Raw genomic sequence first — 56,402 nt, 5'->3', positions numbered from 1 at the left:
ATAAAGTGAATATGCTGCAGTACAGCACCTATTCCGTTATCTCTCCGGAAGGCTGCGCATCCATTCTGTGGAAAAGCGCCGACAAAGCGCCGCTGGCCGCAGAAGCGATGGGCATCATCGCCCCACGTTTGAAAGAGCTGAAGTTGATTGACTCTATTATCCCGGAACCGCTGGGCGGCGCCCATCGTAACCCGGAAGTGATGGCTGCGTCCCTGAAAGCACAGCTGCTGGCCGATCTCGCCGATCTTGACGTGTTAAGCAAAGAAGATTTGAAAAACCGTCGTTACCAGCGTCTGATGAGCTATGGTTACGCGTAAACTGCATTAATTCTGAAAAGGGCCACAACGCTGTGGCCCTTTTTTTTACCTGCAGTTTGACCATGCTATGCTTAACTAAGGTTTTTCCAGGAGGAACGCATGAATATCATTGCCATCATGGGACCGCATGGCGTCTTTTATAAAGATGAGCCCATCAAGGAGCTTGAACGTGCGCTGCAGCAGCAGGGATTTCAGATTATCTGGCCGCAGAATAGCGTCGACCTGCTGAAGTTTATCGAGCATAACCCGCGAATTTGCGGCGTCATTTTTGACTGGGATGAATACAGTCTGGATCTGTGTAGTGACATCAATCAGCTCAATGAGTATCTCCCGCTCTACGCTTTTATTAATACTCATTCGACGATGGATGTCAGCGCACACGACCTACGCATGGCGCTGTGGTTCTTTGAGTACGCATTGGGCCAGTCTGACGATATTGCTACGCGTATTCGCCAGTATACCAATGAATACCTCGACAACATCACGCCACCTTTTACCAAAGCGCTGTTTACCTATGTGAAGGAAGGGAAGTATACCTTTTGCACGCCGGGCCATATGGCGGGAACGGCGTACCAGAAAAGCCCGGTCGGCTGTCTGTTCTATGATTTCTTTGGCGGTAACACGCTGAAGGCCGATGTGTCCATTTCCGTGACTGAGTTGGGCTCGTTGTTGGATCATACCGGTCCGCATCTGGAAGCCGAGGAGTACATCGCACGTACCTTTGGCGCTGAACAGAGCTATATGGTGACTAACGGCACCTCAACGTCGAACAAGATTGTCGGCATGTATGCCGCGCCTTCAGGCAGTACGCTCCTGATTGATCGCAACTGCCATAAATCGCTGGCGCATTTGCTGATGATGAGCGATGTGGTGCCAATCTGGCTGAAGCCTACCCGTAATGCGCTGGGGATCCTCGGCGGTATACCCCGTCGGGAATTCACTCGTGAAAGCATAGAACGTAAGGTAGAAGAGAGCCCTCAGGCGAAATGGCCAGTCCACGCGGTCATCACCAATTCCACTTATGACGGTCTGTTGTATAACACTAACTGGATCAAGCAAACCCTGGATGTGCCCTCCATTCATTTTGATTCTGCCTGGGTGCCATATACCCATTTTCATCCGATCTATCAGGGGAAAAGCGGAATGAGCGGCGAGCGGGTGCCAGGGAAGGTGATTTTTGAAACCCAGTCTACCCACAAAATGTTGGCGGCATTGTCACAGGCTTCGTTAATCCACATTAAGGGCGACTACGATGAAGAGACGTTCAACGAAGCCTTTATGATGCACACCTCCACTTCGCCGAGCTACCCGATTGTTGCGTCTATCGAAACGGCGGCGGCAATGCTTCGTGGCAATTCAGGCAAGCGCCTGATCAATCGTTCGGTTGAGAGGGCGCTGCATTTCCGTAAGGAAGTCCAGCGGCTGCGAGAAGAGTCAGATGGTTGGTTCTTTGATATCTGGCAGCCGGAAAAGGTAGATGAAGCAGAGTGCTGGCCGGTAGCGCCAGGCGAAGACTGGCACGGATTTGTCGATGCTGATGCCGACCACATGTTCCTCGATCCGGTGAAAGTTACCATTCTGACACCGGGGATGGATGAGCAAGGAAATATGAGCGAAGAGGGGATCCCCGCGGCTCTGGTGGCGAAATTCCTCGATGAACGCGGCGTCGTCGTTGAGAAAACAGGGCCGTATAATCTGTTGTTCCTGTTCAGTATTGGTATTGATAAAACCCGGGCGATGGGGCTGCTACGCGGCCTGACGGAATTTAAACGTTCATACGACCTGAATTTACGCGTGAAAAATATGCTGCCGGATCTGTATGCCGAAGATCCTGATTTCTATCGTAATATGCGTATTCAGGAGCTGGCGCTGGGGATCCACAAACTGATCCGCCAGCACGATCTCTCTGGGCTGATGTTGCGGGCGTTTGATACCTTACCGGAAATGAAAATGACGCCGCACCAGGCCTGGCAGCGGCAGATCAAAGGTGAAGTCGAAACGGTGACGCTCGATCAACTGGTGGGGCGTGTTTCCGCTAATATGATCCTGCCTTATCCTCCCGGCGTGCCGTTGTTGATGCCAGGGGAAATGATCACGGAGAAAAGCCGGACGGTGCTCGATTTTCTGCTGATGCTGTGTTCGGTGGGGCAACATTATCCTGGATTTGAAACCGATATCCATGGCGCTAAACTGGGTGAGGATGGTGTGTATCGCGTGAGAGTCCTGAAAATGGCATAACGACTTGCCTGACCTTGTTACGCACGAGTAACGTTTTGAAAGAAAAAAGAAAGAGGCGATGACGCTATGCTGGGATTAAAACAGGTTCACCATATTGCCATTATTGCGACAGACTATGCGGCGAGTAAGAGATTTTACTGTGATGTGCTGGGCTTTACGCTAATCAGCGAAGCCTACCGGGAAGAACGTGATTCCTGGAAAGGCGATTTGGCATTGAACGGACAGTATGTGATTGAGCTGTTTTCTTTTCCGTTTCCGCCGTGCCGCCCGAGCCGCCCGGAAGCTTGCGGTTTGCGCCATCTGGCGTTCAGCGTAGATGACGTGGAAAAAGCGATCGCGCACCTGGAAGCTCACCAGGTGAAGTGCGAATCCGTGCGAATCGATCCGTTTACCGGCAAACGCTTTACGTTTTTTAACGACCCGGACGGATTACCCCTCGAACTGTACGAGCTGTAAGGCTTGTCATTGTGGCGTTTGCCCGGTAACGTGCCGGGCAATGCCATTGTAAGAAACCATCATGACGACACTCACGTTGAACACTGCACTGCTGAATTCCCAATCGATTCTGGTCGCCTTTAGCGGCGGGCTGGACTCTACCGTGCTGTTGCATCAGTTAGTGCTGTGGCGAGCACAAAATCCTGGGGTTGTGTTGCGCGCAATCCATATTCATCACGGATTAAGCCCCCATGCAGAGGGTTGGGTGCAACACTGTGAGTCGGTATGTGCGCAGTGGCAGGTGCCGCTGGTGGTTGAGCGGGTCCATCTTGAGGATGATGGGCTGGGCATTGAAGCTCAGGCGCGGCGAGCACGCTATCAGGCATTTGCGCAGACTTTACTCCCGGGTGAGGTGCTGATGACCGCCCAGCATCTGGATGACCAGTGTGAAACTTTCCTGCTGGCGCTTAAGCGCGGCAGTGGTCCCGCCGGACTTTCCGCCATGGGGGAAAGCTCACCGTTTGCCGGAACCCAACTGATTCGACCGTTGCTGGCGCAAACGCGAGAGGCGCTTGAAGCATGGGCGCGACAGCATGAATTATGCTGGATAGAAGATGAAAGCAATCAGGATGATACCTACGATCGCAATTTTCTCAGATTGCGCGTTACCCCCTTACTCCAACAGCGCTGGCCGCACTTCGCACAAGCCACGGCCCGTAGCGCCGCGCTGTGCGCTGAGCAGGAAAGTTTACTGGATGAATTGCTGGCCAACGATTTAGCCAACTGCGTCACATCCCATGGCGCACTGTTACTGGCACCGTTAATGGTGATGAGCGATGTGCGGCGTGCCGCTCTGCTTCGTCGTTGGCTGGCGGGATTAAATGCGCCGATGCCTTCCCGTGATGGGCTGGAACGTATTTGGCAGGAAGTTGCGTTGGCACGGGAAGATGCTGCGCCCTGTTTTCGCCTTGGAGAATACGCGGTTCGTCGCTATCAGTCACAGCTGTGGTGGGTTAAATCGAACCACGGTCAAAGCGAAACCGTTCTTCCGTGGCCATGTTGGAAAACGCCGCTGACGCTGCCTGCCGGGTTAGGCTCGGTGCAGCTCATCTCTGCTGGTGAATTGCGCATGCCGCAAGCGGATGAAGCTGTCAGCATCCGTTTTAAAGCGCCAGGAGTATTGCATATTGTCGGGCGTAACGGTGGGCGGAAATTAAAGAAAATCTGGCAGGAACAGGGGATCCCACCCTGGCGACGAGATACCACGCCGTTGCTGTTTTATGGTGAAACGTTGATTGCAGCTGCAGGTGTTTTTGTGACGCGTGAGGGCGCGGCGGTAGATGAAGAAGGTGTAAGTCTGATTTGGCATGTCTGATGGTGCTGCGCTTATTCGGCCTACTCTCCAGAGGATGTGTAGGCCGGATAAGGTGCAAGAAAAGTTAAGATTCGCTGACTACCACGGTACCGATTTGCGGGTGGCTGAAGCTGGCAATTTTGTCGAGGCGAAGCTCCCGGGTTTCGCCCGCGACATCTGCGACCAGATATTCCACGTTTTTGCGTGAAACCAGGTCATTCGCTTTCGCCTGCAAAACTTCGCCATCTTTTAGCGCCAGTGTCAGTAACAAATGGTGCTGGCAGGCGAGTTCTAGATTATCGTAATCATCGCAGTTGATGGGTTGATATGTTTCATTCATTGACATAATCGCTCACCAGTAAGTTCGCGGCAGCATAGGCCGCTTTTTCCCTGACCGACTCTGGAAGGGCGTTGTCTGTCGCCACTTCATTAAGCACCTTCAATACGCAACCCAGCGCATCCGGGATATACCCTAAATCTCCGCTGGCGATTTCCGCGTACCGCTTGCGTATTAACTCACAATATTTTTCCACATGCCCTCCTGTCAGCACTCTGACTTAACCGTGGATGCAAGTCTAAGCCTACGAAGATAAACTCTGTTTAGCAAGGTGACTATACCATACTCATTCAAGCAATATCAGCGCCTTGATACAGGAGCAGTTAGCAGCCTTTTGCCGTAGTTTTCGCTACAATGTGCGCCTGATTCGAAAGGAGTTCTCTCATGGCGCTTAAAGCGACAATTTATAAAGCCGTTGTCAACGTCGCGGATCTTGACCGCAACCAGTTCCTCGACGCGGCCTTGACGCTGGCGCGTCATCCCTCTGAAACCCAGGAACGCATGATGCTGCGTCTGCTGGCCTGGATTAAATATGCCGATGAACGGTTGCAGTTCACGCGTGGCCTGAGTGCGGAGGATGAGCCTGAAGCATGGTTGCGTAACGACCATCTGGGCATCGATCTCTGGATTGAGTTGGGTCTGCCGGATGAGCGTCGTATTAAGAAAGCCTGTACCCAGTCCGCTGAGGTAGCCCTGTTTGCTTACAACAGCCGTGCGGCTCAGATCTGGTGGCAGCAAAACCAGAGCAAGTGTGCGCAGTTTAAAAATCTTACCGTGTGGTATCTGGATGATGAACAGCTTGCACAGCTGAGTGACTTTGCTGGTCGTACAATGGCGCTACAGGCGACTATTCAGGACGGTGCTATCTGGCTGTCCGATTCTCAGAATAATCTGGAAGTTCATCTGGCCGCGTGGCAGCCGCGTTCATGATCGTTATATCCCGAAATGTCGCTATCCCAGATAACGAGCTGGAAATCACGGCGATTCGGGCACAGGGCGCGGGCGGTCAGCACGTTAATAAGACCTCGACGGCTATCCATTTGCGCTTTGACATTCGGGCCTCTGGGCTGCCAGAGTATTATAAGGAACGTTTGCTGGCTGCCAGCCATCATCTGATTACAGGCGATGGCGTGATTATCATTAAGGCGCAGGAATACCGTAGCCAGGAGCTAAATCGGGAAGCGGCAATCTCCCGGCTGGTGGCGGTGATAAAAGAATTAACCGCGGTGCAAAAAAGCCGACAGGCAACTCGCCCTACGCGCGCCTCGAAAGAGCGCAGGTTGTCATCGAAGGCGCAAAAATCCACAGTGAAGGCACTGCGCGGGAAAGTTCGTCGAACGCAAGACTGACGAGCGGGAATTAAAATTTATAAGGAATTCATAGTGAAAACAGCAATATTGTCTGTAGTCGCTGCATGTACGCTCTTTTCCTTGATCGGCTGTAACAACCGTACTGAAGTCGAAGTACTACAGCCGACGCGGGCGGCAGAATTAAAACCGATGCAGCAAAGCTGGCGCGGCATTTTGCCTTGCGCGGACTGCGAAGGGATTGAAACTTCTCTGTTCCTGGAAAAAGACGGCACATGGGTGATGAACGAACGCTACCAGGGCGTACGGGATGAACCGTCCTCTTTTGCCTCTTATGGCACATGGGCGCGTACAGCCGACAAACTGGTCCTGACGGACAGTAAAGGCGAAAAATCGTACTACCGCGCAAAAGGTGAAGCGCTGGAAATGCTCGATCGTGAAGGTAATCCGATAGAGTCGCAGTTCAACTACACCCTCCAGCCAGTTTCCGCCAGCTTACCGGTGACGCCAATGCCGATGCGAGGGATGTACTTCTATATGGCTGACGCGGCAACTTTCACTGATTGTGCGACGGGTAAAAGAGTCTCTGTCGCGAACAATGCACAACTGGAGCGAGATTATCTGACTGCGCGTGGTGCAACGGATAAGGCAGTTCTGCTTACGGTGGAAGGGCACTTCACGATGGAAGAAAATCCTGATACGGGCGCGCCAGTGAAAACCTTAAGAGCGGATAAAGAAATTAAGTTTATCCCTGGCCAGAGTTGCGCTGATTGATCTGCTGCTTATAAAAACTGTCCGGCGATCGCCCGGGCAGTTTTTCCTTATCGGGTCAATCCAACAAAACGGCTGGTTTTGATATAAATCCCTAATTTCAGGTGGCCGACATACTGTAGCTGCGTTTCAGACTTAAACGCGGAAATATCACCTTCGCGCATATGCATCAGGTCGGAAGGGCTAATCCAGCCCGACTGCGCCAGCGTTAGCGGGTGTCCGGCGGTGGCAAACGCATCGGTTACGAATTCGGAGCAAAACCACGCCTTCTTTTCTCCCTCGCTGATATTGCTCAACTGGGCTTTTGCCAGCCCGCTAACGCATTGCTGGCGAAAATCCGCTGAGAAAGGATTCAACGAACATATTTGCCGGGTCACCATAAACGGAATAAATTCGACGATGCCGCGGTAGTTATAGCCGCTATCTTTGATTTTATAAGCGAATGTTTTGATTTCTTCGGCCTGCTGCGGTGTGAGGTCGGGTACCCGCAGAGCAAAAAGCTTATCACTGTGATTTTCAGCCTTTTTGAGCGAAACGATTTGTACTCCCGCCCCGGTCGCTTCGGCAACTTCATTACCGCCAAGGTAAACGGCCACATGGCTGACAGAAGAGGTGCTGAACGCGCGAATACCCAATGAGGTCACCCCAAGACTGGAGGAGAATAGCAGGTCGCCTGGCCTGAGGTCGGTATCAGTAATTTCATGCAGCGCTTGATCGGTAAATGAGCTTTGATGCTGGAGTTTTACCTCCCATTTCTTTGCCTGGGCATCAACAGCCTTTGCCGATGAATTTTGCTGACTGACGTCAATCGTGCAGGCTGAAAGCAGAAGACAGAAGAGGAGGTGCAGGCGGTAATACGCCATTGGTTTAAGCATTTTATACAATCCATGTAAAAAAGGCCCTGATCCTCAGGGCCTTGCGCTGGTATTAGCCTTTAATAGCTTTGACCAGGTAGTCGACGATGTCACCTGTTTTAATCAGCTGCTTCTCGCCATTACGACGGTATTTATATTCGATATCGTCGTTGTCGAGGTTACGGTCGCCCAGCACGATAGTGTGCGGAATACCGATCAGCTCCATATCGGCGAACATCACGCCCGGACGCTCTTTACGATCGTCCATCAGCACTTCGATACCCTGCGCGCGCAGTTCAGCGTACAGCTTCTCAGCCAGCTCCTGAACGCGGTAGGATTTGTGCATGTTCATCGGCAGAATCGCCACCTGGAAAGGCGCGATAGCGTCTGGCCATACAATGCCGCGATCGTCAAAGTTCTGTTCAATAGCTGCAGCAACCACGCGAGTGACACCGATGCCGTAGCAGCCCATGGTCAGCGTCTGGTTACGGCCATCTTCGCCCTGAACGGCGGCTTTCATCGCTTCAGAGTATTTGGTACCCAACTGGAAGATGTGGCCCACTTCGATACCGCGTTTGATCATCAGCGTACCTTGACCGTCCGGGCTCGGGTCGCCTGCAACCACGTTACGGATGTCAGCTACTTCCGGCGTCGCCACGTCGCGATCCCAGTTGATACCGAAATAGTGCTTACCGTCGATGTTGGCGCCGGCGGCAAAATCGCTCATTACCGCAACGGTACGGTCGATAACTACCGGAATCGGCATGTTCACCGGACCCAGAGATCCCGGACCTGCTTTCACCAACGCGCGAATTTCTTCTTCGGTGGCGAAGGTCAGCGGACTGGCAACCTGCGGCAATTTTTCCGCTTTGACTTCGTTCAGCTCGTGATCGCCGCGAACCAGCAGGGCAATCAACGGAGATTTGCTGCCTTCAACCGCTTTCACCAGCAGGGTTTTCACGGTTTTCTCGATCGGCAGGTTGAACTGTTCAACCAGCTCGGCGATGGTTTTCGCGTTCGGCGTATCAACCAGCGTCATTTCCTGGGTTGCCGCCGCGCGCGGTTCTTTCGGCGCAAGCGCTTCGGCAAATTCAATGTTGGCCGCGTAGTCGGAGGAGTCAGAGAAGATCACGTCATCTTCGCCGCTCTGCGCCAGTACCTGGAATTCATGAGAGGCATTGCCGCCGATGGAGCCGGTGTCAGCCTGTACTGCACGGAAATCCAGGCCCATACGGCTGAAGATTTTGCTATATGCGGTATACATCGCATCATACGTTTCCTGCAGGGATTCCTGAGAAGTATGGAAAGAGTAGGCATCTTTCATCAGGAATTCACGGGAGCGCATCACGCCAAAACGCGGACGGACTTCGTCACGGAATTTAGTCTGGATCTGATAGAAGTTCAGCGGCAGCTGTTTGTAAGAGCTCAGCTCATTACGGATCAGGTCGGTGATCACTTCTTCATGCGTTGGGCCGAGTACAAACGAACGATCGCCACGGTCAGCAATACGCAGCAGTTCCGGGCCGTATTGTTCCCAACGGCCGCTCTCTTCCCACAGTTCAGAAGGCTGAACGACCGGCATCAACACCTCGATCGCACCGGCGTTGTTCATTTCTTCACGCACGATGTTTTCGACTTTTTTCAGGACGCGCACGCCGGTCGGCAGCCAGGTATATAACCCGGAGGCCAGCTTGCGGATCATCCCGGCGCGCAGCATCAGCTGGTGGCTGATGACTTCGGCGTCGGCAGGTGTCTCCTTCAGAGTGGAGAGCAGATATTGGCTAGTACGCATGTTGTTACGGTTCCAGTTGAACGATCGAACAGGCTCAAAACGAGCCTGGCACAAAACAAAAGTGGTTTAGTTTACCAGCGAGAAAGGGATGTCAAAAGAGTACACGACGCAAATTAGCGGGCTTCCAGCGCAAAGACCTCAAATCCTGCCGGCGTGACGCGCCAGCGGACGTTAAAGTCCAGCAGCCAGACGGCATAGGTTTTGCCTTCTTCCTCATTTTTACGGTAGGCAGGACGCGGATCCTGCGCCAGCACTTCGGCAATAAACTGACGAAGATGCGGATAACGCTTTTCGAGCGTTGGTAGTTGCTCAGCAAGTTCGTCACTGAACGTCACGTCTACGCTGGCCTGGGGGGCATTCTGTGCATAGCTGGCGCGCGCGTCGGGCAGCGACTCGGCAAACGGCAGATACGGTTTAATATCAATGACCGGCGTGCCATCAACAAGATCCAGTCCACCGAGCTCAAGGATTACATGCTCTTTATGACAGCGAATACCCCGCAGCTCAACTAACGACATGCCAACAGGGTTAGGACGAAACGTTGAACGCGTGGCAAAGACCCCCATTCTGGCGTTGCCGCCCAGGCGAGGAGGGCGCACGGTTGGACGCCATCCACCCTCCATTGTCTGGTGAAAAACAAAAATCACCCACAAATGACTGAAGGCTTCCAGGCCGCGAACGGCATCGGCCTGGTTATAGGGTGCGAGCAAATGCAGTTCGCCGCTGGCACTTTTCACCAAACCTGGCTGACGTGGAACAGCGAACTTTTCTTTATAAGGTGAGCGGATAACGCCTATTTGCTCGAACTGAAAATGGCTCATTTCGCCGTAATGTTCAGTGCAGAACCGATACAAACCGCCTGGCGATAGCAACCCGGCGTTCCGCTGGTTACTTCGCAACTGTGCAGCAATACCGCATTTGCTTTCATTTTAGATGCGTTAATCTGCATGCGTTTGCGTGCGGTTGGAATGCTTGGAGGGGAATCCTGGTTGGATGCCTGGCAGGATTCGCCGCTGACTTCGCCGAGATCGCGGAACGGTTTGCCCACTAAATCTTCAGCGTTAGTAATGATTCTTACCGGCGTCGCGCGCGGTGCTTTTGGTTTTTCCGGCTCCGCTTTAGGTGGGGTCGCGGTGCTTTGAACGGGTTCAACAGGGGATCTGCTTAACATAGAACAGCCGCTCAGCATGAGTGCTACTAAACAGATCGGTAAAGCACGCATAATATTTCCTCAATGAATGATCTAAACGTCAGATATTGAATCAGGTGCTTGCATAAATGACAAGACGGGCAAGCGCCCGTCCTGATGATATTACAGATTCTGGAAACAGCCTAAATTTACCAGCCCTTAACAGCACCGCCGTTGAAGACTTTATTTGCTGCTTCGTATACTTCGTCAGACTGGTATGCCTGAACGAATTTCTTCACGTTTTCAGCATCTTTGTTGTCTTCGCGCGTCACGATCAGGTTTACGTACGGGGAATCTTTATCTTCAACAAAAATACCGTCTTTTGCCGGCGTCAGGCCGATCTGGCTGGCGTAGGTGGTGTTGATGACCGCCAGTGCGATTTGTGCATCGTCCAGGGAACGTGGCAGTTGCGGCGCTTCCAGCTCAACCAGCTTCAGGTTTTTCGGGTTTTCAATCACGTCCAGCGCGGTCGGCAGCAGGCCAACACCGTCTTTCAGTTTGATTAAGCCCACTTTTTGCAACAGCAGCAGGGAGCGGCCAAGGTTAGTCGGATCGTTTGGAATCGCCACCTGTGAACCATCCTGCAGTTCATCCAGTGATTTGATTTTTTTGGAGTAGCCTGCAATCGGGTAAACAAAAGTATTACCTGCGGCAACCAGTTTGTAACCGCGATCTTTGATCTGCTGATCCAGGTACGGTTTATGCTGGAAGGCGTTGGCATCGATATCGCCTTTGCTCAAGGCTTCGTTAGGCAGGACGTAATCGTTAAACGTGACCAGTTCAACGTCCAGGCCGTATTTTTCTTTTGCCACTTTCTGTGCGACTTCGGCAACCTGCTGCTCTGCGCCAACAATAACACCCACTTTGATGTGGTTAGGATCTTTTTCATCCTGACCGCAACCCACAAGTGCCAGAGAACCGATCAGGGCTCCAACTGCCGCAAAGGTTTTGAATTTGAACGCCATGCTTATTTCCTTTTCTTAATGAGTTTTTTGTGTTGTGTGCAACGTTATTTGTGCGTGACAGCCCGGACGATGCGATCACCGGATAACTGAATTAAATAAACCAGAACGACGAGCAATACCAGCACTGTATTCATTACGGTAGCGTTGTAGCCAATGTAACCGTACTGATAGCCAATCTGCCCAAGACCACCGGCACCAACGGCGCCCCCCATCGCGGAGTAACCAACCAGCGTGATGAGGGTTATGGTGGCCGCATTGACCAGTCCAGGCAGCGCTTCTGGCAGTAAAACCTTACGTACAATCTGCAGCGGCGTGGCGCCCATCGCACGGGAGGCCTCAATCAGCCCGGTTGGAATTTCGAGCAGGGCGTTTTCCACCATACGGGCGATAAACGGCGCGGCGCCGACGGTCAGTGGGACGATAGCGGCCTGCAGTCCGATGGATGTGCCAACAATCATGCGGGTGAATGGAATCATCCATACCAGCAAGATAATGAACGGGATGGAACGGAAAATATTAACCAGCGCAGAGAGTGTACGGTAGAGCTTCGCGTTCTCAATGATTTGCCCCGGGCGCGTGACGTACAGCAACACGCCAACCGGCAAGCCAATCACAAAACCAAAAAAACCGGACACAAAGGTCATTGCCAGCGTTTCCCATACGCCGCGAACCAGCAGCCACATCATCGGCTCAGACATAACCCAGTACCTCTACTTTTACATGGTGTTCCTGCAACCAGTTAATGGCTGCTTGTGTATCTTCCTGTGTACCGTGCATTTCAGTCAGCATGATGCCGAACTTCACACCGCCGGCGTAATCCATCTGCGCGCTAATAATGTTGTTATTCACATTAAAGCGGCGGGCCGTCTCAGAGAGCAATGGCGCATCAACGGAATGACCGGTGAATTCCATGCGTAGCATTGGCACGCTGTCTGCTTCTGGCTCGGCTTTTAACCGTTCCAGATAATCTTCCGGGATATCGAGGTGCAGCGTGGACTGAATAAATTTCTGTGCCAGCGGCGTTTTCGGGTGTGAGAACACTTCGCTGACGGTGTCTTGTTCAATCAGTTCACCATTACTGATGACCGCCACGCAGTCACAAATGCGTTTTACAACGTCCATCTCATGGGTAATCAGCAGAATGGTGAGTCCCAGACGACGGTTAATGTCTTTCAATAATTCCAGAATCGATCGGGTTGTTGCCGGATCGAGTGCGCTGGTTGCTTCATCACACAGCAGCACTTTGGGATTGCTTGCCAGCGCACGGGCGATCGCCACACGCTGTTTTTGTCCACCGGAAAGGTTGGCCGGGTAGCTGTCGTGCTTGTCGCCAAGACCGACTAAGTCCAGCAGCTCTGTTACACGGCGTTTAATTTCTTCTTTTGGTGTGTTATCCAGTTCCAGCGGTAGCGCGACGTTGCCAAACACGGTGCGGGAAGAGAGCAGGTTAAAGTGTTGGAAAATCATGCCGATTTGACGGCGAGCTTTGGTCAGCTCTGACTCAGAAAGCGTCGTGAGCTCCTGACCGCCGACCTGGACGCTGCCTTCGGTTGGGCGTTCAAGTAAGTTAACGCAGCGGATGAGCGTACTTTTACCTGCACCGGAGGCGCCAATGACGCCATAAATCTGCCCGGCAGGAACGTGCAGGCTGACATTATTAAGCGCCTGAATGGTGCGAGTCCCCTGCTGGAACACTTTGGTGATATTCGAAAGTTTTATCATTAGTTATTTATTATCGTAATTAAGTTAGTCGTGGCATTTTCGTCTGTCAGGGACGGTCGAAGCCGTCAACAAGATGGATGTTAAGGCATCCAGACGTCTAAATCAATCTAGCTTTGCACGATGAGCACTTTCTTGCCCGCCGAAACATGCGATACTAGGGCCACATGCCTTATTCAGGAGCTATAAAAGGTGGCAAAATCTGTACCCGCAATTTTTCTCGACCGTGATGGCACCATTAATGTGGACCACGGTTACGTACATGAGATTGACGAGTTCGAGTTTATCGACGGCGTTATTGATGCCATGCGTGAACTTAAAAATATGGGTTACGCGCTGATTGTCGTGACGAACCAGTCTGGTATCGCTCGCGGTAAATTTACTGAGGCACAGTTTGAAACGTTGACCGAATGGATGGACTGGTCGCTGGCCGATCGCGACGTTGATCTGGACGGCATCTACTATTGTCCGCATCACCCGCAGGGTACTGTAGAAGAGTATCGTCAGGTTTGCGACTGCCGTAAACCGCATCCTGGAATGTTGATCTCCGCCCGAGACTTCCTGCACATCGATATGGCCGCTTCTTATATGGTGGGCGACAAAATAGAAGATATGCAGGCGGCGGCAGCTGCGAATGTTGGCACGAAGGTTCTGGTGCGCACGGGGAAACCTGTTACGCCGGAAGCAGAAAATGCGGCGGATTTGGTCATAAATAGTCTGGCAGACCTGCCAATGGCGATAAAAAAGCAGCAAAAGTAAGCGTAATGGATAAAAGGTGAGCGGTTGAAACAAAAAAGCATTTTTCCGCTTGTCTTCCTGATTCGACTCCCTATAATGCGCCTCCATCGACACGGCGGATGTGAATCACTTCACACAAACAGCCGGTCCGGTTGAAGAGAAAAACCTGAAAATGAGGGTTGACTCTGAAAGAGGAAAGCGTAATATACGCCACCTCGCGACAGAGCGCTAAAGCGCGTCGCAACTGCTCTTTAACAATTTATCAGACAATCTGTGTGGGCACTCGAAGATACGGATTCTTAACGTCGCAAGACGAAAAATGAATACCAAGTCTCTGAGTGAACATACGTAATTCATTACGAAGTTTAATTCACGAGCATCAAACTTAAATTGAAGAGTTTGATCATGGCTCAGATTGAACGCTGGCGGCAGGCCTAACACATGCAAGTCGAACGGTAGCACAGAGGAGCTTGCTCCTTGGGTGACGAGTGGCGGACGGGTGAGTAATGTCTGGGAAACTGCCCGATGGAGGGGGATAACTACTGGAAACGGTAGCTAATACCGCATAATGTCGCAAGACCAAAGAGGGGGACCTTCGGGCCTCTTGCCATCGGATGTGCCCAGATGGGATTAGCTAGTAGGTGGGGTAACGGCTCACCTAGGCGACGATCCCTAGCTGGTCTGAGAGGATGACCAGCCACACTGGAACTGAGACACGGTCCAGACTCCTACGGGAGGCAGCAGTGGGGAATATTGCACAATGGGCGCAAGCCTGATGCAGCCATGCCGCGTGTATGAAGAAGGCCTTCGGGTTGTAAAGTACTTTCAGCGAGGAGGAAGGCGTTGTGGTTAATAACCGCAACGATTGACGTTACTCGCAGAAGAAGCACCGGCTAACTCCGTGCCAGCAGCCGCGGTAATACGGAGGGTGCAAGCGTTAATCGGAATTACTGGGCGTAAAGCGCACGCAGGCGGTCTGTCAAGTCGGATGTGAAATCCCCGGGCTCAACCTGGGAACTGCATCCGAAACTGGCAGGCTAGAGTCTTGTAGAGGGGGTAGAATTCCAGGTGTAGCGGTGAAATGCGTAGAGATCTGGAGGAATACCGGTGGCGAAGGCGGCCCCCTGGACAAAGACTGACGCTCAGGTGCGAAAGCGTGGGGAGCAAACAGGATTAGATACCCTGGTAGTCCACGCCGTAAACGATGTCGACTTGGAGGTTGTGCCCTTGAGGCGTGGCTTCCGGAGCTAACGCGTTAAGTCGACCGCCTGGGGAGTACGGCCGCAAGGTTAAAACTCAAATGAATTGACGGGGGCCCGCACAAGCGGTGGAGCATGTGGTTTAATTCGATGCAACGCGAAGAACCTTACCTACTCTTGACATCCAGAGAACTTTCCAGAGATGGATTGGTGCCTTCGGGAACTCTGAGACAGGTGCTGCATGGCTGTCGTCAGCTCGTGTTGTGAAATGTTGGGTTAAGTCCCGCAACGAGCGCAACCCTTATCCTTTGTTGCCAACGGTTCGGCCGGGAACTCAAAGGAGACTGCCAGTGATAAACTGGAGGAAGGTGGGGATGACGTCAAGTCATCATGGCCCTTACGAGTAGGGCTACACACGTGCTACAATGGCATATACAAAGAGAAGCGACCTCGCGAGAGCAAGCGGACCTCATAAAGTATGTCGTAGTCCGGATTGGAGTCTGCAACTCGACTCCATGAAGTCGGAATCGCTAGTAATCGTGGATCAGAATGCCACGGTGAATACGTTCCCGGGCCTTGTACACACCGCCCGTCACACCATGGGAGTGGGTTGCAAAAGAAGTAGGTAGCTTAACCTTCGGGAGGGCGCTTACCACTTTGTGATTCATGACTGGGGTGAAGTCGTAACAAGGTAACCGTAGGGGAACCTGCGGTTGGATCACCTCCTTACCTTAAAGAAACGTTCTTTGTAGTGCTCACACAGATTGTCTGATGAAAAGTAAATAGCAAGGCGTCTTGCGATTGAGACTTACACGTCCCCTTCGTCTAGAGGCCCAGGACACCGCCCTTTCACGGCGGTAACAGGGGTTCAGATCCCCTAGGGGACGCCACTTGCTGGTTCGTGAGTGAAAGACGCGTACCCTGATATCTCAAAACTCATCTTCGGGTGACGTTTGAGATATTTGCTCTTTAAAAATCTGGATCAAGCTGAAAATTGAAACGACACACTGTTTCATTTCTCCGTAATAAGAAATGAAAAGCGGTGTGTTCGAGTCTCTCAAATTTTCGCAACACGATGGTGTTTTACGAAACATCTTCGGGTTGTGAGGTTAAGCGACTAAGCGTACACGGTGGATGCCCTGGCAGTCAGAGGCGATGAAGGACGTGCTAATCTGCGATAAGCGTCGGTAAGGTGATATGAACCGTTATAACCGGCGATTTCCGAATGGGGAAACCCAGTGTGTTTCGACACACTATCATTGCGTGAATACATAGCGTAATGAAGCGAACCGGGGGAACTGAAACATCTAAGTACCCCGAGGAAAAGAAATCAACCGAGATTCCCCCAGTAGCGGCGAGCGAACGGGGAGCAGCCCAGAGTCTGAATCAGCTTGTGTGTTAGTGGAACGGTCTGGAAAGTCCGACGGTACAGGGTGATAGTCCCGTACACCAAAATGCACAGGTTGTGAACTCGAAGAGTAGGGCGGGACACGTGGTATCCTGTCTGAATATGGGGGGACCATCCTCCAAGGCTAAATACTCCTGACTGACCGATAGTGAACCAGTACCGTGAGGGAAAGGCGAAAAGAACCCCGGCGAGGGGAGTGAAAAAGAACCTGAAACCGTGTACGTACAAGCAGTGGGAGCATCCTTCGGGGTGTGACTGCGTACCTTTTGTATAATGGGTCAGCGACTTATATTCTGTAGCAAGGTTAACCGTATAGGGGAGCCGAAGGGAAACCGAGTCTTAACTGGGCGTTAAGTTGCAGGGTATAGACCCGAAACCCGGTGATCTAGCCATGGGCAGGTTGAAGGTTGGGTAACACTAACTGGAGGACCGAACCGACTAATGTTGAAAAATTAGCGGATGACTTGTGGCTGGGGGTGAAAGGCCAATCAAACCGGGAGATAGCTGGTTCTCCCCGAAAGCTATTTAGGTAGCGCCTCGTGAATTCATCTTCGGGGGTAGAGCACTGTTTCGGCTAGGGGTCATCCCGACTTACCAACCCGATGCAAACTGCGAATACCGAAGAATGTTATCACGGGAGACACACGGCGGGTGCTAACGTCCGTCGTGAAGAGGGAAACAACCCAGACCGCCAGCTAAGGTCCCAAAGTCATGGTTAAGTGGGAAACGATGTGGGAAGGCACAGACAGCCAGGATGTTGGCTTAGAAGCAGCCATCATTTAAAGAAAGCGTAATAGCTCACTGGTCGAGTCGGCCTGCGCGGAAGATGTAACGGGGCTAAACCATGCACCGAAGCTGCGGCAGCGACACTATGTGTTGTTGGGTAGGGGAGCGTTCTGTAAGCCGTTGAAGGTGTGTCGTGAGGCATGCTGGAGGTATCAGAAGTGCGAATGCTGACATAAGTAACGATAATGCGGGTGAAAAACCCGCACGCCGGAAGACCAAGGGTTCCTGTCCAACGTTAATCGGGGCAGGGTGAGTCGACCCCTAAGGCGAGGCCGAAAGGCGTAGTCGATGGGAAACAGGTTAATATTCCTGTACTTGGTGTTACTGCGAAGGGGGGACGGAGAAGGCTATGTTGGCCGGGCGACGGTTGTCCCGGTTTAAGCATGTAGGCGGAGGTTCCAGGTAAATCCGGTACCTTTTAACGCTGAGGTGTGATGACGAGGCACTACGGTGCTGAAGTGACAAATGCCCTGCTTCCAGGAAAAGCCTCTAAGCATCAGGTAACACGAAATCGTACCCCAAACCGACACAGGTGGTCAGGTAGAGAATACCAAGGCGCTTGAGAGAACTCGGGTGAAGGAACTAGGCAAAATGGTGCCGTAACTTCGGGAGAAGGCACGCTGATATGTAGGTGAAGCGGTTTACCCGTGGAGCTGAAATCAGTCGAAGATACCAGCTGGCTGCAACTGTTTATTAAAAACACAGCACTGTGCAAACACGAAAGTGGACGTATACGGTGTGACGCCTGCCCGGTGCCGGAAGGTTAATTGATGGGGTTATCCGTAAGGAGAAGCTCTTGATCGAAGCCCCGGTAAACGGCGGCCGTAACTATAACGGTCCTAAGGTAGCGAAATTCCTTGTCGGGTAAGTTCCGACCTGCACGAATGGCGTAATGATGGCCAGGCTGTCTCCACCCGAGACTCAGTGAAATTGAACTCGCTGTGAAGATGCAGTGTACCCGCGGCAAGACGGAAAGACCCCGTGAACCTTTACTATAGCTTGACACTGAACACTGGTCCTTGATGTGTAGGATAGGTGGGAGGCTTTGAAGCGTGGACGCCAGTCTGCGTGGAGCCAACCTTGAAATACCACCCTTTAATGGCTGGTGTTCTAACGTGGACCCGTGATCCGGGTTGCGGACAGTGTCTGGTGGGTAGTTTGACTGGGGCGGTCTCCTCCTAAAGAGTAACGGAGGAGCACGAAGGTTAGCTAATCCTGGTCGGACATCAGGAGGTTAGTGCAAAGGCATAAGCTAGCTTGACTGCGAGAGTGACGGCTCGAGCAGGTGCGAAAGCAGGTCTTAGTGATCCGGTGGTTCTGAATGGAAGGGCCATCGCTCAACGGATAAAAGGTACTCCGGGGATAACAGGCTGATACCGCCCAAGAGTTCATATCGACGGCGGTGTTTGGCACCTCGATGTCGGCTCATCACATCCTGGGGCTGAAGTAGGTCCCAAGGGTATGGCTGTTCGCCATTTAAAGTGGTACGCGAGCTGGGTTTAGAACGTCGTGAGACAGTTCGGTCCCTATCTGCCGTGGGCGCTGGAGAATTGAGGGGGCTGCTCCTAGTACGAGAGGACCGGAGTGGACGCATCACTGGTGTTCGGGTTGTCATGCCAATGGCACTGCCCGGTAGCTAAATGCGGAAGAGATAAGTGCTGAAAGCATCTAAGCACGAAACTTGCCCCGAGATGAGTTCTCCCTGAGACTTTAAGTCTCCTGAAGGAACGTTAAAGACGATGACGTTGATAGGTCGGGTGTGTAAGTGTAGCGATACATTGAGCTAACCGATACTAATGAACCGTGAGGCTTAACCTTACAACGCCGAAGATGTTTTGGCGAAGAGACAGATTTTCAGCCTGATACAGATGACATCGACAGACTAAAAGTGTGTTGATAAACAGAATTTGCCTGGCGGCTGTAGCGCGGTGGTCCCACCTGACCCCATGCCGAACTCAGAAGTGAAACGCCGTAGCGCCGATGGTAGTGTGGGGTCTCCCCATGCGAGAGTAGGGAACTGCCAGGCATCAAATTGCAGTAAACCGGGATGTATAATCCGGGTAGTGACAAAGAAATTCGGTGGAGCGGTAGTTCAGTTGGTTAGAATACCTGCCTGTCACGCAGGGGGTCGCGGGTTCGAGTCCCGTCCGTTCCGCCACTTATTAAGAGCCCTGAGCATTAGCTCAGGGCTTTTTCTTTTCCTGCAATTTAATTATTGCTACATCTGCAAAAATCCTCTGCATTTATCACTCTTTTTCTATAAAGAGCTGAAGGCCATAATCTTTTTAATTAACGAACATAGTGATTATAAAGAGGAATTCTATGGCTATCCCTGCATTCGGTTTGGGCACTTTCCGCCTGAAAGATGACGTGGTTATCGCTTCTGTTAAAACGGCGCTTGAGCTGGGCTACCGTGCTGTCGACACTGCGCAAATCTATGATAATGAAGCGGCTGTGGGGTAGGCGATTGCCGAAAGCGGCGTACCGCGTAACGAGTTGTACCTCACCACCAAGATCTGGATTGAAAATCTTAGCAAAGACAAACTAATCCCAAGCCTGAAAGAAAGCCTGAAGAAACTGCGTACAGATTATGTTGATCTGACGCTGATCCACTGGCCATCTCCGGGCGATGCGGTATCCGTTAAGGAGTTCATGCTGGCGCTGGGTCTGCATCTGGATGGCGAAGATAAAAAAGCGATCGTAGCACTGGACTGCAACGATCGCCTTGTCAGCCCGGAAGGACTGGCTCCTGCCTGGGATTAATTGCTCGATCCTTTGTACTCTTTAACCCTCTTTCACAGCTCCTTCGGGAGCTGTTTTTATATATTCACTTAAAAAGTCTATAAATGCCCGAATGCGTGTACTGACCGCACGATCGCTGTAATAAACGGCGCTGAAAGGCATTTTTACCGGCAGACGTTTATCGGCCAGCAGTTCCACCAGTTCTCCCCGCGCAATCTCTTTATCAATCATATAATCTGAAAGACATGCGATGCCGTTACCGCTCAGACAAAGCTGTTTTAACGTTTCCCCGCTGTTGGAAGAAATCCCGCACTCAACCTCATGGAGCTGTCCATCGCTACAGGCAATCGGCCAGGTATTGAGTGAAACGGGTTCGGAAAACCCCAGACACAGGTGCTGCTTTAGCTGTTCGATGGTCTCGGGCTTGCCAAAACGGGCAATATAGTCAGGGGACGCGATAATCTTGCGATAGCTGCTAAATAACGGGCGCGCACGCAGGCTCGAGTCAGTCAGGGTACCTGCTCGTATCGCGACATCCACTTTTCTTTCAATAAGATTGATGAACGTTTCTGAGGAGACAAGAGACAACGTCATCTCAGGATATCGCTCACGGAACGGTTTGATTAGCGGCATCAGGAAATGCAGCATCACCGGCGTTGCCGCATCGATACGCAGCAGACCGCGCGGAGTATTACGCGACTCCATGATTTCCGTTTCTGCGGCTGCCATCTCTTGCAGTATCTGCTGCACACGTCTGAAGTAACGCTCTCCTTCTTCAGTGAGACTTAGCTGCCGGGTCGTGCGATTAAGCAAACTTACGCCCAGTTTCATCTCCAGTTTTTTTACTGCCCGACTGATCGCAGAATTAGCCTGTCCGAGCTGTTCTGCTGCCCGGCTGAAACTGCCGCTTTCCACAACGGCCACAAAAATCGCAAGTTCATCGGATGTCGCTTTCATTTTTGCACCTGAAGCAAAATTATATTGAGATTTTGAATATTTTTGTCATTAAAACATCCCGGCATACTGCGTGTCATCTGATTACTGATGTTATGGAGTTATTTATGCCTCTCGCTTTATTTGCACTCACAATTAGTGCCTTCGCTATTGGAACGACTGAGTTTGTGATTGTTGGCCTGGTACCGACTATCGCGCAACAGCTGGGGATCTCGTTACCTTCCGCCGGACTGCTGGTTTCAATTTACGCGCTGGGTGTGGCGATTGGCGCACCGGTGCTAACCGCTCTCACCGGACGTCTGCCGCGTAAACAGTTACTTGTAGCGCTGATGGTCCTGTTTACGGCAGGGAATTTGCTGGCATGGCAAGCTCCCGGGTATATGACACTCATTGTCGCCCGTTTGCTGACGGGACTAGCTCACGGTGTATTTTTCTCGATTGGCTCTACTATCGCGACCAGTCTGGTGCCAAAAGAGAAAGCGGCTTCTGCCATTGCCATTATGTTTGGCGGCTTAACGGTGGCGCTGGTAACGGGTGTGCCGCTGGGTACGTTTATCGGTCAGCACTTTGGCTGGCGTGAGACTTTCCTTGCAGTATCAATGTTAGGCGTGATTGCGCTGATCAGCAGTCAACTGCTGATCCCCGCCAACATTCCCGGTCGTGCAGCCGCCAGCATTCGCGACCAGGTGAAAGTGCTGACTCATCCCCGTCTGTTGCTGATTTACGCTGTTACGGCACTGGGCTACGGCGGCGTGTTCACAGCATTTACCTTCATGGCACCGATGATGCAGGATCTGGCGGGATTCTCTCCGGCAGCAGTAAGCTGGATCTTACTGGGTTACGGCGTATCAGTGGCTATCGGCAATATCTGGGGCGGTAAGCTGGCGGATAAGCATGGTGCGGTTCCTGCGTTGAAATTCATTTTCGCCGCGCTGTTTGTTCTGCTGATGGTTTTCCAACTGACGGCTTCCACGCAATACGCCGCGCTGGTTACCATTCTGGTGATGGGGATCTTTGCCTTTGGCAACGTACCAGGGTTGCAGGTCTACGTGGTACAGAAAGCGGAACAATTTACGCCTAATGCTGTTGATGTGGCGTCAGGGTTGAATATTGCGGCGTTTAACATTGGCATTGCACTGGGTTCAGTGATTGGTGGACAAACGGTCGAGCATTATGGTCTGGCGCAGACGCCGTGGATTGGCGCACTTATTGTCCTGGTTGCTTTCCTGCTAATGGGGTTCAGCGGTCGTCTTGATAAGCCCGCGCGTGTTGTTTTGGGGTAAATCATTGATGTAAGCGCCCACTTACAAAACAAACTGCAATTGTTCGTTGAAAGTGACTGCTAAAATCCCTATAACAGAAGAACCAGTCCGGCTGCGGACTGGTTGACGTTACAGAGGTTTGAAAGTCTAAAGTGCGAAAAAACACCTATGCCATGCGTTATGTTGCCGGACAACCCGCCGAGCGGATTTTACCGCCAGGGTCGTTTGCGCATATTGGCCAGGCATTACCCGCAGGCGTACCGTTGAGCAGTGAAGATCGCATTCGCGTGCTGGTATGGAATATTTTTAAACAGCAGCGAGCTGAATGGCAGTCGGTGTTGAAGAATTTTGGCAAAGACGCGCATCTGGTGTTATTGCAGGAAGCGCAAACCACGCCAGAACTGGTGCAGTTTGCGACCGCTAATTATCTTGCGGCCGATCAGGTTCCGGCCTTTGTGCTGCCTCAGCATCCCTCTGGCGTTATGACGCTTTCCTCCGCTCACCCAGTATACTGTTGCCCATTGCGCGAGCGTGAGCCTATTTTACGGCTGGCGAAATCGGCGCTGGTGACGGTGTACCCGTTGCCTGACACTCGGTTGTTAATGGTGGTGAATATCCACGCGGTTAACTTTAGCCTTGGCGTTGATGTCTATAGTAAGCAATTACTTCCCATTGGCGATCAGATTGCTCATCACAGCGGCCCGGTGATCATGGCTGGCGATTTTAATGCCTGGAGCCGTCGACGGATGAATGCGCTGTACCGCTTTGCGCGTGAAATGTCGCTGCGCCAGGTGCGCTTTACCGACGATCAGCGTCGCCGCGCGTTTGGTCGTCCTCTAGATTTTGTGTTCTATCGCGGTCTGAACGTGAGTGAAGCCTCAGTGCTGGTTACCCGCGCATCCGACCATAACCCGCTACTCGTTGAATTCAGTCCCGGCAAACCTGAACAATAACGGTGTGTCAGGTCTGCCGTAGGGCAGGCCTGTGATGGTTGCCCTTCATTTTTCACAACAACCGAAGGACAACACAATGACAACACGCTCTCATCATGACAACGTCGAAAAGCAGTTTGGCTCTCAGGCAAATGCCTATTTAACCAGTGCGGTGCATGCCTCTGGTCGTGACTTGCAACGTCTGGCAGAAAGGCTGTCGGCATTTCCGCTGGCCCGCGTACTGGATATGGGATGCGGAGCGGGGCACGCCAGCTTTGTGGCTGCGCAACACGTAAAGCAGGTCGTGGCTTATGATTTATCGTCACAGATGCTTGAAGTGGTCTCTGAAGCGGCAAAAGACAGAGGTCTGGAAAATATCGTCACACAGCAGGGGTATGCTGAAAGCCTGCCATTTGAAGATGACGTATTTGATGTAGTGATTAGCCGCTATTCCGCGCATCACTGGCATGATGTCGGGAGTGCGCTGCGGGAAGTGAATCGCGTTCTGAAGTCCGGCGGTGTGCTGATTGTGATGGATGTGATGTCGCCAGGCCATCCTGTACGTGATATCTGGTTGCAAACCGTGGAGGCGTTACGTGATACCTCACACGTCCGCAACTATTCCAGCGGAGAGTGGCTGTCATTAATCAATAACGCCAATCTGATTGCCGATACCTTGTTAACCGATCGTCTGCCGCTGGAGTTCAGTTCGTGGGTGGCGCGGATGCGCACGCCTGCAGCGTTGAGTGACGCGATTCGTGTTTACCAACAGAGTGCTTCTGCCGAAGTGAAAACCTATTTTGCGTTGCAGGAAGATGGCTCGTTTACCAGCGACACGATCATGGTTGAGGCGCATAAAGCGGGATAAATAAAAAAGGCACTGGGGGGAAGCCAGTGCCTTTATTTCTACAATACTATCAGGAGTCCGGCATGCCGTTGTTTTTCACAAACAACGTTAGCTGATCGCCAGGCTGCAGATTGTCCGTATCGTTGTTCCAGCGCATCACATCCTTGATGTTAACCCCGTGACGCTTGGCAATGCTCGACAGTGAGTCGCCTTTACGCACACGATAGGTGATGCTATCGCTGTTATTAGCTAACCGTTGTGCGCTGGTACCCGCACCTACCGTCAGACTTTGGCCCACTTTCAGCGACGACCCACGCAGATTATTCCACTGCTGCAGATCCTTCGTGCTCACGCCAAGACGTGCAGCGACGCCGGAAAGCGTATCGCCAGAGCGAACTTTGTAGCTACGGCTGTTCAGCGGCGTGTTATCCGCAACCAGCGTTGACTGTACGGCCGCAATCTCGCCTGAAGCCAGAGACTCACGCAGCTTCTCTGCATGCTTCTTTGGCACCATCACATATTGCGGGCCGCTTGCACCCAACGTGGAGCCTTTCACGCCAGCATTGAAGGTCTTCAACTTGCTGACGGAGATACCCGCCATATCGGCAACCTGAGCCATTTCAACCGGGCTACTCAAGCGAACACGTGCCAACGCGCGGCTTTCGTCTGTTGTTGGCAGACGCACGCCATAGCGTTTGCTGTTTTTGAGTATATCGCTCAATGCCAGCATTTTAGGCACATACAGCTTTGTTTCCTGAGGCAATGGCAACGACCAAAAGTCAGTGGGTTTACCACGGGCTTTGTTCGTTTTAATCGCCTTCATGACACGTCCTTCACCGCTATTATAAGCAGCTACGGTCAGCAGCCAGTCGCCATCAAACATCTTGTTCAGACGCTGCATCATGTCCAGTGCGGCGGTGGTGGAAGCCACAACGTCGCGACGTGCATCATAATTGCGGGTCTGTTTTAAACCATAATTGCGCCCCGTGCTCGGAATGATCTGCCAAATACCTGCGGCATTGGCGCCAGACGTTGCGTGAGGATCAAAAGCGCTCTCCACTATGGGTAGTAGTACCAGTTCCATTGGCATGTTACGTTTCTTAACCTGCCCGGCTATCCAGTACATATACGGCTCTGCCCGTAAAGTTACATCGTGGAGATAGCTCTTATTGCGTAAATACTTCTGTTTCTGTTCGCGAATCCGGCTGTTTTCCGGAATTCCCATCTTTAGCTCGTCACCAATGAAAGCCCACAAATCTTGATCAGCAGCGATAGACGTTCCGTCGTCCATCCATCGCGCCTGACTTGTAAACTTTCCTGCTTCCCCTTGACCAGCTGCAGAAAGGCTCTGTGCGTGTTGTTGGACGTTACCAGTATTCTGGCACCCAACAAGCAGGACAGAGGCGAGTAATATCGCTTTTGCCTTCATGTGTGTGTCAATAGTTGCTTAAAAGACGACCGATCATAACGGCGAAGTTTTCAAAAGGCAACCCGGAATTGTCAGAACGTATCTTTCTTTGACCTTAACCAGGCAAAACGCTCTTCAGGTTGTTGCAATATTGTTTCTTTGTTTATTTCATTAATTAAATCAATATCTTCCGTTCTTAAGAAAAGATTATTTCGTCGCTCATTTTTCAGAATTACGGGTAGTGTCATTTGTTTTTTTACCCGTAACTCATTAACTTTACGATAATATTCATTAATAAACGAATCGTGAGGCAGAATGCTTAAGGCAAACTTCATGTTTGCTAATGTGTATTCATGTGCGCAACAAATTAACGTATCGTCAGGAAGTGAGTTTATTTTTTTAAGTGATTGATACATTTGAGATGCTGTTCCTTCGAACAGACGTCCGCAGCCGCCGGAAAAGAGCGTGTCGCCGCAAAATAAATAAGGGTGACTAAAGTAACAGATATGTCCTAAAGTGTGACCCGGCGTAGCAATTACCGTAAATTCATGCCCCAAAACCAGTGCAATATCGCCATCTTCAACTACGTGCGTCGTTCCCTTATCTTGCGTTTCAGCCGGTCCATACACCACTATTTGTGGGAAGTGTTGTAAAAGTTCTTTCACGCCGCCCACGTGATCCTGATGATGGTGGGTCAGCAGAATGGCATCAGGAACCCAGTTATGTTCTGCAATAGCTTTCAAAACGGGAGCTGCTTCGCCCGGGTCCACAATCAGACAATGCTTGTCATTATTCGACAGGACCCAGATGTAATTGTCCTGAAATGCAGGAATACTGTTAAGATTCATAGATTACCTCTCAATGCGTAACGGAAGGTTGTGATGAAACCGGCAAGGATCCCTCAAACTGTCGTAGCGCCCGTTAGCTGGAATGATTTGCCATGGGGCGAATACTATCGTGAGGCGCTGGAGTATCAGCTTAACCCGTGGTTCGCAAAAATGTACGGTTTTCATCTGCTTAAGATTGGTAATTTAAGCGCAGAAATCGATTCCGAAGCGTGCGCGGTTTCTCATCAGGTTAATGTTTCTTTGCAAGGGTCTCCCATGCAGGTGACGGCCGATCCTTTGCATCTACCTTTTGCCGATAAGTCTGTGGATGTCTGTTTATTGGCCCATACGCTACCGTGGTGTTCCGATCCCCATCGCTTATTGCGTGAGGCCGATCGCGTGCTTATTGATGACGGCTGGTTGATTCTGAGCGGTTTTAACCCGGTAAGCCTGATGGGATTGCGTAAACTGGTGCCCGTATTGCGTAAAACATCACCCTACAACAGCCGGATGTTTACGCTCATGCGGCAATTGGACTGGCTTTCATTGCTGAATTTTGAAGTGCTGCACTACAGCCGTTTTCACGTCCTGCCCTGGAATAAGAAGGGCGGAAAAATGTTAAGCGCCCATATTCCCGCGCTGGGATGTTTGCAACTGGTGGTTGCGCGTAAGCGAACCATTCCGCTCACGCTCAACCCGATGAAACAAAATAAAAGCAAAACGCCTATCCGCCAGGCCGTCGGCGCGACCCGGCAATACCGCAAACCCGACGCTTAAGCCTCAGCCTGATACCCAATATCATCCTGAGTTGGACGCATGGCTGCGGCGCGCGCAAGCTCATCGCAGCGTTCGTTTTCCGGATGACCCGCATGGCCTTTCACCCACTCCCATTTGATTTGATGCGGCCCCAGCGCGGTATCCAGACGTTTCCATAGATCGACGTTCTTCACCGGCTTTTTATCTGCGGTTTTCCAGCCGCGCTTCTTCCAGTTGTGGATCCACTGCGTAATGCCCTGACGCACATACTGGCTGTCTGTGCTGAGTATCACTTCACACTGTTCTTTCAGGGCTTCCAGCGCAACGATTGCCGCCATTAGCTCCATGCGATTATTGGTGGTGAGGTTGTAGCCTTCGCTAAAGGTTTTTTCGCGCCCGCGATAGCGTAAAATCGCTCCGTAACCACCTGGCCCCGGATTTCCCAGGCAAGAACCGTCGGTGAAAATTTCTACCTGTTTAAGCATCTCTGGTAGACTTCCTGTTTTAGCAAATCGAAATCAAACGATAAGTCTGACATAAATGACCGTTATGAGCACTGGAATTACACGACAGGTAGTCCTCGATACCGAAACCACCGGTATGAACCAGATTGGTGCCCACTACGAAGGCCACAAGATCATTGAGATCGGTGCGGTTGAAGTGGTGAACCGCCGCCTGACCGGGAATAACTTCCACGTTTACCTGAAGCCGGATCGGCTGGTGGACCCGGAAGCATTTGGCGTGCATGGCATCGCTGACGAGTTCCTGCTCGATAAACCTACGTTTGCCGATGTGGCCGATGAGTTTCTCGACTACATTCGCGGCGCGGAGCTGGTCATCCATAACGCATCGTTTGATATTGGCTTTATGGATTACGAATTCGCTAAGCTCAAGCGGGATATTCCGAAGACCAACGAATTCTGCAAAATAACCGATAGCCTGGCGCTGGCGAGGAAAATGTTTCCTGGCAAGCGCAACAGCCTTGATGCATTGTGCTCACGCTATGAAATAGACAACAGTAAACGTACCTTGCACGGCGCATTGCTCGATGCTCAGATTCTGGCCGACGTTTATCTGATGATGACCGGTGGGCAGACAACGATGGCGTTCTCAATGGAAGGTGACAGCCAGCAGCAGAATGACACGGGGATCCAGCGCATTGTGCGACAGTCCAGCAAACTACGCGTTGTTTTCGCCACTGATGAAGAGTTAGCGGCCCATGAGTCGCGCCTTGACCTGGTGCAGAAGAAAGGCGGAAGTTGCCTCTGGCGGGCATAGTTTGTACGTTTTTCGTATGGAAATGACCATTCGGGTGAATTTTGCAGCAAACGATTAAAAATCGTGAGAAAAAGCGTTGACGAGGCGCGAGGCAATCCGTAATATTCGCTTCGTTCCCAAGCGGAACACAACGCGGAGTGGTAGTTCAGTTGGTTAGAATACCTGCCTGTCACGCAGGGGGTCGCGGGTTCGAGTCCCGTCCATTCCGCCAATATTCAGAAAGCCTGAGTCAGAAATGATTCAGGCTTTCGTCGTTTTAACCCAGAAAAATAAAAGCCTGCAACCATGTGTTATTGCAGGCTTCGTTGTTACTCGCTCAGCGTCTGCGCGATATCTTTTTGTACCTGCTGGCGCTGTGCTGGAGTCAGCACTTTGTTCAGATCAAAATAGTATTTCACGCGGTAATAACGCGCTTGCTGTTCGATATTGCTGAACGCGGAAAGCTGTTTTTTGACGGCCGTTTCATCCCATTTCCCGGACTTGATGACGTCAATCAACGCGCCGTCTTTCACATCCTTCACCGAAATCTGCCCGACATTGGTTTTAAGCTGCTGGTGCAGTTTTTTAATCTGCGCAACCTGGTCAGTGCTCAGCTTAAGATGCTGTACTATCGGATCCTGGGCAGGAGCCGGAACATTAGATGTGGTTGCTGCAAACGTGCTAAAAGACGCGCCAGCCACGGTAACTGCCAGCAAAGTCATGCGTACGGAGTTCTTCATTATTGCAATCCTGAGAAGGGAATTATCGACAATATTTGCCACTTGTCGGTTACGAGTAATTATCCCTGGCAGGATACGTTGCCAGAAGCGTGTCGCCACGCGAATTTGTTTTGCGGTTGGTTACGGAGTGAAACAATCCCGCCACGGAAAATGTTCCGCAGCGGGAGGGTTGGCGATATTTATAGTGTGAACGGGTCGGCATCCTGCCAGGCGGGAAACTTTTCGCGATACTCACGCAGCGCCGAGAGAGACAGTTCAGCGTCAATACGCGTGGCCTGATGCGGCTCGGCGGTGGCAATAATCTCACCCTGCGGATTAATCACCCGGCTGTCGCCGCGATAATGATGTCCGTTACCGTCAGTGCCCACGCGGTTACATCCTGCTACATAAGCCTGGTTCTCAATCGCCCGGGCGGTGAGCAAAACCTGCCAGTGCAGCGAACGCGGCGCCGGCCAGTTGGCAACATACAATGCCAGGTCGTAGTCGCCGCGGTTGCGCGACCACACCGGAAAACGCAGGTCATAACAGACCAACGGCAGAATACGCCAGCCGCGCCATTCAATAATCACCCGCGCGTCACCGGCCTGATAATACTGATGCTCATCCGCCATACGGAACAGATGGCGTTTGTCATAAAAATGGACATCACCTTCGGGGTCGACCAATAAAAAGCGGTTAACCGGGCCGCGTTCAGACTGGAGAGCCGCGCTACCCGCTATCAGGGCATTCGTCTGTTGCGCCTTAGCGCGCATCCAGCTTACGACCTCTTCCTGTGCCAGCGATTTGCCTGCCGCTTCCATGGCAAATCCGCTGGTAAACATCTCGGGCAACACAATGACATCACGTCCGTTGACGGTTTCCAGTTGGCGGTCGAAATGGCGCAGGTTGGCTGGGCCATCCATCCAGCTCAGTGGTTGTTGCAGCAGCGTAATTTTCAAACCAGGCACGATCGAGGCTCCTCGTTGAACAACATTTTGACACTGTAGCATGAGCTCTTACGAAAATGTGGCAATAAAAAGCCCCGCATTAAGCGGGGCTAAACGTTGTGCGTGTGTCGTTATGCGGCTTCGACTTTACGCACCTTCTCTGGCAGCTTTACCGGCTGAGTCGCCAGCTCCTCGGGTTCAAAGTCATCCACGTTGATGCTGCGCAGACGACTCGCCTCGGCTTTCACCAGAATTGCAGCTTCGTCTTTATCAATCAGTCCTTTAGCCAACGCATTGTGCGCCAGTTCATCCAGACGGGTAAACGGCAGGTTTTTACCCAATTCTTTGCAGATCCGCTGGTGGATAGGGTCGGCTGCAATCACATCCAGCAGAGCCTCTTCCAGCAAACCAACCGGGTTATGCTCGCTCGGCGTCAGGTATTGACCGCGACCAAGGCGAGAACGGGTGGCGCTCGGAACCTGCAAAATCTTCGCAACCTTATGATCCAATTTGTCAGACGGTGCATGGTAGTGGCGACCGGTAGGGAAGATGACCACACTCAGCAGGCCTGCGACCAGACGGTTCGGGAAGTTTTTCAGCAGATCGTCCATCGCCTGTTCCGCTTTGTACAACGCATCCTGAACGCCCCAGTGAACCAACGGCAGGTCGGCTTCATTACGGCCTTCATCGTCATAACGCTTCAGCACCGCAGAGGCCAGATACAGCTGACTTAACACATCACCCAGACGCGCGGAGATACGTTCACGGCGCTTCAGGCTGCCACCCAGTACGGCCATGGACACATCTGAAAGCAGTGCCAGGTTGGCGCTCAGACGGTTCAGATGCTGATAGTAACGTTTGGTTGCATCGCCAGTTGGCGTGCTGCTGGTTAAACCACGCGTCAGGCCAAGCCAGAAGCTACGCACTTTGTTACTGCCGACGTGACCAATGTGTTTGAACAGCAGTTTGTCGAAGGCATTCACATCGTTACTCTGTGCCGCCGCCATTTCTTCCAAAACGTACGGATGGCAGCGAATCGCACCCTGACCGAAGATCATCATGCTACGGGTCAGAATGTTGGCGCCCTCAACGGTAATGGCGATTGGCGCGCCCTGATAAGCACGAGCGAGGAAGTTGCTTTCCCCAAGCATAATGCCTTTACCGCCAGTAATATCCATTGCATCGATGATTGATTGCTGCCCACGGTGGGTACAGTGATACTTCACGATGGCCGACAGCACAGCCGGTTTTTCACCCAGCATAATGCCGTAGGTAATCAGCGATGCCGCAGCATCCATCACGTAGGCGTTACCCGCAATACGTGCCAACGGTTCTTCAATACCTTCCATCTTACCGATAGAGATTTTGAACTGGCGACGAATGTGCGCATACGCACCGGTTGCCATCGCGACCGACTTCACGCCGCCCGTCGAGTTAGACGGCAGGGTAATACCGCGTCCTACGGACAGACATTCCACCAGCATACGCCAGCCCTGACCGGCCATTTTTGGGCCACCGATGATGTAATCAATCGGTACGAAGACATCTTTACCCAGCGTTGGGCCGTTCTGGAAAGGTACGTTCAGTGGGAAGTGACGACGTCCAATTTGTACACCCGGCGTTGAGGTTGGGATCAGCGCACAGGTAATGCCAAGATCTTCTTCGCCACCCAGCAGTTTTTCCGGGTCGGAGAGTTTAAATGCCAGACCCAGCACGGTAGCGATAGGCGCTAGCGTGATATAGCGTTTGTTCCAGGTCAGGCGCATACCCAGCACCTGCTGCCCCTGCCAGTCACCCATACAAACCACGCCGGTATCCGGGATCGCGCCTGCGTCGGAACCCGCTTCCGGGCTGGTCAGGGCGAAGCATGGGATCTCCTGACCACGTGCCAGACGCGGCAGGTAATGATTCTTTTGCTCTTCGGTGCCGTAATGCTGCAGCAGTTCGCCAGGGCCTAATGAGTTAGGTACGCCAACGGTGATCGCCAGGATCCCGGAAACGCCGGAGAGTTTTTGCAGAACGCGAGCCTGAGCGTAGGCGGAGAATTCCAGCCCGCCGTACTCTTTCTTAATGATCATTGCGAAGAAGCGATGTTCTTTTAGATATGCCCACAGCTCCGGCGGTAGATCCGCGAGTTCGTGGGTGATCTGGAAGTCGTTCGCCATGCGGCAGGCCTCTTCCACCGGGCCATCAAGAAACGCTTGTTCTTCAGCAGTCAGATGTGGCTGAGGATAGTTATGCAGTTTTTTCCAGTCTGGCTTGCCCTGGAAAAGGTCGCCTTCCCACCAGGTCGTACCGGCATCAATCGCTTCTTTCTCAGTGCGCGACATCGGTGGCATGACTTTGCGGAAACCGCGGAACACCGGCGCAGAGATCATGGATTTGCGCATAGGCGTAAAGTTAAACGGTACGAGGATAATGGCCAGAGGAACCAGCAGCCAGACTGACCACAGGCCAGCTACGCCAAGCGCAGCCGTCCAGGCGAGCAAAATTAAGCTGCTGAGGAATAAGCTCACGCGGTGATAAAACAGAACGCTGAGCAGGACAACCGTAGCGATAATACTCAAAATCATCATAACGAAAAGCTCCCTTGCTTGTAGGAGGTCTGACCACTTGTGATGATATGGTTGTAGTGGATGTGAATTCTTTTAGCAATATGTTTACAAAATAATTACAACAAAGCTCACATTGTTGTCGTTTTAACCGGCACAAAAAATCAAAAGCCGCCGCCATTCCTGTGGCTTGGACTTCTCGCTGGTAGCGCTATCCGGTACACTGCATCTTGTCATTTACATTCATGCTGAAGGATATCCTCATGTACCAGGATCTTATTCGTAACGAACTGAGCGAAGCGGCGGAAACGCTGGCTAATTTTCTTAAAGATGACGCCAATATTCACGCCATTCAGCGCGCGGCGGTCCTGTTGGCAGACAGCTTCAAAGCGGGCGGTAAGGTACTTTCTTGCGGTAACGGCGGCTCCCATTGTGACGCGATGCACTTCGCCGAAGAGCTGACCGGACGCTATCGCGAAAACCGCCCTGGCTACCCGGCGATCGCTATTTCTGACGTTAGCCATATCTCCTGCGTCAGCAACGATTTCGGTTACGATTATGTGTTCTCCCGTTATGTGGAAGCTGTGGGTCGCGAGGGCGATGTCCTGTTAGGCATCTCCACTTCGGGTAACTCCGGTAACGTGATTAAAGCGATTGCTGCGGCGCGTGAGAAGGGAATGAAAGTCATCACCCTGACCGGCAAAGATGGCGGTAAAATGGCAGGCAGCGCGGATATCGAAATTCGCGTGCCGCACTTTGGCTACGCTGACCGCATTCAGGAAATTCATATCAAAGTTATTCATATCCTGATCCAGTTGATCGAAAAAGAGATGGTTAAATAAGACTTCGCTGGGGGCTCGTCGCCCCCGCTGTTGTGGAGGTGATATATGTGCGAACTGCTCGGGATGAGCGCCAATGTGCCAACCGATATCTGCTTTAGCTTCACCGGGTTGGTTCAGCGCGGCGGAGGTACCGGTCCGCACAAAGACGGCTGGGGGATTACTTTTTATGAAGGTAAGGGCTGCCGTACGTTTAAAGATCCGCAACCCAGCTTTAATTCGCCTATCGCCAAACTGGTACAAGACTATCCCATCAAATCCTGTTCTGTGATTGCCCATATTCGTCAGGCGAACCGTGGCGAAGTGGCACTGGAAAATACCCATCCATTTACGCGAGAGCTGTGGGGACGTAACTGGACGTACGCTCATAACGGCCAGCTCAGCGGCTATAAATCGTTGGAAACCGGTAATTTCCGTCCGGTCGGGGAAACCGACAGCGAAAAAGCATTTTGCTGGCTACTGCATAAGCTGACTGAGCGCTATCCACGCACGCCTGGCAATATGACGGCAGTATTTAAGTATATCGCGGTGCTGGCAGGAGAACTGCGAGAGAAGGGGGTCTTCAACATGCTGCTGTCTGACGGGCGTTATGTGATGGCCTTCTGTTCGACCAACCTGTTTTGGATCACCCGGCGTGCGCCATTTGGTGTAGCGACGTTGCTGGATCAGGATGTGGAAATCGATTTTAGCTCAGAGACCACACCCAATGATGTGGTCACCGTGATTGCCACGCAGCCGTTAACCGGCAATGAAACCTGGCAAAAGATTATGCCAGGCGAGTGGGCATTATTTTGTCTCGGGGAGCGCGTAGTTTGATGCCAGCTGCGGCTGGACCACTTCGTGACTCAACGGCTTGCTGATAACGTAACGGCCATCTACGACGGAAACTGTTGGTGGCTTACGCGTTTGTTCGAAGTAATCGTATCCCGGTTTTAGCTGTGACCAGAACTCTTTGTAATACGAGAATTTATGGCGCTGCATGTTGGCGTCGGTCATACGGAACGGATAAATGCTGACCTGCACGCTGGGCTGCCCAAACACCAGCGCACCGGTGACAAACTGGAAAATCTCATCAATGCCGTTATCGGTCATCGCGTAGCAGCCGACGGAAACGCAGGCACCGTGAATCATCAGGTATTTACCTTCATAACCGTGTGCGCGGTCGTAGGCGTTAGGGAAACCAATGTTAATCGCTTTGTAAAAGCGGCTATCCGGTTTCAGCTGTCCGCGCTGTACGCTGTAAAATCCTTCCGGACTTTTGAAATCACCCTGACGCTGTTTCGGCCCTAAGCCGCCGGAATAATTGCAGATCTTATAACTGTCGAGCAATTGATACTGTTCGCCCATCTTGACGTACAGATCCAACGTTCGCTCTTCTTTGAAGATCTGGATATAGACAGGGGAGCCCATTAATTGTTGCTTATATTCTTTGCTGACAGGCGTAGTCGGGCTGCTGCTGCTCAGCAAACCGGCAAACGAAACGCACGGCAATAAAAGCATCGCAAGAAAAAATGCGATTTTACGCATACTACTTATTCCTTGATAAAACGATTACACACGCCAGGACGGCAAAAAGAGTCCCCAAATCGGATAAATCTGGATCTGGAGCGCTCACATTATCACCCAGAGAGTTTTTCGCAAGTCTCTCGTGCTGCGTTTACACTTTAGATTTTCTTTATACGGAAAATTGTGCTTAAAGTCTGTCAGGCGTGGCGTATTTTGTGGGTTAGCGAACTTTATGGTACACCGAACCTCATGAGTTAAATGAGACGCTGCGCGAGCGTGTGTACGCGACGGACAATTTGTGCGTTATCTGTGTGATGCGCGCTTTGTGATGAATGGACACGCACTGACGTTGCAGAGGAACTGACTTCTCATGTCGCAAAAATACTGTATACTTAAACAGTGTTGTGAGAGGTGAGTCATGCGCAAAATCATACATGTCGATATGGACTGCTTTTTCGCGGCGGTGGAAATGCGTGATAATCCCGCCCTGCGTGACATTCCCATTGCCATTGGCGGCAGTCGTGAACGCCGCGGGGTTATCAGCACAGCCAATTATCCGGCGCGTAAATTTGGCGTGCGCAGCGCAATGCCAACCGGAATGGCGTTAAAGCTGTGCCCGCATCTTACCCTGTTACCCGGTCGTTATGAGGCATACAAAGAAGCGTCATGCCAGATTCAGGCGATCTTCTCCCGCTATACCTCGCTGATTGAACCGCTTTCGCTGGATGAAGCCTACCTGGATGTCACCGACAGCGTTTACTGCCACGGCTCCGCGACGCTGATCGCCCAGGAGATCCGCCAGACGATCTTCAATGAACTACAGCTAACCGCCTCTGCGGGGATTGCGCCGGTTAAATTCCTGGCAAAAATCGCCTCCGATCTCAATAAACCCAACGGGCAATATGTGATAACCCCTGCTGATGTCCCTGAATTTCTCAAAACGTTACCGCTGGGGAAAATTCCCGGCGTCGGTAAAGTCTCCGCCGCTAAGCTGGAGTCGATGGGATTGCGTACCTGCGAAGATATTCAAAAATACGATCTGGCTACGCTGCTCAAACGTTTTGGTAAGTTTGGCCGCGTGTTGTGGGAGCGCAGTCAGGGAATTGACGAGCGGGACGTCAACAGCGACAGGCTGCGCAAATCCGTCGGCGTCGAGCGGACACTGGCGGAAGATATTCATCAGTGGTCAGAGTGTGAAGCGATTATTGAGCGGCTCTATCCCGAACTGGAACGGCGTCTGGCAAAGGTTAAGCCGGATCTCCTGATCGCCCGCCAGGGAATAAAACTCAAGTTTAATGATTTTCAGCAGACCACTCAGGAGCATGTCTGGCCGCGCTTAAATAAAGACGACTTAATTGCGACGGCACACAAAACCTGGGAAGCACGTCGGGGAGGGCGAGGTGTGAGGCTGGTGGGGTTACACGTCACGCTGCTGGATCCACAAATAGAAAGGCAGCTGTTATTGGGGTTGTGACATACATGTATTGCCGGATAAGCACAGCGCCATCCGGCATTTAACGCAGATTTACTTCGCCGGAATAGACTTCAGCAGTTCAGTCAGCAGCGTCCAGTAGTGGCCGACGCTTTCGATATGAACCTGCTCATCCGGGGAGTGCGGACCGGTGATGGTTGGCCCGATGGAAACCATGTCCATTTCCGGATACGGTTTTTTGAACAGGCCACATTCCAGACCAGCATGGATGATCTGAATGTTCGGCGTTTTATTGAACAGACGCTGATAGGTTTCACGAACCAGGTGCATAACCGGAGAGTTTGCATCCGGCTGCCAGCCTGGATACGCGCCTTTGGCTTCAGTTTTGGCGCCAGCCAGTTTACCCAGTGAATCCAGCATGCTCACCACGTAGTCTTTACCGCTGTCGATCAGCGAACGTACCAGGCAGTGGATCTGGACATTATCGTCAGTCATGGTTACCACACCGACGTTCAGGGAGGTTTCTACCACGCCTTTGGCGACGTCGGAGTTGCGGATCACACCGTTAGGGGTGGCGTTCAGCAGACGTACAAAGCTGTCGCGAGACTGCGCGGTTAGCGCGGCTTTGTCGTTAGTAACGGCATCCAGCAGCAGAGCCAGATTTTTCTCTTTAGCTTCCAGCTCGTTTTTCAGGATTTCCTGGTAGGTGCTGACCAGCGCTTTTAACGCATCAACTTTATCTGCAGCCACGGCGAGGGTAGCGAAGGCTTCACGCGGAATCGCATTGCGCAGCGTACCGCCGTTGAAATCAACCAGACGCAGATCCAACTCTTCAGCGTGACCCGCCAGGAAGCGTACCAGCAGCTTGTTCGCGTTGCCGAGACCCACGTGGATTTCACCGCCGGAGTGGCCACCTTTCAGACCTTTTAACGTCAGCTTAAAGCTCTGGAAGCCAGCCGGGATTGCTTCACGGGACAGCGGCAGGTTAGAGGTAAAGTCGATCCCACCTGCGCAACCCATATAGATCTCACCTTCTTCTTCTGAGTCGGTGTTGATCAGGATATCCGCCTGCAGCCAGTTAGCCTGCAGACCAAATGCGCCATCCATACCTGCTTCTTCGGTCATGGTCAGCAGGACTTCCAGCGGACCGTGTACCACATTGTCATCAGCCAGAACGGCCAGCGCGGACGCCATACCGATACCGTTATCCGCACCCAGCGTGGTGCCACGGGCTTTTACCCATTCGCCATCAATATAAGGCTGGATAGGATCTTTGGTGAAGTCGTGCACGGTGTCGTTGTTTTTCTGCGGGACCATATCCAGGTGCGCCTGCAGAACGACCGGCTTGCGGTTTTCCATTCCTGCGGTAGCGGGTTTGCAAATCAGGATATTACCGACTTGATCGCGCTCGACGTGGAAACCTTTCTCTTGGGCCCAGCTCAGAATGTGTTCAGCGAGCTGCTCTTCATGGTAGGACGGATGAGGAATAGAACAGATTTTGGCAAAAATATCCCACAGCGGTTGCGGGGATAACTGAGACAGTTCAGACACGTTGAGTCTCCTTGGCGATGTCCTGCAAAACTTGCTTGCAGGCCACAGGGTTAGCAGAATTAAAAACACCACAAGTCAGGCTTGCGCGATGCGATTGAGAATACCACTTTCTCCGCCGACGGCTAGCATAAAGCATGCAAAAAGAGGCGCGGATTCCGCGAAACACTGGTTTTTAGTGCGTCAGATCTCTATAATCTCGCGCAACCTATTTCCCCCTCGAACACTTTTTAAGCCGTAGATAAACAGGCTGGGACACTTCACATGAGCGAAAAATACGTCGTCACCTGGGACATGTTGCAGATCCATGCACGTAAACTGGCAAGCCGCCTGATGCCTTCTGAACAATGGAAAGGCATTATTGCCGTTAGCCGTGGTGGTCTGGTGCCGGGCGCATTGCTGGCGCGTGAATTGGGTATTCGTCATGTCGATACCGTATGCATCTCCAGCTACGATCACGACAACCAGCGCGAACTGAAAGTGCTGAAGCGTGCCGAAGGCGACGGTGAAGGTTTTATCGTAATTGATGACCTGGTTGATACCGGTGGTACCGCCGTTGCGATCCGCGAAATGTATCCTAAAGCGCATTTCGTCACGATCTTCGCTAAGCCGGCCGGTCGTCCGCTGGTGAATGATTATGTTGTTGATATCCCTCAGGATACCTGGATTGAGCAGCCGTGGGATATGGGCGTTGTGTTTGTCCCGCCGATCTCTGGTCGCTAATCAATAACGTTTTCGACGCCTGGCAATGCCGGGCGTTGTTCTTTTTTTGCGGTGTCAGGTTACACTATGCCTTAGTGAGTATTCATGGAGGCTGCAATCATGTCACAGGCTAACCTCAGCGAAGTCCTGTTTAAACCCCGCTTCAAACACCCTGAAACGTCAACGCTGGTTCGTCGTTTTAATCGCGGCGCGCAGCCGTCCGTACAATCGGCTCTTGATGGCAAAACAGTTCCGCACTGGTATCGCATGGTGAATCGCCTGATGTGGATCTGGCGTGGCGTCGATCCGCGTGAAATTCTCGAAGTGCAGGCCCGCATCGTCATGAGTGAAGCCGAACGTACGGATAAAGAACTCTACGACACGGTCATCGGGTATCGCGGCGGGAACTGGATCTACGAGTGGGCGAAGCAGGCGATGGACTGGCAACAGAAAGCGTCTATGGAAGCGGATCCGCAGGTGAGCGGACGCCACTGGCTACATGCCTCCACGTTGTACAACATTGCCGCTTATCCCCACTTAAAAGGCGATGAGCTGGCAGAGCAGGCGCAGGCTCTGGCCAACCGTGCCTATGAAGAGGCCGCACAGCGTCTGCCGGGTACGCTGCGTGAGATGGAATTTGCCGTTACCGGCGGCGCGCCAATCACTGGCTTCCTGCATATGCCAAAAGGCGACGGTCCGTTCCCGACGGTGCTGATGTGCGGTGGCCTCGACTCTATGCAAACGGATTACTACAGTCTGTATGAGCGCTACTTTGCCCCGCGCGGTATCGCCATGCTGACGCTGGATATGCCGTCGGTCGGGTTCTCGTCAAAATGGAAACTGACCCAGGATTCCAGCCTGCTGCACCAGCACGTATTAAAAGCGTTGCCAAACGTTCCCTGGGTGGATCACACCCGCGTGGCGGCCTTCGGTTTTCGCTTTGGCGCTAACGTGGCGGTACGCCTGGCGTATCTGGAATCATCGCGTCTGAAAGCGGTGGCCTGTTTGGGGCCAGTGGTTCACGCGCTGCTTAGCGACCCGCAGCGCCAGGCAAGCGTCCCGGAAATGTATCTTGACGTTCTGGCAAGTCGTCTGGGGATGCATGACGCCTCCGATGAAGCGCTGCGTGTAGAGCTTAATCGCTATTCATTAAAAGTGCAGGGGCTGCTGGGCAGACGTTGTCCGACGCCAATGTTGTCGGGGTTCTGGAAAAACGATCCATTTAGCCCGGAAGAGGAGTCGCGTTTAATCACATCTTCATCTTCTGACGGTAAGTTGCTGGAGATTCCATTCAACCCGGTGTATCGCAATTTTGACAAAGGGTTGCAGGAAATAACCGGTTGGATCAATCAGAGATTGTGTTAAAAGTTTGCTAAATTTTATCGATTTGGTAAAACAGGTGCTTCACCTAAGGAGATCGTAATGACGTTACCGAGTGGGCATCCGAAAAGTAGATTGATCAAGAAATTCACCGCGCTGGGTCCGTATATCCGCGAAGGACAGTGCGAAGATAATCGATTTTTCTTCGATTGTCTGGCTGTTTGCGTCAACGTGAAACCCGCCCCCGAGAAACGCGAGTTCTGGGGCTGGTGGATGGAACTGGAAGCGCAGGAAAAACGCTTTACCTACAGCTATCATTTTGGTTTGTTTGATAAAGATGGTAACTGGACTGCGGTGCCAGTGAAAGAGACCGAAGTGGTCGAGCGACTGGAATACACCTTGCGTGAGTTTCATGAAAAATTACATGGATTGTTAACGTCGCTGAATCTGGCGTTGGAGCCTGCTGATGATTTTAAGGATGAACCCGTTAAATTAACGGCATAACGAACAGCAAAATGCCGGATGGCGGCGCAACCCCATCCGGCATTTTTTATGCTAGACCCTAAATAATTCGCGTTGCAGGAAGGCCAACGCACATGCAGCTTGAAGTATGAAGGGTATAATCAGAACTGGTAGGTCATACCGACGGCAACGATATTATCGTCATTGATACCCAGCTTATTATCGCTATCAAGCTGGTTGATTTTATAATCAACAAACGCAGACATATTTTTGTTGAAATAGTACGTTGCACCCACGTCGATATAATTCACCAGGTCCTCATTCCCAACGCCTTCAATATCTTTACCTTTCGACAGCACATAACCCAGTGACGGACGCAGACCAAAGTCAAATTGGTACTGAACAACCGCCTCGAAGTTTTGTGTTTTATTGGCAAAGCCGCCGGAAATTGGCGTCATATTGCGTGTTTCGGAGTACATGGTCGCAATATAAATATCGTTAGCATCATATTTTAAGCCGGTCGCCCAGGCTTCTGCCTTATCGCCCGTACCGCGCGTTTGCAGATTTTGCTGGTTGGTACGATCGGAGTTGGTATACGCGCCGCTTACCGCGAAATCACTTCCGCCAAAGTCATAGGTCACGGAAGTACCAAAACCGTCTCCGTTCTGTTTTTTCACATCGCGGTCCTGGTTTTTACCCTGATACTGCAAGGTGAGATCCAGGCCATCCACAACACCGAAGAAGTCAGTGTTGCGGTAGGTCGCCAGGCCGCTGGCGCGTTTGGTCATAAAGTTATCGGTTTGCGCAGAGGAGTCGCCGCCGAATTCCGGGAACATATCGGTCCATGCTTCCACGTCGTACAACGCGCCCAGGTTACGACCATAATCAAATGAGCCAAGATTTTTTAATTTCAGACCAGCAAAAGCCAAACGCGTTTTTTGCTGGTTGGAGTCACTTTCGGCTTTATTACCGGCAAACTCCGCTTCCCAACGGCCATATCCCGTCAGTTCATCGTTAATTTGCGTTTCACCTTTAAAACCTAAACGGACATAGCTCTGGTCGCCGTCTTTGCTGTCATAATCCGTCATGTAATGCATGGCTTTTACTTTGCCATAGAGATCCAGTTTATTGCCGTTCTTGTTATACACTTCCGCTGCCTGTACGGATGCCGACGCAACAATTCCCATCACCACTAATGCCAGAGTGCTCTTTTTCATTTTCATTCCTGATTAAAAAGTACGCGCTAATATTTACTGGGTGTGATCCCCGCTAAAAGACAGGAAGGTTTTTAACGTCTGGCAATGAACGTTTTATGACAAAGTAAGAATAATTTTAAAAAAGGATGTTTTTTTGTTTCTGTAATAAAGGCGTCAAAATCAGCCGCTACGCTTGCTGATCCTGCGCAATAAAATTTCATGCTTTGTACGCTGGTTGTTGGCAACCGAGGCCAGTCCTGCTAAAACGTTCGTTTGATATCATTTTCCCCAATTTTGAATGGCAGAGAATCATGAGTGACAGCCAGACGCTGGTGGTAAAACTAGGCACCAGTGTGTTAACGGGCGGATCGCGCCGCCTGAACCGCGCCCATATCGTAGAACTGGTTCGCCAGTGCGCGCAGCTCCATGCCGCAGGGCATCGTATTGTTATCGTTACTTCGGGCGCGATTGCTGCCGGACGTGAGCATCTTGGTTACCCTGAGCTCCCGGCAACGATAGCTTCGAAACAGCTGTTGGCGGCGGTAGGGCAGAGCCGATTGATTCAACTGTGGGAACAGCTGTTCTCGATATACGGTATTCATATCGGGCAGATGCTGCTAACGCGTGCGGATATGGAAGACAGAGAGCGCTTCCTCAACGCCCGCGATACGCTGCGCGCGCTGCTCGATAACAACATCGTTCCGGTCATTAATGAGAACGATGCGGTGGCTACCGCCGAAATTAAAGTGGGTGACAACGACAACCTTTCGGCGCTGGCAGCGATTCTGGCCGGGGCCGATAAGCTGCTGCTGCTGACCGATCAGCAGGGACTGTTCACCGCCGATCCGCGTACTAATCCGCAGGCGGAGCTGATCAAAGACGTGCACGGTATTGATGATGCGCTGCGCGCTATTGCCGGGGACAGCGTCTCTGGCCTGGGAACCGGCGGCATGGGGACTAAACTACAGGCCGCCGATGTCGCGTGCCGCGCCGGGATCGACACCATTATTGCCGCAGGCAGCAAGCCAGGCGTGATTGGCGACGTTATGGAAGGCGTTTCCGTTGGGACGCGTTTTCATGCTCAGGCTTCTCCGTTGGAAAATCGTAAACGCTGGATTTTCGGCGCGCCGCCTGCCGGTGAAATTACCGTCGATGAAGGCGCAACAGGAGCTATTCTGGAGCGCGGCAGCTCGTTGCTGCCAAAAGGTATTAAAAGCGTGACAGGTAACTTCTCTCGTGGTGAAGTGATCCGCATCTGCAATCTGGAAGGGCGCGATATTGCCCACGGCGTAACCCGCTATAACAGCGACGCGCTGCGCCGTATTGCCGGACACCACTCACAACAGATTGATACCATCCTGGGCTATGAATACGGCCCGGTTGCTGTCCATCGCGATGACATGATTACCCGTTAAGGAACAGGCATATGCTGGAAAAAATGGGCATTGCTGCCAAAGCCGCGTCATACAAGTTGGCGCTGCTCTCCAGTCGCGAAAAAAATCGCGTACTGGAAACAATCGCTGATGAGCTGGAAGCACAAACCGAAAGCATCCTCAGCGCAAATGTACAAGATGTTGAGCAGGCGCGAGCCAACGGCCTGAGCGATGCGATGCTCGACCGCCTGACCCTGACGCCGGCGCGTCTGAAAGCGATTGCTGACGATGTGCGCCAGGTGTGTCATCTCGCCGATCCGGTCGGGCAGGTGATTGACGGCGGTCTGCTGGACAGCGGCCTGCGTCTGGAGCGTCGTCGTGTCCCGCTGGGTGTGATTGGCGTGATTTATGAAGCGCGTCCAAACGTCACCGTCGACGTGGCTTCCCTGTGCCTGAAAACCGGCAATGCGGCGATCCTGCGCGGAGGAAAAGAGACGTACCGGACGAATGCCGCAACCGTGGCGGTGATCCAAAAGGCGCTGGAAGCCTGCGGTTTACCCGCCGCAGCCGTGCAGTCGATAGACAACCCGGACCGCGCACTGGTCGCTGAAATGCTGCGTATGGATAAGTACATCGACATGCTGATCCCTCGCGGTGGCGCGGGTCTGCACAAGTTATGTCGTGAGCAGTCGACCATTCCGGTGATCACCGGTGGTATTGGCGTATGTCATATCTATGTAGATGACACGGCAGAGATCGCCCCTGCGCTGAAGATTATCGTCAACGCCAAAACCCAGCGTCCGAGCACCTGTAACACTGTAGAAACTCTGTTAGTGCATCAGGACATCGCGCCACGTTTTCTGCCTGCACTGAGCGAGCAGATGGCGCAAAGTGGCGTCACGCTGCATGCCGATGAGATGGCGCTGGCTACATTGCAGTCAGGGCCCGCTAACGTGGTCGCGGTGAAAGCCGAAGAGTATGACGACGAGTTTCTGTCGCTGGATTTGAATGTGAAAGTCGTTACTGACCTGGACGATGCCATCGCCCACATTCGCGAGCATGGGACCCAACATTCCGATGCGATCCTGACGCGCACGCTGCGTAACGCCGATCGTTTCGTGAATGAAGTAGACTCTTCTGCCGTGTACGTTAACGCTTCTACGCGTTTCACCGATGGCGGCCAGTTCGGATTGGGTGCGGAAGTAGCGGTAAGTACGCAAAAACTGCACGCGCGTGGTCCAATGGGGCTGGAAGCACTGACCACATATAAGTGGGTTGGCTTCGGCGACGACACGATCCGAGCGTAATTGAAACCGGGTGATGCACAAGCAGGCGTTGATGCGCAAGGTTAATGCATCTCCCGGTTAGTTTTATCTGTTGCTTCTGGTACGTGGTTGTTTTCCGTTCTGCAATTTATTAATCATCTTTGCTCTCCTTCGTCGCGTCAGAAGTCTGCATATCGCAGAATTTTCCGTGCCCACATGAATTTTCCTGGACCGCAATTCACGTCTTGTTCCTGATGGTAGTACACCGGTCACAGATTACTCCGCGTCTGCCAGACGGCTACTGGACTGGGGATGTAAAAATACAGTTCAATGCAACCCTTATTCTTTCTGGTCAGGCCAAGGACGTTTTTCGCTTCTTTTATAAAAGTCCAGCAGATGATGTCGAGCGTTATTATCGTTTGCAATGGATAGATGAGCCGGTCACCGAAAGGGCGGAGACTCGGGCTAATAAAGTGGCTGTTGTGACAGCGTCAGCAGGGAATTGGCGCGATTTTGGTAGTCGCGCCGCGTAAAGAGCGCTTTGAATACAGCCGTAATGGCGACGTTATCAGCAATACCGGCAATGTTTCATTTCGTGTGATCGACTATGGCGCTTGCAAAGATAAAGCCCACGAGCAGGGACGGGGCTGTCGTGAACGTTATTACATTATGCCGGGTACGCGAATAAAACTGCCGTTCACGCATCGGAATCTGGCACGGTAAGCGGTCATAACAGTGAAATGATGGTTAATAGCAGCCATCTGTACGGGGTAAATAAAAATACCGGGTTGTAAGGATGCACAAGACAACAAAAAATATTGTCGGCGGTAGAATTTGTTTCTTTCTTGCACTGATATCAGGAACTTCACATGCAGGTCCCGTAAAAGTGGGTAATTACGTTATTCCCAGCGCTTTTGCTCGTTCACTGGAGCAGAAAATGACAGTGTAAATAGACCCATTTTAGTTCCATGCGTTTTTTGAGAACCCGGTCAAATTGACTCATTTCTGGGAGGAAATGGCAAAAATATGGCACAAGGCACTTTTGCTGAACATCGCGTGAAGTCGCGTAGATAATGGTGCGATAATAGGAACATAACACACCATGAATTCTCTTTGATAAATATAGATATTTTCTTGTTTCATCTTTATAAATGCCCCCTTTTGTGCCCCCGCCTTGTTTTTCATGCGACTCGATGAGACTTTCATCGAGTCGTTAATCTCATCAAATTCTTCACGTATCGTGGAAACCTTCGCAGATCTCCATCCCCTCACAGCCGTGATCGGCTAAAAACAATATTACTTACCTCCCTGTAAGAACACCGGCTCATCAGCCCGCACGCTTTCCTGGCTTGAAGAATGTCTGTCGCAGTCAAATATGGCGCTTGTTCCTGTAAGGTAAATCCTGTGCGATCGATACGTACTAACTCATACTTTTCCACCAGAAAGTTAACGGCATTAGCCAGAGTGATACCGGCATCGATATGTTCCTGTATAACGGTTTCATCACAGAAAGGTGTATCGTTTAGCGTCAGACCATAATGCTGTTCCAGCAGCCGTGTAAGTAGCATTTGCCAGACAGCCACGGGCGACAGACAGGGCTTCGCCGCCCGCGAAATTGTAGCAGGTAGATTTTTCATGTTTGCTCTCGTGAAATTTGTTAGCGTTGAGTGGGATAAATGGCGATGTATATGTAGCCACAACTACCAAGAGTATCGGCTTCACACGTGAGCCCATTGTGATATAGCGTGACGCAATGCTCATGCTGAGGAAAGAGTTCTCCGCTGGTGAGCATCAACTCCAGTTGCTTGAGTATCAGCGGAAAAACTTGATCCAGGCGTAGCGCATCATCGTCGCTGAAAGTACCGTTGAATCCTGCCCGGTCAGCGAGAAAATGCACCCGGCAGCCTTCCTGCACCAGACGAGCGCCGAAACAGGGTGTGCTCGTACACTTTAGTCCCCACACCAGGCAGGCGGGGTTCTCCGGCTTAGTACCGGATTCGGAGTGATTGTTCATTATTATTCCTGATTAAAGGGAAGGATTAATTGAGAGTGACACTTAGAAGAATGACATAGGGACCATTGCGGTCCTGACGGCGTTCAGCGAATACGGCCAGAACGCCGCCTATGTCCTGCACCTCGCGACCAGCATAATGGCAGACACTGCCAGTCCATTTATATTTGCCCGTACTGAAGCGAAACAGTCGGGAGCCAGGATGCTGTCGGTACAAGGTCATGGCCTGGCGTTTACTGATGATTTTCATACCCAGCCTCGCTCGGCAAACGACACAATGTCTTCTGAGCCGATGACCAGATGATCAAGCGTTTTCACATCAACGAGCGCCAATACTTCTTTTAGCCTGCCCGTAATATTACGGTCGCATTGGCTGGGCTCCGGGTCGCCGGATGGATGGTTATGCGCCAGCACGACAGCTGCAGCATTGAAGCGAAGCGCTGACTTCACTAACTCTCGAGGATGGACCTGGACATGGTTAATCGAACCGGCAAATAGCGTTTCACTCTCCAGTAAACGGTGCTGGTTATCGAGATAGAGCACCATAAATACTTCCCGTTCTTGTCCTGCCAGCTTTAACCGAAGCCAGTCACGGGCTGCCGTACTTGAAGTAAAGGATATGCCAGGCTGACGAAGATATTTATCCAGCAGGTTGATAGCGCGGCGGATGGTCCGTTGGGCATAAGGTGTCAATCCGGAGGTCGCGGGGAGCAGGCAACCATGCTGGGCCATAACCGTCAGTTGGAAAAGTTCAGGCTGTAATGACACCGGGGATAATGCGGTATTCATGTCAGGTATTCCTCAGTCGATTAGATGCATAATGGCGCTGCATTCCGGATGGTTTAGCGCATAGTCGCGTAAGCGATAATAGTGTTCAGTCATCGCGTCACACTCGGTGCGGCAGGCGTGGTGGCTGTATGTCATCAGACAGGTGACTATCCCTGCCGCTTCGCCAGTAAGTTCCGCGCCGTTGCCGTTCATGCTGTTGAACAATGCCCACGTCTTATCGTGCTCTGACTCAGGAGCCATGAAAGCACCGCCGTTGCTGAGCGTCGAAAAGTTCCAGATACCACCGTGGTAATCGGCACACAGACGGCCCATCCAGCCAAAGATTCGGGGCTCAAGGGTTATCCATTGTGGGATGGAGCCAAAGTGCTGCGGCCAGAAGCCGATGCGTAACTCGTCATGGACCACTGAGGCAGTAATTGCTGCCTGCTCCGCGAACTGATGATTTTGTGTATTCATTAAACTATCTCCTTATGCCGGAACGGTTGTTTAACGCCCGAAAAACTCGAGCATATTTTCTGCCATCACCCACAGGGCGCGATTGAGCTTCACGTCGCCATCAATACCGGTAACGGCACGGGTGCGACTGCTTTTCCCCTGTGCGGTTCGTCCTGACAATCCCCCTTTCATCAGGTTCTCCTGCACCCGCTGATAGACGGTCCACAGGTCATCGCTGTAATCCTCCCGGCGACGAGGGGTCAGCAACTGCGATACCGTGACCGGCTGGTGGTCCTCACCAAAGCGATATTCCAGCGCGGCATTCGCCAGCGCGTGGCGGGCGGGTGCAGGCAGCGCCAGTGACTGCATCGCATCGCGCTTCTCCTCCACCCGGTCAAAAACACCGAGCACTTCGTAAGCCCCTTCAATTACCTTCTCGACGACATTACCCTTATGCGGCACCCGCACTTCTCCAAATGACTGACCGCAGACCAGGCCGTTGGTACAGACGCCACGAAACAGCCCCGGCAGCATCTGGTAGCTCGAGGAGCCGTCATGACTGTTAAGCAAAATGATTTCCGGTACCTGATGCCCCGTCAGTTGCCCGGCACGACGCAGGCGAAGCATGTGCTTGGTGTGCTCCCGCTTGCTCTGATCGCGAACCTTTGTCTGGCAGGCAAAGAACGGCTCAAAGCCTTCACGCTGCAGGCTTTCGAGGATGGTGATGGTCGGGATGTAGGTGTAACGCTCTGAGCGTGATTCATGCTTGTCACTCCCGAACACGCTGGGTACATGGCACATCAATTCTTCATAGGTCAGAGGCCGGTCACGGCGTATCTGGTTAATACGGCCAAAGCGGCTGGCTAATCGCATGGCTAACTCCTTATCTGATAATGAAATAAAAACAAAACAGGCCATGTTCCCGAAGGAGAATGGCCTGTTGCTATCTGGTGTTGGTACGTAGCGGGCTGGAGAGGTCTGAAACGTGAGTAATTAATCGCTGTAGTGTGTGGTCCGGCACTCACTGAGGTCAGACAGCTCTTTTTGCGTATTCTTCAGACCCGGGCTGAAGGAGCCAACTTTGTTATTGTTGACGTAAACATCGAAATTAGACGACTGACCCAGCGCGTCAATAAATGACACCCAGGCATTATCGCCATTCCTCCAGCCCAGGGATGACGGTAACGGATACTGGCTGTCATTCATCACCACGGTGATGTCGGTTCCGTCATCGTGAGAATTCAGCAAGGTACCATCGGGCAGGGTCAGGTATACGCTGTGCTGCAGCACATTCTGCTCATCGGGGCTGGTGGTGCAGTTAAGATTAAAGACCACTTTCTCCGGGCTGGTGATGATGTATTCGGTCACCCCCTGAGCGAAGCCGCTGCTCCACATATTGGGGATGGCCTGTGCAACGGAGGCTGAGGCCAGCATAACGACCGCCAGGGTGGCATGAGATAAACGCATAAGTGATTTCCTTTCATTAACATCAGAGGGAGGGAATCCGTCAGGGCGCGCTGAAGCGCACCGGGAACCCGGACAACCTTAATTCATTTCATCAACGCTCTTATCTGTCTGTCGTTTTGTCCTTCCATTTTGGCCGGTTGCTACCCGAAAAGGATTTCACCAGCGACCAGTATTCCACCGGGAATCGTTTTACCAGTTCCCCGTTGAGACGGACATCAATAGTCCGGTACTGCCCGTTGTTCATGGTCCCCTGACTGAAGTAAGCATTGCTGCTGCAGGTCCCCGTGTCGTACTGGTTCCAGGCTTTTTCGGGTTTGCCCACCACGTAAAAATCCCCCAGGGCGCAGCCGTTAGTGGATTTACGATTAACAATGGCCACCCTGTTCGTTGCCGCCAGCACGATGGTGCAGGTGCTGTGTTTTCCGCCACAGACATCCCATAACACTCGACCGCCGGGGTCCTTAAACGACCAGATGGTATTCGCCGGAATATCGGTACGTTCCTGGGCCGCGGTACTGAGACTGACGCTGAAAACCAGCGCAAAAACTGCAAACCTTCTTTTCATTTTCATTCCTTAGCCATTTCAGAAAATCCGCAGTCAGCACCCGCAGCGGTGACCATATCGCACTGCAGGCTGAGCGGATGCATTTATTTATCGATCGATAATAACGATCGATAAAATAGATATCGATCGTTACATTCTATTGATAAGGATGAAAGTTGTCATCCCTTTCGGAGAAAATGTGTGACAGAACAGGGACTCAGGTATCCGGTGCCACGAAGCGGGAGCAACGAGGTGTTCTGATTAAAAGAAGTGGGTCTGTGAATGAGGCTCATGCCCACGGATGAGCGGGAGGAGGATAAAGTCCGGTTTCAGAAGAAAATCCAGTCCCAGACGGCACGGGCCGCCGACACCACAGCGTCCCGCACCGTGCGGATCACTGCTCGTACGGGGGCAGGAAGAAAAGAGGAGGACGCTGCCATATCAAACACGTCCCCCACCGCGCTACCGAAACCATCACGGGCCTGCTTTTTTACCGGTGCCGTGCAGAGCTTACCGTGCAGCTGTGTTGCCAGCGGGCTGGCGGCCCGGTCGGGCAGGCTGCGCATCATGGTCTCCACCATTGTGTCCATCCCCCACCCGGTTCTGGCTGACACCACACAGACCGGATGATGTGGCAGGAACAGGTGCTGCACAGCGCGTCGTTTCGCCTCAATGGTCAGCTGCTGGTCCGGAGAAGGCTGGTTATCGGCGAGGTTCCATGTGTGGCAGGGTTCGGCCTTGTCAGCCTGATTCACCACGAACAGTACCCGGTGCTGATATGCCAGCATGACCTTTCGATAAAAATGCTCATCCAGCGACAGCGCCCGGTCATCGGCCTTAATGACCCACAGCACTAAATCCAGTTCAGGTAAAATGCGGCGGTACAGTGCGGTATATTCCTCGTCGCGTTGCGCGCTTTCACCCACACCGGGTAAATCGACTATCATCAGGCTGTGACTGCCATTGCGGAGCCTGAAGCGCAGCGCGTCGCGGGTACAGGCATTCACGTCGCTGACTGGCGTGACTTCCCCCTGAAACAGGGCATTGCAGAGGCTGGATTTACCGGCCCCCGTTTTGCCCATAATACCTATCACCGGCTCGTACCGGGTAAGACTGCGAAGGCGTTCAATAATGTGGCTGCGGATAGCGTGGGGCAGAGAAGCCAGGGGCTTCTCAATGGCCTGAAGGCCGTCAGATTTTTTCATACGGAAGTCTCAGTGTGAAAAACAAAAAGCCTCGCAATCCGGCTAAGGATGCAGGGGATTCACGGAGATAATATCTGTCTGAAAATTTTTGGAATGCAGGCAATTAATATACGACTCGTATACAACCTGTCGTTATCAGACCTCACTTTGTGAATATGCTGGCTGATCCCGACAGGCTGAGTACTGCCGCGTTAAGGTCAGAACTTTGTCTTTTTGTACCTCTGGTATTCTTCAAGTATGAGTTCCTTCAGCATTTCACCATTATTCAGACGTCTTGATCTCGACAACGCCCTGAGTTTCTCCCTTGTGTTAACATCGAGATAAAACTGAATGTTAATGTTTTCCTCCTGTGATTTTTTATACTTCCGGCTGGCTTTTTTCTTGTTAAATGTTTGTCTGAAAATTTTAACATCTTCATCGGAAGTCATAAGTCTGGTTATCCAGACATCAAACGAGAGAAATATTGCGTGATAGATATCAGAAGAATCAGGAAAGTCAATAAGCTCACCACAGGCAATATTTCTGTCCTTCAGATACTGCCAGGTCCAGATGCAGTCATCACTGTTCTCTGGCCTGAGGTAACTGAATGGACTCCGGCTTTTAAAGGCTTTTATCCATTCTGATTTTATTCTCTCCAGCCAGGCATGAATTGATTTGTCGTCCGAGAGTAAGTCTATGATTTTCAGGATCTGCATGATTTGTGATTTTGAATCAGAGGGAAAACATTGAATTTGTAAATAATCATCCCTGATAACAAGTTTATTTTTACTATAAAGTTTCTGTAAAATTGAATTTTGATTCTCTCTGATAAATATCATGAGCTGATACCATGTAAAAAGACAGGCCCTTTCACTGCTACCTATCCATGATATTCTCTCTGTCGCTATCAGTTCTCTTTTAGAACGTAAAATCATATTCCCGATTAATTCGTTCAGTTCCAGGACTGTCCGGGTGCCAGCAATATCCTCGCGATGTTCTTTGATGTAGCCAATATAATTCTCGGGTTTATCAAAAGGGTCTGACGGCATGATGCTGATGCCGTATCTGGACAGAAAAGAAGAATAATACGCATTCAATCTTTCATTCAACACTTCGCGCGACAATATTTCACCACTCATTTTCTTTATTTTCAGCTCGTTTTTTATACAAAATAAGGATATAAAAACTATACAACATTGAAATAGCAACGAATAAATAAGGCGATGAATTTGTGATTTGGCGCATAGAAAACCACTAAAAACGCCTGCTGCGCAGAGGCAAAACGATTCCTTTCTCCTGCCACACACACGGATGGGTGAGACAGCAATGCAATGCTGGCTCAGTACTGATTATTGATGCAACGCCTTACGTCAACGAATGTGGTCACGCCGCTAAACTTTACGTCATTACCGGTTACTATATTTAAGCAGGAAGCATGATAAACACCTCCCGATGCTTACTGAAAATTATAAGGCCAGCACATCCAGGAACCCGATAAAAGACGCCTTATCAGGCCCGGCATCTGAAAAAGAGATGTAATGCATGCTGGCTATCAGCAAGGGACTGTTTGTCTGGAAATTAATAATTAAGGTTAATTGGTATTATAGGGAAGTGGATCTCAGCATATACTCGTGATACCTCAGGCTTCAGATTACTCGTGCCCTCTCAGTCTCACCAGACCTGGTCTGTGCTGCCATCCCGGCATGTATCTTCACGTTTATCGTGTATATAACTACTGTCCCTCCTGGGGAGGCCACATTACTGACAGTAACAAATTGAATATGGCAGGCAGGTAACACGTCCTGCGACAGTGCAAAAAAAAACAGCACCCGCTGTTCCTTTGAACTCAACTAAAGGAACAGCACAATGAAAAGACATTACCCACACTTTAAAAAAATCACTCCCGATGATTTCCTGCTGAATCTGATTAATCACCATCTTAATCAGCTCCTGGCATGTCACGCTAAGATACTGGCATTTCGAATGGATTTTGATTACCAGCGAGGTACCAGCCGGTTCATTCGTAATTCCTCCGCAGAAATACAGGATGATCTCAGAGAGCTCACTCAGGCGATGATGAACCTTCCAGGCGTTATCGGTTGTTTCTGGGTGCTGGAATGGACATCAGAAGGAGAGGTACATGCCCATGCGATTTTTTATCTTAATGGTCAGGAGCATCAGAAATCATTCCCATTTATTTTACAGGCGGGAGTGCTGTGGCAACAGATTACCCATGGTGAGGGCAAATACCAGAGATGCAAGCCACAGGAATATCATCAGGACAATATTAACAATGTTGTTGAATATCACAACAACGAAGCCATCGACAGCCTGAGACGTATAGCCAGCTATCTGGCAAAAGAAGACCAGAAATACGGATTACCAATCTGGGGATACAACGACATTCCTACGCCAGCCAGGCAGGGCAGACCGAGGAAGTTTAGTTAGTTTTTTACAGCAGCACCGGTTGCTATGCCGGAGCGGGCAGCAACGTTTAATCACCCGACTCCGGTACCCATTCAGCTACCGGAGAATCAAACCATGACCAGTAAACCTTCCCTGTCTGAAGACCAGTTCGTCGATATGGCTTTTATCACCCGCCTGCTGGGGGTCAGTGATAAATGGATTTACCGACTCATCAAGGATGGCCTCTTTCCAAAACCCATCAAACTTGGACGAAGTTCACGCTGGTTGCAAAGCGAAGTCGAAGCCTGGCTGCAGGCCCGTATTGATGCATCCCGTCCTCAGCGCTAAACCCCTTCCCGTTCGTTAACCCAAAACCAGTGCGTCATCTCGTATCCGCCTCTTGCGGAGTCTTACGGCTGCATGTCAGTTACTCATTTAAGGAATATCAGAAATGAACAATTCACCCTTACTCAACCATTACCAGGTCTGGCTGGATGATTTTACCCGCGTCAGTCTGTTCCATGGTTTATGCCAGCAGCACATCTCGCAGTGGCACAGGCTGGCGATAACCGCCTGCCCGATGCCAGGCAGTAGCGTAACAGAAGTCGTCATTCCACAGTGTCTGCTGCCGGTCACCCGCACCGGTCGACTGGGATCATGTACTGCCGCCCCCGGTCTGACTAAACACACCGATTATGCCCTTCTGCCCGGTGTGCTGCTTAGCGAATGTTATCGACTGGGGAAAAGTCGGCTGGCAGACCAGTTACAGATGTTATTCCGGCTTAATGTACAGCCCGGTATGCGCCAGGCGCTGACCCTGCTGTGCTGGTGTGAGCTGGCAACAGGTAAGGATATGGAGGAATGGTATGCGCTGCATCTGCCACTGCCTGACACGCTGACGCAATGGTTGGCAGTAAAACAGCGGGCATACCGGGGACTGAAGACGCTGACTGACGGTTACATTCGTGCCACCCAGCCGATGTGAGGGACGGATAATGCTGATACCAAAATGCTATATTGCACAGCGTAAAACCGGTGAGATTTTCGCTGTCAGCCAACTGAATTCAGGCGATGAAGAGTGGTTCTGCCATCACTGCCAGTGCCCGTTGATTTTCCATCCCCCCACCATAACGTCACCGCCCTGGTTCGAACACGACATACTTCAGGGACAACCAGAAGCACTGCTGCAATGCCCCTATCTGGCCCCCGTCAATGGAAAGCCTTCAGCAGTGGCTAAGCTACAGCGCCTTCTGGCACAACTCCCACCGGTCATCACGACCACACAATGGCAATGTACCATGTGCGGCCTGTCATATGGCGGTGAGAAGTGCTGCCCTCAATGTAGAAAAGGGATATACAGTCGGGAGATACGAATTTAGCGATACGTACCAGGCAATCATGGGATTGATTGGTACACCAGAAAGTTATTATATGCGGGGATATAACTTCGGAGTAAAAATCAATCACTTTCCATCACCCTGCCACTGGTGCTGGTGGATTGAGCATTAGTACTCCACGACGGGTTGGTAATATTAATTGATTAACCAACTGATATATAAACAATACTACCCCAGCACCACACCCTATACGCTCACTCATACACGACAGCCTTAATGACTGGTATTACCCCCCTTTAAATCCTTAATCCCTTCAACAGCCCATTACGGGCAAGGCTTTGCTCTGCCCGTAATTCATTACCCAAGGCAAATTATATGATTGATAATATCTGTCTAGACAGACGGCACGCACCATTCAATACCACTTACCTACAGCGTATTCTACGCGTCATAAATAACGCGACTGCAGAGCACCCACGCACGATGGCGGTACGGGTAGACCTGCGTCTTCCTGACGATATCATTAACCGACAGAGTCTGATATCTCGTTTCATTGAATCCCTTGATGCAAAGATTGCAGCGCGCTACAGAAGTAAGTTGAAGCAGGGTAAACGAACTTATCCATGCCACCTTCGTAATGCCTGGGTTCGGGAAGTAGGTGAGATAAATCAGAAATCGCATTACCACATGGTGTTGTTCGTGAATAACGATACGTTCAATGGACTGGGGAGTTACAAAGAAGACGGTACGGGCCTGGCGTCTCTGATACGAGAGGCCTGGCTGAGTGCTTTACAGCTTAGTCACCGCCCAGAGCACTGGACGCTAGCCCGCTTTCCCGATAATCCACTTTATTACCTGGACGTTAATTCCGCTGGTTGCAACGAGGTTTATGATCAACTGACGTTTCGGTTAAGTTATTTTGCGAAAGAACGCACCAAAGATTACAGCAGGGAAGAACGGTCCTTTGGATGTAGCCAAAACTAATTGTTAATCAAAGAAAAATTGTTTTTAAAATCTTTACCCCGCTGACTTCTAACCACTTATATCGATTGGTGAGGCCTTGGAAACCTCCAAATAATACGCTATATTTCCATTTTTCCAGAAATATAGAAATGAAATGCAAGTGGAGCTTTCAAAAGCAACAGATACCCTGAAAGAGCTGGGTCATCCCACGCGCCTTAGCGTTTACAGAGAGCTGGTTAAAGCCGGGCATGAGGGGTTACCGGTTGGCGAACTGCAGAAGCGGCTCGAAATCCCTGCGTCTACGTTGAGCCATCATCTCTCATCGCTGATATCAGTCTCTCTGGTACGCCAGGAGCGCAAGGGTAGAACGCTCTATTGCCATGCTCGATATGAGAACCTTGAGGCTCTCATTACCTTCCTGACAGAAGAATGCTGCTCAGGGACTGACGACTGCCTCACCCTGCCCCAGAAGACGGAGAAGTAAAATGACAGGCGATCTTAAGAATGTTGATTCAGGTTTGTTTGACACCTCAATCACAGAGGCAAGATTCGGTATTCCTGCCGTTCCCCATCCTCCTCGTATCCTGATGCTGTACGGATCTGTACGTGAACGCTCTTACAGCCGATTAGCAACGGAAGAAGCAGCAAGACTGCTGACTGCGATGGGTGCAGAGGTGCGGATCTTCAATCCCTCTGGTTTGCCTCTTCCTGATGATGCACCAGATTCGCATCCCAAAGTCATGGAGTTGCGTGAGCTGGTTCGTTGGGCCGAAGGCATGGTGTGGTGTTCACCTGAACGTCATGGTGCGATGACCGGCATCATGAAAGCCCAGATTGACTGGATACCACTTTCGGAAGGCGCTGTTCGCCCTTCTCAGGGTAAGACGCTGGCCGTTATGCAGGTCTGCGGTGGCTCTCAGTCTTTCAATGCCGTTAACCAGATGCGCATTCTTGGCCGCTGGATGCGGATGATCACCATTCCAAATCAGTCCTCCGTGGCAAAAGCCTGGC

At 51.6% G+C, this 56,402-nt stretch carries 57 protein-coding genes, 3 tRNA genes, 3 rRNA genes and 2 pseudogenes (2 of these 65 running past the window's edge); 36 read left to right on the top strand and 29 right to left on the bottom strand.

Annotation, left to right across the window (positions count from 1 at the left end):
- The 4 genes from accA to tilS all read left to right on the top strand — a co-directional run.
- A protein-coding gene (gene accA, locus NMD08_RS21070; RefSeq protein ID WP_061067282.1) for an acetyl-CoA carboxylase carboxyl transferase subunit alpha crosses the window boundary here: on the top strand, positions 1-317 show its final stretch. The gene continues 643 nt to the left of window position 1, outside the view; the window shows 317 of its 960 coding nt (coding positions 644-960); its start codon lies beyond the left edge, outside the window; it ends in the stop codon at positions 315-317.
- A gap of 99 nt (positions 318-416) precedes the next feature.
- Positions 417-2,555, top strand: coding sequence for a lysine decarboxylase LdcC (gene ldcC, locus NMD08_RS21065; protein ID WP_370618979.1), 2,139 nt, complete (start codon positions 417-419; stop codon positions 2,553-2,555).
- 66 nt (positions 2,556-2,621) lie between these two features.
- Positions 2,622-3,011 (top strand): VOC family protein, encoded by a 390-nt coding sequence (locus NMD08_RS21060; protein ID WP_151216802.1) that lies wholly within the window; start codon positions 2,622-2,624, stop codon positions 3,009-3,011.
- Positions 3,012-3,072: 61 nt separating this feature from the next.
- Positions 3,073-4,365, top strand: a complete 1,293-nt coding sequence (tilS, locus tag NMD08_RS21055; RefSeq protein ID WP_370618977.1) for a tRNA lysidine(34) synthetase TilS — start codon at positions 3,073-3,075, stop codon at positions 4,363-4,365.
- A 64-nt stretch (positions 4,366-4,429) separates the two neighbouring features.
- Here the strand turns inward: tilS and rof are convergent, their stop codons facing one another.
- Entirely contained in the window at positions 4,430-4,690 is a 261-nt protein-coding gene (gene rof, locus NMD08_RS21050) for a Rho-binding antiterminator (protein WP_003018503.1), read from the bottom strand.
- The gene (locus NMD08_RS21045; RefSeq protein ID WP_151216804.1) at positions 4,677-4,877 is read right to left on the bottom strand and encodes a YaeP family protein; all 201 of its coding nucleotides are present in this window, start codon (positions 4,875-4,877) and stop codon (positions 4,677-4,679) included. The genes rof and NMD08_RS21045 overlap by 14 nt, the downstream gene beginning before the upstream one ends.
- Before the next feature lie 188 nt (positions 4,878-5,065).
- On the opposite strand from NMD08_RS21045, the gene NMD08_RS21040 reads away from it, so the two are divergent.
- From NMD08_RS21040 to nlpE, 3 genes are read left to right on the top strand one after another with little or no spacing between them, the layout of a single operon-like run.
- Positions 5,066-5,611 carry a YaeQ family protein gene (locus tag NMD08_RS21040; protein WP_151216805.1) on the top strand — a complete coding sequence of 182 codons (546 nt, stop codon included), beginning with the start codon at positions 5,066-5,068 and terminating at the stop codon, positions 5,609-5,611.
- Positions 5,608-6,030 (top strand): alternative ribosome rescue aminoacyl-tRNA hydrolase ArfB, encoded by a 423-nt coding sequence (gene arfB / locus NMD08_RS21035; RefSeq protein WP_151224588.1) that lies wholly within the window; start codon positions 5,608-5,610, stop codon positions 6,028-6,030. The genes NMD08_RS21040 and arfB overlap by 4 nt, the downstream gene beginning before the upstream one ends.
- A 30-nt stretch (positions 6,031-6,060) precedes the next feature.
- Positions 6,061-6,762: an envelope stress response activation lipoprotein NlpE gene (nlpE, locus tag NMD08_RS21030; protein ID WP_151216807.1), complete on the top strand. Its 702-nt coding sequence runs from the start codon at positions 6,061-6,063 to the stop codon at positions 6,760-6,762.
- Between the two features lie 47 nt (positions 6,763-6,809).
- Here the strand turns inward: nlpE and NMD08_RS21025 are convergent, their stop codons facing one another.
- From NMD08_RS21025 to metN, 7 genes are all read right to left on the bottom strand, one after another.
- A complete protein-coding gene (locus NMD08_RS21025) occupies positions 6,810-7,634 on the bottom strand; it encodes a YaeF family permuted papain-like enzyme (RefSeq protein ID WP_151224589.1) in 825 nt (274 codons plus the stop codon).
- 52 nt (positions 7,635-7,686) lie between these two features.
- Positions 7,687-9,405, bottom strand: a complete 1,719-nt coding sequence (gene proS, locus NMD08_RS21020; protein ID WP_151224590.1) for a proline--tRNA ligase — start codon at positions 9,403-9,405, stop codon at positions 7,687-7,689.
- A 113-nt stretch (positions 9,406-9,518) separates the two neighbouring features.
- Entirely contained in the window at positions 9,519-10,226 is a 708-nt protein-coding gene (tsaA, locus tag NMD08_RS21015; protein WP_151216810.1) for a tRNA (N6-threonylcarbamoyladenosine(37)-N6)-methyltransferase TrmO, read from the bottom strand.
- Complete coding sequence (gene rcsF, locus NMD08_RS21010; protein WP_151216811.1) at positions 10,223-10,627, bottom strand: Rcs stress response system protein RcsF; 405 nt, start codon at positions 10,625-10,627, stop codon at positions 10,223-10,225. The genes tsaA and rcsF overlap by 4 nt, the downstream gene beginning before the upstream one ends.
- A 116-nt stretch (positions 10,628-10,743) precedes the next feature.
- Entirely contained in the window at positions 10,744-11,559 is an 816-nt protein-coding gene (metQ, locus tag NMD08_RS21005; protein ID WP_151216812.1) for a methionine ABC transporter substrate-binding lipoprotein MetQ, read from the bottom strand.
- A 44-nt stretch (positions 11,560-11,603) separates the two neighbouring features.
- Positions 11,604-12,257: a methionine ABC transporter permease MetI gene (locus tag NMD08_RS21000; protein ID WP_003018471.1), complete on the bottom strand. Its 654-nt coding sequence runs from the start codon at positions 12,255-12,257 to the stop codon at positions 11,604-11,606.
- The gene (gene metN, locus NMD08_RS20995; protein WP_003018468.1) at positions 12,250-13,281 is read right to left on the bottom strand and encodes a methionine ABC transporter ATP-binding protein MetN; all 1,032 of its coding nucleotides are present in this window, start codon (positions 13,279-13,281) and stop codon (positions 12,250-12,252) included. The genes NMD08_RS21000 and metN overlap by 8 nt, the downstream gene beginning before the upstream one ends.
- 189 nt (positions 13,282-13,470) lie before the next feature.
- Between metN and gmhB the strand changes: the two genes are divergently transcribed.
- From gmhB to NMD08_RS20960, 7 genes and pseudogenes are all read left to right on the top strand, one after another.
- Complete coding sequence (gene gmhB / locus NMD08_RS20990; RefSeq protein ID WP_042312133.1) at positions 13,471-14,037, top strand: D-glycero-beta-D-manno-heptose 1,7-bisphosphate 7-phosphatase; 567 nt, start codon at positions 13,471-13,473, stop codon at positions 14,035-14,037.
- A 366-nt stretch (positions 14,038-14,403) separates the two neighbouring features.
- Positions 14,404-15,944 (top strand): 16S ribosomal RNA (locus tag NMD08_RS20985).
- 85 nt (positions 15,945-16,029) lie between these two features.
- Positions 16,030-16,105 (top strand) — tRNA-Glu (locus tag NMD08_RS20980).
- A 217-nt stretch (positions 16,106-16,322) separates the two neighbouring features.
- Positions 16,323-19,227, top strand: a 23S ribosomal RNA gene (locus tag NMD08_RS20975).
- A 92-nt stretch (positions 19,228-19,319) separates the two neighbouring features.
- A 5S ribosomal RNA gene (gene rrf, locus NMD08_RS20970) occupies positions 19,320-19,435 on the top strand.
- The 16S, 23S and 5S rRNA genes sit together here with 2 tRNA genes alongside, the layout of an rRNA operon.
- 55 nt (positions 19,436-19,490) lie before the next feature.
- Positions 19,491-19,567: transfer RNA gene (locus tag NMD08_RS20965), tRNA-Asp, on the top strand.
- A gap of 164 nt (positions 19,568-19,731) precedes the next feature.
- A pseudogene (locus NMD08_RS20960) lies at positions 19,732-20,172 on the top strand (aldo/keto reductase).
- Between the two features lie 21 nt (positions 20,173-20,193).
- Here the strand turns inward: NMD08_RS20960 and yafC are convergent.
- On the bottom strand, positions 20,194-21,108 hold the full coding sequence (gene yafC, locus NMD08_RS20955; protein ID WP_151224173.1) for a DNA-binding transcriptional regulator YafC: 915 nt from the start codon (positions 21,106-21,108) through the stop codon (positions 20,194-20,196).
- A gap of 104 nt (positions 21,109-21,212) precedes the next feature.
- Between yafC and NMD08_RS20950 the strand changes: the two genes are divergently transcribed.
- The 3 genes from NMD08_RS20950 (at position 21,213) to NMD08_RS20940 (ending at position 24,167) form a co-directional block, all read left to right on the top strand.
- Complete coding sequence (locus NMD08_RS20950) at positions 21,213-22,388, top strand: MFS transporter (RefSeq protein WP_370618974.1); 1,176 nt, start codon at positions 21,213-21,215, stop codon at positions 22,386-22,388.
- Positions 22,389-22,519: 131 nt separating this feature from the next.
- A complete protein-coding gene (locus tag NMD08_RS20945) occupies positions 22,520-23,320 on the top strand; it encodes an endonuclease/exonuclease/phosphatase family protein (protein ID WP_151218483.1) in 801 nt (266 codons plus the stop codon).
- Between the two features lie 76 nt (positions 23,321-23,396).
- The gene (locus NMD08_RS20940; protein ID WP_151218484.1) at positions 23,397-24,167 is read left to right on the top strand and encodes a class I SAM-dependent methyltransferase; all 771 of its coding nucleotides are present in this window, start codon (positions 23,397-23,399) and stop codon (positions 24,165-24,167) included.
- Positions 24,168-24,216: 49 nt separating this feature from the next.
- On the opposite strand, the gene mltD is transcribed toward NMD08_RS20940, so the two are convergent.
- Entirely contained in the window at positions 24,217-25,575 is a 1,359-nt protein-coding gene (gene mltD / locus NMD08_RS20935; protein ID WP_187252998.1) for a murein transglycosylase D, read from the bottom strand.
- 71 nt (positions 25,576-25,646) lie between these two features.
- Positions 25,647-26,402, bottom strand: a complete 756-nt coding sequence (gloB, locus tag NMD08_RS20930; protein WP_151224176.1) for a hydroxyacylglutathione hydrolase — start codon at positions 26,400-26,402, stop codon at positions 25,647-25,649.
- A gap of 33 nt (positions 26,403-26,435) precedes the next feature.
- Between gloB and NMD08_RS20925 the strand changes: the two genes are divergently transcribed.
- Positions 26,436-27,158, top strand: a complete 723-nt coding sequence (locus tag NMD08_RS20925) for a class I SAM-dependent methyltransferase (protein ID WP_151224177.1) — start codon at positions 26,436-26,438, stop codon at positions 27,156-27,158.
- Here the strand turns inward: NMD08_RS20925 and rnhA are convergent.
- Positions 27,155-27,622 carry a ribonuclease HI gene (rnhA, locus tag NMD08_RS20920; RefSeq protein ID WP_016151805.1) on the bottom strand — a complete coding sequence of 156 codons (468 nt, stop codon included), beginning with the start codon at positions 27,620-27,622 and terminating at the stop codon, positions 27,155-27,157. The two genes, NMD08_RS20925 and rnhA, sit on opposite strands and share 4 nt — an antisense overlap.
- Positions 27,623-27,686: 64 nt before the next feature.
- Here rnhA and dnaQ point away from each other — a divergent pair, with 64 nt between their 5' ends.
- Both dnaQ and NMD08_RS20910 read left to right on the top strand, forming a co-directional pair.
- The gene (gene dnaQ, locus NMD08_RS20915) at positions 27,687-28,415 is read left to right on the top strand and encodes a DNA polymerase III subunit epsilon (RefSeq protein WP_187252996.1); all 729 of its coding nucleotides are present in this window, start codon (positions 27,687-27,689) and stop codon (positions 28,413-28,415) included.
- A gap of 134 nt (positions 28,416-28,549) precedes the next feature.
- A tRNA-Asp gene (locus NMD08_RS20910) sits at positions 28,550-28,626 on the top strand.
- Between the two features lie 97 nt (positions 28,627-28,723).
- On the opposite strand, the gene NMD08_RS20905 is transcribed toward NMD08_RS20910, so the two are convergent.
- The 3 genes from NMD08_RS20905 to fadE form a co-directional block, all read right to left on the bottom strand.
- Positions 28,724-29,134 (bottom strand): Spy/CpxP family protein refolding chaperone, encoded by a 411-nt coding sequence (locus tag NMD08_RS20905; RefSeq protein ID WP_370618972.1) that lies wholly within the window; start codon positions 29,132-29,134, stop codon positions 28,724-28,726.
- A 179-nt stretch (positions 29,135-29,313) separates the two neighbouring features.
- Positions 29,314-30,081 (bottom strand): amidohydrolase, encoded by a 768-nt coding sequence (locus NMD08_RS20900; RefSeq protein WP_151218489.1) that lies wholly within the window; start codon positions 30,079-30,081, stop codon positions 29,314-29,316.
- Between the two features lie 110 nt (positions 30,082-30,191).
- Positions 30,192-32,636 carry an acyl-CoA dehydrogenase FadE gene (gene fadE, locus NMD08_RS20895; protein WP_151224179.1) on the bottom strand — a complete coding sequence of 815 codons (2,445 nt, stop codon included), beginning with the start codon at positions 32,634-32,636 and terminating at the stop codon, positions 30,192-30,194.
- A gap of 239 nt (positions 32,637-32,875) precedes the next feature.
- Here fadE and lpcA point away from each other — a divergent pair, with 239 nt between their 5' ends.
- Both lpcA and NMD08_RS20885 read left to right on the top strand, forming a co-directional pair.
- Entirely contained in the window at positions 32,876-33,454 is a 579-nt protein-coding gene (gene lpcA, locus NMD08_RS20890) for a D-sedoheptulose 7-phosphate isomerase (RefSeq protein WP_016151815.1), read from the top strand.
- A gap of 45 nt (positions 33,455-33,499) precedes the next feature.
- A complete protein-coding gene (locus NMD08_RS20885; protein ID WP_038637544.1) occupies positions 33,500-34,267 on the top strand; it encodes a class II glutamine amidotransferase in 768 nt (255 codons plus the stop codon).
- On the opposite strand, the gene dpaA is transcribed toward NMD08_RS20885, so the two are convergent.
- The gene (dpaA, locus tag NMD08_RS20880) at positions 34,238-34,978 is read right to left on the bottom strand and encodes a peptidoglycan meso-diaminopimelic acid protein amidase (protein ID WP_187252993.1); all 741 of its coding nucleotides are present in this window, start codon (positions 34,976-34,978) and stop codon (positions 34,238-34,240) included. The two genes, NMD08_RS20885 and dpaA, sit on opposite strands and share 30 nt — an antisense overlap.
- Before the next feature lie 397 nt (positions 34,979-35,375).
- Here dpaA and dinB point away from each other — a divergent pair, with 397 nt between their 5' ends.
- On the top strand, positions 35,376-36,431 hold the full coding sequence (gene dinB / locus NMD08_RS20875) for a DNA polymerase IV (protein WP_151218490.1): 1,056 nt from the start codon (positions 35,376-35,378) through the stop codon (positions 36,429-36,431).
- Between the two features lie 51 nt (positions 36,432-36,482).
- Here dinB and pepD read toward each other — a convergent pair whose 3' ends face one another.
- The gene (pepD, locus tag NMD08_RS20870) at positions 36,483-37,940 is read right to left on the bottom strand and encodes a cytosol nonspecific dipeptidase (RefSeq protein ID WP_370618969.1); all 1,458 of its coding nucleotides are present in this window, start codon (positions 37,938-37,940) and stop codon (positions 36,483-36,485) included.
- Between the two features lie 261 nt (positions 37,941-38,201).
- Between pepD and gpt the strand changes: the two genes are divergently transcribed.
- From gpt to crl, 3 genes are all read left to right on the top strand, one after another.
- Positions 38,202-38,660, top strand: coding sequence for a xanthine phosphoribosyltransferase (gene gpt, locus NMD08_RS20865; protein WP_003031380.1), 459 nt, complete (start codon positions 38,202-38,204; stop codon positions 38,658-38,660).
- Between the two features lie 99 nt (positions 38,661-38,759).
- Entirely contained in the window at positions 38,760-40,004 is a 1,245-nt protein-coding gene (gene frsA / locus NMD08_RS20860; RefSeq protein WP_151218492.1) for an esterase FrsA, read from the top strand.
- A 57-nt stretch (positions 40,005-40,061) separates the two neighbouring features.
- Positions 40,062-40,463, top strand: coding sequence for a sigma factor-binding protein Crl (gene crl, locus NMD08_RS20855; protein WP_151218493.1), 402 nt, complete (start codon positions 40,062-40,064; stop codon positions 40,461-40,463).
- Between the two features lie 119 nt (positions 40,464-40,582).
- Here the strand turns inward: crl and phoE are convergent, their stop codons facing one another.
- Complete coding sequence (phoE, locus tag NMD08_RS20850; protein ID WP_187259303.1) at positions 40,583-41,638, bottom strand: phosphoporin PhoE; 1,056 nt, start codon at positions 41,636-41,638, stop codon at positions 40,583-40,585.
- 290 nt (positions 41,639-41,928) lie between these two features.
- Between phoE and proB the strand changes: the two genes are divergently transcribed.
- The 3 genes and pseudogenes from proB to NMD08_RS20835 all read left to right on the top strand — a co-directional run.
- The gene (gene proB, locus NMD08_RS20845; protein ID WP_005133587.1) at positions 41,929-43,032 is read left to right on the top strand and encodes a glutamate 5-kinase; all 1,104 of its coding nucleotides are present in this window, start codon (positions 41,929-41,931) and stop codon (positions 43,030-43,032) included.
- Between the two features lie 11 nt (positions 43,033-43,043).
- On the top strand, positions 43,044-44,297 hold the full coding sequence (gene proA / locus NMD08_RS20840; RefSeq protein ID WP_210904669.1) for a glutamate-5-semialdehyde dehydrogenase: 1,254 nt from the start codon (positions 43,044-43,046) through the stop codon (positions 44,295-44,297).
- A 290-nt stretch (positions 44,298-44,587) separates the two neighbouring features.
- Positions 44,588-44,988, top strand: a pseudogene (locus NMD08_RS20835) (hypothetical protein); the annotation flags it as partial.
- A 535-nt stretch (positions 44,989-45,523) separates the two neighbouring features.
- Here NMD08_RS20835 and NMD08_RS20830 read toward each other — a convergent pair.
- From NMD08_RS20830 to NMD08_RS20785, 10 genes are all read right to left on the bottom strand, one after another.
- A complete protein-coding gene (locus NMD08_RS20830) occupies positions 45,524-45,892 on the bottom strand; it encodes a TA system toxin CbtA family protein (RefSeq protein WP_078310503.1) in 369 nt (122 codons plus the stop codon).
- 20 nt (positions 45,893-45,912) lie between these two features.
- Positions 45,913-46,269 carry a type IV toxin-antitoxin system YeeU family antitoxin gene (locus NMD08_RS20825; RefSeq protein WP_078310501.1) on the bottom strand — a complete coding sequence of 119 codons (357 nt, stop codon included), beginning with the start codon at positions 46,267-46,269 and terminating at the stop codon, positions 45,913-45,915.
- A 25-nt stretch (positions 46,270-46,294) separates the two neighbouring features.
- The gene (locus tag NMD08_RS20820) at positions 46,295-46,516 is read right to left on the bottom strand and encodes a DUF987 domain-containing protein (protein WP_370618966.1); all 222 of its coding nucleotides are present in this window, start codon (positions 46,514-46,516) and stop codon (positions 46,295-46,297) included.
- A complete protein-coding gene (gene radC, locus NMD08_RS20815) occupies positions 46,513-47,055 on the bottom strand; it encodes a DNA repair protein RadC (protein ID WP_025205059.1) in 543 nt (180 codons plus the stop codon). Before radC ends, NMD08_RS20820 begins: the two co-directional genes overlap by 4 nt.
- Positions 47,056-47,067: 12 nt before the next feature.
- Complete coding sequence (locus NMD08_RS20810) at positions 47,068-47,511, bottom strand: antirestriction protein (RefSeq protein WP_370618964.1); 444 nt, start codon at positions 47,509-47,511, stop codon at positions 47,068-47,070.
- Between the two features lie 30 nt (positions 47,512-47,541).
- Positions 47,542-48,363 carry a DUF932 domain-containing protein gene (locus tag NMD08_RS20805; RefSeq protein WP_370618962.1) on the bottom strand — a complete coding sequence of 274 codons (822 nt, stop codon included), beginning with the start codon at positions 48,361-48,363 and terminating at the stop codon, positions 47,542-47,544.
- Between the two features lie 120 nt (positions 48,364-48,483).
- A complete protein-coding gene (locus NMD08_RS20800) occupies positions 48,484-48,957 on the bottom strand; it encodes a hypothetical protein (protein ID WP_370618960.1) in 474 nt (157 codons plus the stop codon).
- Positions 48,958-49,057: 100 nt separating this feature from the next.
- The gene (locus NMD08_RS20795; RefSeq protein ID WP_152405757.1) at positions 49,058-49,522 is read right to left on the bottom strand and encodes a hypothetical protein; all 465 of its coding nucleotides are present in this window, start codon (positions 49,520-49,522) and stop codon (positions 49,058-49,060) included.
- Positions 49,523-49,830: 308 nt separating this feature from the next.
- The gene (locus tag NMD08_RS20790) at positions 49,831-50,706 is read right to left on the bottom strand and encodes a GTPase family protein (RefSeq protein ID WP_370618958.1); all 876 of its coding nucleotides are present in this window, start codon (positions 50,704-50,706) and stop codon (positions 49,831-49,833) included.
- A 197-nt stretch (positions 50,707-50,903) separates the two neighbouring features.
- Entirely contained in the window at positions 50,904-51,824 is a 921-nt protein-coding gene (locus NMD08_RS20785; protein WP_370618956.1) for a hypothetical protein, read from the bottom strand.
- 727 nt (positions 51,825-52,551) lie between these two features.
- Between NMD08_RS20785 and NMD08_RS20780 the strand changes: the two genes are divergently transcribed.
- The 7 genes from NMD08_RS20780 to arsH all read left to right on the top strand — a co-directional run.
- Positions 52,552-53,133, top strand: coding sequence for a hypothetical protein (locus NMD08_RS20780; RefSeq protein WP_370618954.1), 582 nt, complete (start codon positions 52,552-52,554; stop codon positions 53,131-53,133).
- Between the two features lie 93 nt (positions 53,134-53,226).
- The gene (locus NMD08_RS20775) at positions 53,227-53,439 is read left to right on the top strand and encodes an AlpA family transcriptional regulator (RefSeq protein WP_048998198.1); all 213 of its coding nucleotides are present in this window, start codon (positions 53,227-53,229) and stop codon (positions 53,437-53,439) included.
- Between the two features lie 103 nt (positions 53,440-53,542).
- Entirely contained in the window at positions 53,543-54,076 is a 534-nt protein-coding gene (locus NMD08_RS20770; protein ID WP_152405762.1) for a secretoglobin family protein, read from the top strand.
- A 10-nt stretch (positions 54,077-54,086) separates the two neighbouring features.
- Positions 54,087-54,470 carry a putative zinc ribbon protein gene (locus NMD08_RS20765; RefSeq protein ID WP_152405763.1) on the top strand — a complete coding sequence of 128 codons (384 nt, stop codon included), beginning with the start codon at positions 54,087-54,089 and terminating at the stop codon, positions 54,468-54,470.
- A 333-nt stretch (positions 54,471-54,803) separates the two neighbouring features.
- Positions 54,804-55,412 carry an inovirus Gp2 family protein gene (locus NMD08_RS20760; RefSeq protein ID WP_370618951.1) on the top strand — a complete coding sequence of 203 codons (609 nt, stop codon included), beginning with the start codon at positions 54,804-54,806 and terminating at the stop codon, positions 55,410-55,412.
- 139 nt (positions 55,413-55,551) lie between these two features.
- A complete protein-coding gene (locus tag NMD08_RS20755; protein WP_370618949.1) occupies positions 55,552-55,875 on the top strand; it encodes an ArsR/SmtB family transcription factor in 324 nt (107 codons plus the stop codon).
- A gap of 1 nt (position 55,876) precedes the next feature.
- Positions 55,877-56,402: the 5' portion of an arsenical resistance protein ArsH gene (arsH, locus tag NMD08_RS20750; protein WP_370618947.1), read on the top strand. 188 nt of this gene lie beyond the right edge of the window; the window shows 526 of its 714 coding nt (coding positions 1-526); its start codon is at positions 55,877-55,879; its stop codon lies off the right edge, out of view.

Source organism: Citrobacter meridianamericanus (assembly GCF_041320245.1).
Classification (GTDB): Bacteria; Pseudomonadota; Gammaproteobacteria; order Enterobacterales; family Enterobacteriaceae; genus Citrobacter; species Citrobacter meridianamericanus.
The sequence above is the reverse complement of the archived record's forward strand: the minus strand, read 5'-3'. Positions and strand labels throughout refer to the sequence as shown.

Bases quoted from the DNA above. Each gene is read 5' to 3' on its own strand.
- ldcC (WP_370618979.1), top strand. From the start codon at position 417: ATGAATATCATTGCCATCATGGGACCGCATGGCGTCTTTTATAAAGAT.
- NMD08_RS21060 (WP_151216802.1), top strand. From the start codon at position 2,622: ATGCTGGGATTAAAACAGGTTCACCATATTGCCATTATTGCGACAGAC.
- tilS (WP_370618977.1), top strand. From the start codon at position 3,073: ATGACGACACTCACGTTGAACACTGCACTGCTGAATTCCCAATCGATT.
- rof (WP_003018503.1), bottom strand. From the start codon at position 4,690: ATGTCAATGAATGAAACATATCAACCCATCAACTGCGATGATTACGAT.
- NMD08_RS21040 (WP_151216805.1), top strand. From the start codon at position 5,066: ATGGCGCTTAAAGCGACAATTTATAAAGCCGTTGTCAACGTCGCGGAT.
- arfB (WP_151224588.1), top strand. From the start codon at position 5,608: ATGATCGTTATATCCCGAAATGTCGCTATCCCAGATAACGAGCTGGAA.
- NMD08_RS21025 (WP_151224589.1), bottom strand. From the start codon at position 7,634: ATGCTTAAACCAATGGCGTATTACCGCCTGCACCTCCTCTTCTGTCTT.
- proS (WP_151224590.1), bottom strand. From the start codon at position 9,405: ATGCGTACTAGCCAATATCTGCTCTCCACTCTGAAGGAGACACCTGCC.
- tsaA (WP_151216810.1), bottom strand. From the start codon at position 10,226: ATGAGCCATTTTCAGTTCGAGCAAATAGGCGTTATCCGCTCACCTTAT.
- rcsF (WP_151216811.1), bottom strand. From the start codon at position 10,627: ATGCGTGCTTTACCGATCTGTTTAGTAGCACTCATGCTGAGCGGCTGT.
- metQ (WP_151216812.1), bottom strand. From the start codon at position 11,559: ATGGCGTTCAAATTCAAAACCTTTGCGGCAGTTGGAGCCCTGATCGGT.
- NMD08_RS21000 (WP_003018471.1), bottom strand. From the start codon at position 12,257: ATGTCTGAGCCGATGATGTGGCTGCTGGTTCGCGGCGTATGGGAAACG.
- metN (WP_003018468.1), bottom strand. From the start codon at position 13,281: ATGATAAAACTTTCGAATATCACCAAAGTGTTCCAGCAGGGGACTCGC.
- yafC (WP_151224173.1), bottom strand. From the start codon at position 21,108: ATGAAAGCGACATCCGATGAACTTGCGATTTTTGTGGCCGTTGTGGAA.
- NMD08_RS20950 (WP_370618974.1), top strand. From the start codon at position 21,213: ATGCCTCTCGCTTTATTTGCACTCACAATTAGTGCCTTCGCTATTGGA.
- NMD08_RS20940 (WP_151218484.1), top strand. From the start codon at position 23,397: ATGACAACACGCTCTCATCATGACAACGTCGAAAAGCAGTTTGGCTCT.
- mltD (WP_187252998.1), bottom strand. From the start codon at position 25,575: ATGAAGGCAAAAGCGATATTACTCGCCTCTGTCCTGCTTGTTGGGTGC.
- gloB (WP_151224176.1), bottom strand. From the start codon at position 26,402: ATGAATCTTAACAGTATTCCTGCATTTCAGGACAATTACATCTGGGTC.
- NMD08_RS20925 (WP_151224177.1), top strand. From the start codon at position 26,436: ATGAAACCGGCAAGGATCCCTCAAACTGTCGTAGCGCCCGTTAGCTGG.
- rnhA (WP_016151805.1), bottom strand. From the start codon at position 27,622: ATGCTTAAACAGGTAGAAATTTTCACCGACGGTTCTTGCCTGGGAAAT.
- dnaQ (WP_187252996.1), top strand. From the start codon at position 27,687: ATGAGCACTGGAATTACACGACAGGTAGTCCTCGATACCGAAACCACC.
- NMD08_RS20905 (WP_370618972.1), bottom strand. From the start codon at position 29,134: ATGAAGAACTCCGTACGCATGACTTTGCTGGCAGTTACCGTGGCTGGC.
- fadE (WP_151224179.1), bottom strand. From the start codon at position 32,636: ATGATGATTTTGAGTATTATCGCTACGGTTGTCCTGCTCAGCGTTCTG.
- lpcA (WP_016151815.1), top strand. From the start codon at position 32,876: ATGTACCAGGATCTTATTCGTAACGAACTGAGCGAAGCGGCGGAAACG.
- NMD08_RS20885 (WP_038637544.1), top strand. From the start codon at position 33,500: ATGTGCGAACTGCTCGGGATGAGCGCCAATGTGCCAACCGATATCTGC.
- dpaA (WP_187252993.1), bottom strand. From the start codon at position 34,978: ATGCGTAAAATCGCATTTTTTCTTGCGATGCTTTTATTGCCGTGCGTT.
- dinB (WP_151218490.1), top strand. From the start codon at position 35,376: ATGCGCAAAATCATACATGTCGATATGGACTGCTTTTTCGCGGCGGTG.
- gpt (WP_003031380.1), top strand. From the start codon at position 38,202: ATGAGCGAAAAATACGTCGTCACCTGGGACATGTTGCAGATCCATGCA.
- frsA (WP_151218492.1), top strand. From the start codon at position 38,760: ATGTCACAGGCTAACCTCAGCGAAGTCCTGTTTAAACCCCGCTTCAAA.
- crl (WP_151218493.1), top strand. From the start codon at position 40,062: ATGACGTTACCGAGTGGGCATCCGAAAAGTAGATTGATCAAGAAATTC.
- phoE (WP_187259303.1), bottom strand. From the start codon at position 41,638: ATGAAAAAGAGCACTCTGGCATTAGTGGTGATGGGAATTGTTGCGTCG.
- proB (WP_005133587.1), top strand. From the start codon at position 41,929: ATGAGTGACAGCCAGACGCTGGTGGTAAAACTAGGCACCAGTGTGTTA.
- proA (WP_210904669.1), top strand. From the start codon at position 43,044: ATGCTGGAAAAAATGGGCATTGCTGCCAAAGCCGCGTCATACAAGTTG.
- NMD08_RS20830 (WP_078310503.1), bottom strand. From the start codon at position 45,892: ATGAAAAATCTACCTGCTACAATTTCGCGGGCGGCGAAGCCCTGTCTG.
- NMD08_RS20825 (WP_078310501.1), bottom strand. From the start codon at position 46,269: ATGAACAATCACTCCGAATCCGGTACTAAGCCGGAGAACCCCGCCTGC.
- NMD08_RS20820 (WP_370618966.1), bottom strand. From the start codon at position 46,516: ATGAAAATCATCAGTAAACGCCAGGCCATGACCTTGTACCGACAGCAT.
- radC (WP_025205059.1), bottom strand. From the start codon at position 47,055: ATGAATACCGCATTATCCCCGGTGTCATTACAGCCTGAACTTTTCCAA.
- NMD08_RS20810 (WP_370618964.1), bottom strand. From the start codon at position 47,511: ATGAATACACAAAATCATCAGTTCGCGGAGCAGGCAGCAATTACTGCC.
- NMD08_RS20805 (WP_370618962.1), bottom strand. From the start codon at position 48,363: ATGCGATTAGCCAGCCGCTTTGGCCGTATTAACCAGATACGCCGTGAC.
- NMD08_RS20800 (WP_370618960.1), bottom strand. From the start codon at position 48,957: ATGCGTTTATCTCATGCCACCCTGGCGGTCGTTATGCTGGCCTCAGCC.
- NMD08_RS20795 (WP_152405757.1), bottom strand. From the start codon at position 49,522: ATGAAAAGAAGGTTTGCAGTTTTTGCGCTGGTTTTCAGCGTCAGTCTC.
- NMD08_RS20790 (WP_370618958.1), bottom strand. From the start codon at position 50,706: ATGAAAAAATCTGACGGCCTTCAGGCCATTGAGAAGCCCCTGGCTTCT.
- NMD08_RS20785 (WP_370618956.1), bottom strand. From the start codon at position 51,824: ATGAGTGGTGAAATATTGTCGCGCGAAGTGTTGAATGAAAGATTGAAT.
- NMD08_RS20780 (WP_370618954.1), top strand. From the start codon at position 52,552: ATGAAAAGACATTACCCACACTTTAAAAAAATCACTCCCGATGATTTC.
- NMD08_RS20775 (WP_048998198.1), top strand. From the start codon at position 53,227: ATGACCAGTAAACCTTCCCTGTCTGAAGACCAGTTCGTCGATATGGCT.
- NMD08_RS20770 (WP_152405762.1), top strand. From the start codon at position 53,543: ATGAACAATTCACCCTTACTCAACCATTACCAGGTCTGGCTGGATGAT.
- NMD08_RS20765 (WP_152405763.1), top strand. From the start codon at position 54,087: ATGCTGATACCAAAATGCTATATTGCACAGCGTAAAACCGGTGAGATT.
- NMD08_RS20760 (WP_370618951.1), top strand. From the start codon at position 54,804: ATGATTGATAATATCTGTCTAGACAGACGGCACGCACCATTCAATACC.